Origin of the sequence: Caballeronia grimmiae, from assembly GCF_000698555.1 — a bacterium.
Lineage (GTDB): Bacteria > Pseudomonadota > Gammaproteobacteria > Burkholderiales > Burkholderiaceae > Caballeronia > Caballeronia grimmiae.
This window is the reverse complement of the sequence record NZ_JFHE01000006.1, coordinates 169244-225989: the sequence shown is the minus strand read 5'-3', so window position 1 is coordinate 225989 and position 56746 is coordinate 169244. Positions and strand designations below refer to the sequence as shown.

General features: G+C 63.0%; 51 protein-coding genes and 3 pseudogenes (2 of these 54 cut by a window edge). 19 read left to right on the top strand and 35 right to left on the bottom strand.

Features of this window, described 5'->3' with window-relative positions:
- From BG57_RS10130 to BG57_RS10100, 7 genes are all read right to left on the bottom strand, one after another.
- On the bottom strand, positions 1-489 hold the 5' portion of the coding sequence (locus BG57_RS10130; protein ID WP_035962677.1) for an HAD family hydrolase. It extends 231 nt beyond the left edge of the window; 489 of the gene's 720 nt are visible here — the first part of the coding sequence; its start codon is at positions 487-489; its stop codon lies beyond the left edge, outside the window.
- Positions 486-1253 carry an enoyl-CoA hydratase/isomerase family protein gene (locus BG57_RS10125; protein WP_035962676.1) on the bottom strand — a complete coding sequence of 256 codons (768 nt, stop codon included), beginning with the start codon at positions 1251-1253 and terminating at the stop codon, positions 486-488. The genes BG57_RS10130 and BG57_RS10125 overlap by 4 nt, the downstream gene beginning before the upstream one ends.
- Positions 1250-2599: a phenylacetate--CoA ligase family protein gene (locus tag BG57_RS10120; RefSeq protein ID WP_035962675.1), complete on the bottom strand. Its 1350-nt coding sequence runs from the start codon at positions 2597-2599 to the stop codon at positions 1250-1252. The genes BG57_RS10125 and BG57_RS10120 overlap by 4 nt, the downstream gene beginning before the upstream one ends.
- Positions 2600-2654: 55 nt before the next feature.
- Positions 2655-3056, bottom strand: a complete 402-nt coding sequence (locus BG57_RS10115) for a thioesterase family protein (protein WP_035962780.1) — start codon at positions 3054-3056, stop codon at positions 2655-2657.
- 242 nt (positions 3057-3298) lie between these two features.
- Positions 3299-4033: an anti-sigma factor gene (locus tag BG57_RS10110; RefSeq protein WP_035962674.1), complete on the bottom strand. Its 735-nt coding sequence runs from the start codon at positions 4031-4033 to the stop codon at positions 3299-3301.
- The gene (locus BG57_RS10105; RefSeq protein WP_035962673.1) at positions 4030-4635 is read right to left on the bottom strand and encodes a sigma-70 family RNA polymerase sigma factor; all 606 of its coding nucleotides are present in this window, start codon (positions 4633-4635) and stop codon (positions 4030-4032) included. Before BG57_RS10105 ends, BG57_RS10110 begins: the two co-directional genes overlap by 4 nt.
- Positions 4636-4948: 313 nt before the next feature.
- Positions 4949-5923: a ferritin-like domain-containing protein gene (locus BG57_RS10100; RefSeq protein ID WP_035962672.1), complete on the bottom strand. Its 975-nt coding sequence runs from the start codon at positions 5921-5923 to the stop codon at positions 4949-4951.
- A gap of 322 nt (positions 5924-6245) precedes the next feature.
- Between BG57_RS10100 and BG57_RS31470 the strand changes: the two genes are divergently transcribed.
- The 3 genes and pseudogenes from BG57_RS31470 (at position 6246) to BG57_RS10095 (ending at position 7552) form a co-directional block, all read left to right on the top strand.
- The gene (locus tag BG57_RS31470) at positions 6246-6518 is read left to right on the top strand and encodes a type II toxin-antitoxin system RelE/ParE family toxin (protein ID WP_152562558.1); all 273 of its coding nucleotides are present in this window, start codon (positions 6246-6248) and stop codon (positions 6516-6518) included.
- A 104-nt stretch (positions 6519-6622) separates the two neighbouring features.
- Positions 6623-6769 (top strand): annotated as a pseudogene (locus tag BG57_RS33685) (helix-turn-helix domain-containing protein); the annotation flags it as partial.
- Positions 6770-6877: 108 nt separating this feature from the next.
- Entirely contained in the window at positions 6878-7552 is a 675-nt protein-coding gene (locus BG57_RS10095; RefSeq protein ID WP_229754024.1) for a LysR substrate-binding domain-containing protein, read from the top strand.
- Here BG57_RS10095 and BG57_RS10090 read toward each other — a convergent pair.
- The 10 genes from BG57_RS10090 to leuC all read right to left on the bottom strand — a co-directional run bounded on the left by BG57_RS10090 (position 7543) and on the right by leuC (position 17110).
- Complete coding sequence (locus BG57_RS10090; RefSeq protein WP_035962670.1) at positions 7543-8466, bottom strand: SMP-30/gluconolactonase/LRE family protein; 924 nt, start codon at positions 8464-8466, stop codon at positions 7543-7545. The two genes, BG57_RS10095 and BG57_RS10090, sit on opposite strands and share 10 nt — an antisense overlap.
- Positions 8467-8482: 16 nt before the next feature.
- On the bottom strand, positions 8483-9508 hold the full coding sequence (locus BG57_RS10085) for an ABC transporter substrate-binding protein (protein WP_371875867.1): 1026 nt from the start codon (positions 9506-9508) through the stop codon (positions 8483-8485).
- Positions 9509-9547: 39 nt separating this feature from the next.
- A complete protein-coding gene (locus BG57_RS10080; RefSeq protein ID WP_035962668.1) occupies positions 9548-10390 on the bottom strand; it encodes a fumarylacetoacetate hydrolase family protein in 843 nt (280 codons plus the stop codon).
- 15 nt (positions 10391-10405) lie between these two features.
- Positions 10406-11161: an SDR family NAD(P)-dependent oxidoreductase gene (locus BG57_RS10075; RefSeq protein ID WP_035962665.1), complete on the bottom strand. Its 756-nt coding sequence runs from the start codon at positions 11159-11161 to the stop codon at positions 10406-10408.
- 41 nt (positions 11162-11202) lie between these two features.
- Positions 11203-12009, bottom strand: coding sequence for an ABC transporter permease (locus BG57_RS10070; protein ID WP_035962663.1), 807 nt, complete (start codon positions 12007-12009; stop codon positions 11203-11205).
- Positions 11990-12844 carry an ABC transporter ATP-binding protein gene (locus tag BG57_RS10065; RefSeq protein ID WP_035962661.1) on the bottom strand — a complete coding sequence of 285 codons (855 nt, stop codon included), beginning with the start codon at positions 12842-12844 and terminating at the stop codon, positions 11990-11992. Before BG57_RS10065 ends, BG57_RS10070 begins: the two co-directional genes overlap by 20 nt.
- Entirely contained in the window at positions 12841-13866 is a 1026-nt protein-coding gene (locus BG57_RS10060) for an ABC transporter substrate-binding protein (RefSeq protein ID WP_035962660.1), read from the bottom strand. The genes BG57_RS10065 and BG57_RS10060 overlap by 4 nt, the downstream gene beginning before the upstream one ends.
- A gap of 107 nt (positions 13867-13973) precedes the next feature.
- The gene (leuB, locus tag BG57_RS10055; RefSeq protein ID WP_035962659.1) at positions 13974-15044 is read right to left on the bottom strand and encodes a 3-isopropylmalate dehydrogenase; all 1071 of its coding nucleotides are present in this window, start codon (positions 15042-15044) and stop codon (positions 13974-13976) included.
- Positions 15045-15080: 36 nt separating this feature from the next.
- On the bottom strand, positions 15081-15677 hold the full coding sequence (gene leuD, locus BG57_RS10050) for a 3-isopropylmalate dehydratase small subunit (RefSeq protein ID WP_035962658.1): 597 nt from the start codon (positions 15675-15677) through the stop codon (positions 15081-15083).
- 2 nt (positions 15678-15679) lie between these two features.
- Positions 15680-17110 (bottom strand): 3-isopropylmalate dehydratase large subunit, encoded by a 1431-nt coding sequence (gene leuC / locus BG57_RS10045; RefSeq protein WP_035962657.1) that lies wholly within the window; start codon positions 17108-17110, stop codon positions 15680-15682.
- A gap of 370 nt (positions 17111-17480) precedes the next feature.
- Here leuC and BG57_RS10040 point away from each other — a divergent pair, with 370 nt between their 5' ends.
- The gene (locus tag BG57_RS10040) at positions 17481-18926 is read left to right on the top strand and encodes a DEAD/DEAH box helicase (protein WP_035962656.1); all 1446 of its coding nucleotides are present in this window, start codon (positions 17481-17483) and stop codon (positions 18924-18926) included.
- A 345-nt stretch (positions 18927-19271) separates the two neighbouring features.
- Here BG57_RS10040 and BG57_RS10035 read toward each other — a convergent pair.
- The 3 genes and pseudogenes from BG57_RS10035 to BG57_RS10020 form a co-directional block, all read right to left on the bottom strand.
- Positions 19272-20141: pseudogene (locus tag BG57_RS10035) on the bottom strand (citrate synthase family protein); the annotation flags it as partial.
- An 892-nt stretch (positions 20142-21033) separates the two neighbouring features.
- The gene (locus BG57_RS10025) at positions 21034-21957 is read right to left on the bottom strand and encodes a flavin reductase (protein ID WP_035962654.1); all 924 of its coding nucleotides are present in this window, start codon (positions 21955-21957) and stop codon (positions 21034-21036) included.
- 193 nt (positions 21958-22150) lie between these two features.
- Positions 22151-22378 carry a hypothetical protein gene (locus tag BG57_RS10020; RefSeq protein WP_035962778.1) on the bottom strand — a complete coding sequence of 76 codons (228 nt, stop codon included), beginning with the start codon at positions 22376-22378 and terminating at the stop codon, positions 22151-22153.
- Positions 22379-23118: 740 nt separating this feature from the next.
- On the opposite strand from BG57_RS10020, the gene BG57_RS10015 reads away from it, so the two are divergent.
- A complete protein-coding gene (locus BG57_RS10015; RefSeq protein WP_075583108.1) occupies positions 23119-24534 on the top strand; it encodes a sensor domain-containing diguanylate cyclase in 1416 nt (471 codons plus the stop codon).
- A 152-nt stretch (positions 24535-24686) separates the two neighbouring features.
- Here BG57_RS10015 and ilvD read toward each other — a convergent pair whose 3' ends face one another.
- The gene (gene ilvD / locus BG57_RS10010; protein ID WP_035962652.1) at positions 24687-26546 is read right to left on the bottom strand and encodes a dihydroxy-acid dehydratase; all 1860 of its coding nucleotides are present in this window, start codon (positions 26544-26546) and stop codon (positions 24687-24689) included.
- A gap of 156 nt (positions 26547-26702) precedes the next feature.
- Positions 26703-27659 carry a LysR family transcriptional regulator gene (locus BG57_RS10005; protein ID WP_035962651.1) on the bottom strand — a complete coding sequence of 319 codons (957 nt, stop codon included), beginning with the start codon at positions 27657-27659 and terminating at the stop codon, positions 26703-26705.
- A gap of 140 nt (positions 27660-27799) precedes the next feature.
- Here BG57_RS10005 and BG57_RS10000 point away from each other — a divergent pair, with 140 nt between their 5' ends.
- Entirely contained in the window at positions 27800-28864 is a 1065-nt protein-coding gene (locus BG57_RS10000) for an Ldh family oxidoreductase (RefSeq protein ID WP_035962650.1), read from the top strand.
- A 57-nt stretch (positions 28865-28921) separates the two neighbouring features.
- Here BG57_RS10000 and BG57_RS09995 read toward each other — a convergent pair whose 3' ends face one another.
- The 3 genes from BG57_RS09995 to BG57_RS09985 all read right to left on the bottom strand — a co-directional run bounded on the left by BG57_RS09995 (position 28922) and on the right by BG57_RS09985 (position 32939).
- Positions 28922-30274 (bottom strand): MFS transporter, encoded by a 1353-nt coding sequence (locus tag BG57_RS09995; protein WP_035962649.1) that lies wholly within the window; start codon positions 30272-30274, stop codon positions 28922-28924.
- A 249-nt stretch (positions 30275-30523) separates the two neighbouring features.
- Complete coding sequence (locus BG57_RS09990) at positions 30524-31852, bottom strand: MFS transporter (RefSeq protein ID WP_035962647.1); 1329 nt, start codon at positions 31850-31852, stop codon at positions 30524-30526.
- 127 nt (positions 31853-31979) lie between these two features.
- Entirely contained in the window at positions 31980-32939 is a 960-nt protein-coding gene (locus BG57_RS09985; RefSeq protein WP_035962645.1) for an MBL fold metallo-hydrolase, read from the bottom strand.
- Between the two features lie 110 nt (positions 32940-33049).
- Between BG57_RS09985 and BG57_RS34285 the strand changes: the two are divergent.
- A pseudogene (locus tag BG57_RS34285) lies at positions 33050-34739 on the top strand (IclR family transcriptional regulator).
- Between the two features lie 251 nt (positions 34740-34990).
- Here BG57_RS34285 and BG57_RS09970 read toward each other — a convergent pair.
- Both BG57_RS09970 and BG57_RS09965 read right to left on the bottom strand, forming a co-directional pair.
- On the bottom strand, positions 34991-35236 hold the full coding sequence (locus BG57_RS09970; protein ID WP_052005692.1) for a DUF2783 domain-containing protein: 246 nt from the start codon (positions 35234-35236) through the stop codon (positions 34991-34993).
- A 6-nt stretch (positions 35237-35242) separates the two neighbouring features.
- Entirely contained in the window at positions 35243-36937 is a 1695-nt protein-coding gene (locus BG57_RS09965; RefSeq protein ID WP_035962643.1) for an FAD-dependent oxidoreductase, read from the bottom strand.
- Positions 36938-37129: 192 nt separating this feature from the next.
- On the opposite strand from BG57_RS09965, the gene BG57_RS09960 reads away from it, so the two are divergent.
- From BG57_RS09960 to BG57_RS09910, 11 genes are all read left to right on the top strand, one after another.
- Positions 37130-37675 carry a DUF488 domain-containing protein gene (locus BG57_RS09960; protein WP_035962641.1) on the top strand — a complete coding sequence of 182 codons (546 nt, stop codon included), beginning with the start codon at positions 37130-37132 and terminating at the stop codon, positions 37673-37675.
- A 74-nt stretch (positions 37676-37749) separates the two neighbouring features.
- Positions 37750-38622, top strand: coding sequence for a GNAT family N-acetyltransferase (locus BG57_RS09955; protein WP_035962771.1), 873 nt, complete (start codon positions 37750-37752; stop codon positions 38620-38622).
- A gap of 3 nt (positions 38623-38625) precedes the next feature.
- Entirely contained in the window at positions 38626-39552 is a 927-nt protein-coding gene (locus BG57_RS09950; protein WP_035962640.1) for a 2-hydroxyacid dehydrogenase, read from the top strand.
- Between the two features lie 165 nt (positions 39553-39717).
- Positions 39718-41127, top strand: a complete 1410-nt coding sequence (locus BG57_RS09945) for an aspartate aminotransferase family protein (protein ID WP_035962639.1) — start codon at positions 39718-39720, stop codon at positions 41125-41127.
- A gap of 43 nt (positions 41128-41170) precedes the next feature.
- A complete protein-coding gene (locus tag BG57_RS09940; protein ID WP_035962638.1) occupies positions 41171-41668 on the top strand; it encodes an Lrp/AsnC family transcriptional regulator in 498 nt (165 codons plus the stop codon).
- A gap of 98 nt (positions 41669-41766) precedes the next feature.
- The gene (locus BG57_RS09935) at positions 41767-42831 is read left to right on the top strand and encodes a tartrate dehydrogenase (protein WP_035962637.1); all 1065 of its coding nucleotides are present in this window, start codon (positions 41767-41769) and stop codon (positions 42829-42831) included.
- A 17-nt stretch (positions 42832-42848) separates the two neighbouring features.
- The gene (locus tag BG57_RS09930; protein WP_035962769.1) at positions 42849-44321 is read left to right on the top strand and encodes an NAD-dependent succinate-semialdehyde dehydrogenase; all 1473 of its coding nucleotides are present in this window, start codon (positions 42849-42851) and stop codon (positions 44319-44321) included.
- Entirely contained in the window at positions 44318-45286 is a 969-nt protein-coding gene (locus BG57_RS09925) for a M14 family metallopeptidase (RefSeq protein WP_035962636.1), read from the top strand. Before BG57_RS09930 ends, BG57_RS09925 begins: the two co-directional genes overlap by 4 nt.
- A 9-nt stretch (positions 45287-45295) precedes the next feature.
- Complete coding sequence (locus BG57_RS09920) at positions 45296-45640, top strand: cupin domain-containing protein (RefSeq protein WP_035962635.1); 345 nt, start codon at positions 45296-45298, stop codon at positions 45638-45640.
- Between the two features lie 224 nt (positions 45641-45864).
- A complete protein-coding gene (locus tag BG57_RS09915; RefSeq protein WP_174447206.1) occupies positions 45865-46875 on the top strand; it encodes an ABC transporter substrate-binding protein in 1011 nt (336 codons plus the stop codon).
- Between the two features lie 37 nt (positions 46876-46912).
- Positions 46913-48637 (top strand): GMC family oxidoreductase, encoded by a 1725-nt coding sequence (locus BG57_RS09910; protein ID WP_052005706.1) that lies wholly within the window; start codon positions 46913-46915, stop codon positions 48635-48637.
- Here the strand turns inward: BG57_RS09910 and BG57_RS09905 are convergent.
- The 6 genes from BG57_RS09905 to BG57_RS09880 all read right to left on the bottom strand — a co-directional run bounded on the left by BG57_RS09905 (position 48625) and on the right by BG57_RS09880 (position 54973).
- A complete protein-coding gene (locus BG57_RS09905; protein ID WP_035962633.1) occupies positions 48625-50052 on the bottom strand; it encodes an aldehyde dehydrogenase family protein in 1428 nt (475 codons plus the stop codon). The genes BG57_RS09910 and BG57_RS09905 overlap by 13 nt on opposite strands.
- 19 nt (positions 50053-50071) lie before the next feature.
- Entirely contained in the window at positions 50072-50869 is a 798-nt protein-coding gene (locus BG57_RS09900) for an ABC transporter permease (protein WP_035962632.1), read from the bottom strand.
- Positions 50866-51777 carry an ABC transporter permease gene (locus tag BG57_RS09895; protein ID WP_035962631.1) on the bottom strand — a complete coding sequence of 304 codons (912 nt, stop codon included), beginning with the start codon at positions 51775-51777 and terminating at the stop codon, positions 50866-50868. Before BG57_RS09895 ends, BG57_RS09900 begins: the two co-directional genes overlap by 4 nt.
- Positions 51774-53108, bottom strand: coding sequence for an NAD(P)/FAD-dependent oxidoreductase (locus BG57_RS09890; RefSeq protein WP_035962630.1), 1335 nt, complete (start codon positions 53106-53108; stop codon positions 51774-51776). Before BG57_RS09890 ends, BG57_RS09895 begins: the two co-directional genes overlap by 4 nt.
- A 2-nt stretch (positions 53109-53110) precedes the next feature.
- Positions 53111-53824, bottom strand: coding sequence for an HAD-IA family hydrolase (locus BG57_RS09885; RefSeq protein WP_035962764.1), 714 nt, complete (start codon positions 53822-53824; stop codon positions 53111-53113).
- 72 nt (positions 53825-53896) lie between these two features.
- On the bottom strand, positions 53897-54973 hold the full coding sequence (locus BG57_RS09880; RefSeq protein WP_035962762.1) for an ABC transporter ATP-binding protein: 1077 nt from the start codon (positions 54971-54973) through the stop codon (positions 53897-53899).
- 101 nt (positions 54974-55074) lie between these two features.
- Between BG57_RS09880 and BG57_RS09875 the strand changes: the two genes are divergently transcribed.
- Positions 55075-56046: a LysR family transcriptional regulator gene (locus BG57_RS09875; RefSeq protein WP_035962629.1), complete on the top strand. Its 972-nt coding sequence runs from the start codon at positions 55075-55077 to the stop codon at positions 56044-56046.
- Here the strand turns inward: BG57_RS09875 and BG57_RS09870 are convergent.
- Positions 55960-56376: a helix-turn-helix domain-containing protein gene (locus tag BG57_RS09870; RefSeq protein WP_035962628.1), complete on the bottom strand. Its 417-nt coding sequence runs from the start codon at positions 56374-56376 to the stop codon at positions 55960-55962. The genes BG57_RS09875 and BG57_RS09870 overlap by 87 nt on opposite strands.
- Positions 56373-56746: the end of an NAD(P)/FAD-dependent oxidoreductase gene (locus BG57_RS09865; RefSeq protein WP_035962627.1), read on the bottom strand. The gene runs 796 nt beyond the window's last position; 374 of the gene's 1170 nt are visible here — the last part of the coding sequence; its start codon lies off the right edge, out of view; its stop codon occupies positions 56373-56375. The genes BG57_RS09870 and BG57_RS09865 overlap by 4 nt, the downstream gene beginning before the upstream one ends.

Here is a 56746-nt window from a genome sequence, read left to right as displayed (position 1 = left end):
GAGCGCAAAGATCGCCTGCGATGGCTTGTAGGCCTGCGCCATCTCCGCTGTCGTCACATGCTCGAAATAGCGTGTGAGCCGCGTGCGCCGCCACAGATCGCTGTCCATGTTGGTGATCGGCATGAGCGGATAACGCGAAGCAGCCCAATCGAGGAACGGCTCTGCATCGGTATGCGCCGGCGATGCTTCGACCAGATGCGAGAGGAACAGGTCGGTCAGCGTTTCCATCGCATGGCCTTTACGCGCGCCGGGGCAGTGCGTATCGAGGCAATCGGCGAGTGCCTGTTGCGCGACATCGCGATAACGCGCGTAGGCCTGGCCTCGATAAAGCCGCACGTTGCGGATGTCCCAATCGAGATAGACCTGAGAGACAGGTTCGTGTGCCTCGACCGAGATGCGCCGCAGAACTTCGGCCATGCCGAGCGTGCCGCCGTGGTCAACATCGACGAGCGTGCCGAAGTAATCGAAGGTAATGGCTTTGGGATTCATTGCGATGTCTTCCTGTTCGTGAAGGCCTTCACGCGCTCGGCCGCATCCGGCAGCGCGAATGCCTCGATGGTGACCGCACTCTCGAGTTCGAGACTGCGAGCGAGCAAGCCCGACAGGTCGCTCGTTACCAGTTTCTTCAGCTTCGATACGGACGTCGTTGAGCGTTGCGCGATACGTGCTGCAAGTTCGAGCGCGGTCTCAAGCACAGCGTCGCGCGGGACCACGCGATTGACCAAACCCATCGATAGCAGCGTCTGCGCGCTCTGCCTTTCGCCAAGCAGCCAAAGCTCCATCGCGCGTTGATGCCCTATCGCCTGCGGCAGCAGATGCGTGACGCCGCCCGTCACGAATTGTCCCCACTCCATCTCGGGAAAGAAGCACACGAGATCGTCCGATGCCACCACGATGTCGCAATTGAGCATCCACTCGAAGCCACCGCCGACGGCATAACCATGCACCGCGCCGACCACGGGCTTGGCACAGAACATCAGATCGTGCGTGATGCGCTGAATGCGCCCGATATGACTGCGGATACTTTCATCGCTTTCGCTTTGGGCGTCGAACTCCTTGAGGTCGTCCCCCGCGCAGAACGCGCGTCCTGCACCGGTAAGCACGATGACGCGGCATGACGCATCGTCGAGCGCGCTCTGCAGCGCGTCGTGCAGATCGTCAAGCAACGCGCCGCCGATGGCGTTCATACGCTCAGGCCGGTTCAACGTGACGATGGCAAGCGGTCCTTCCATGTGTAGCGTTACGTCGCTCATGCGGGCTCCTTGTCGATCCAGCGCGTCTTGCCTTCGGTACGCGGAAAATGCTCGAATGGCACCATCGTGACCGTTGCGCTCGCGCCGATACGATTGCGTACGGCCGCCTCGATGTGATGCGCGGCATCCGCCCAGCGCGCTGTATCGAGACCGCTCGCCGCTTCGACTGTCATCGCGATGCGGTCGTAAGGGCCATCGCCCTTGAGCGCGATGCGAAACTGTCCCGAGGCCCATTGCGGCAGCGCTTCCACAGCGAGCCGGACGGCGCCCGGAAATACGTTGATGCCGCGGACGTTGAACATGTCGTCGGTGCGACCGGTTACGCGAAAACGCCATGCCGTGCGTCCATCTTCGCCGGGATCGACGGCGGTCACCGTCACCACGTCGCGGGTGCGATAACGCACGAGTGGCTGACATTGCTTGCGCAGATGCGTACACACGAGCTCGCCCGTAACGCCCTCTTCAATAGGCAAACGCGCGAGTGTCTCGGGGTCGACGATCTCCGCGAACACGATATCCGCTGCATGAAACAAGAGGTCGTTGGTCCAGTCCGTCTGTCCGCCAAGAATGCTCAGAACCTCCGACAAGCCGAAGTTCGCATTGCGCACCTTGAAGCCCCACTTGTCCTCCATCGCCGCGCGCAACGCCGGATTGTCGAGACCCGCTTCGCCGCCGAACAGTCCGAGCTTCAGGCCGAGTTCGCGCGGTGCGGGTCCGCCTGTTTCGCGCAACACTTGCTCGATGAGCGCGGGATACGAAGGCGTACAAGAGATCGCGTTGATGCCGAGACTCAGAATGGAATCGATCAACATCCGCGTGTTGCCGACGCCGAACGGCGCGACGGTCGCGCCAGTGGCTTCGAGAATGGTGTGATCGGTGAAGCCGCCGGTCCACATGCAATAGTTCAGGCAGTGGATCACGCGGTCATCGGGGCGGAGACCCGCCGCCCACATCGAGCGTGCGCCGACGCGTGCCATGTCCAATGCATCGCGTGTGCTGTTTGCGAGAATCAAAGGGCGCCCGGTCGTGCCCGATGTGCGATGCAAGCGCGCAATGGCGCTTTCCGCGCATGCCACGTAATCGCCGAATGGCGACGCGCCCTCCTGACTCACGCGCAACTCGTCCTTCTCCGTGAAGGGCAGCTCCTGCAGCGAATCGAGCGTGATGTCGTCGCGTTCGATCCAGCGTGCGAGCTTCGAACGATAGAACGCCGACATCGCACGCAGATACGTCCATTGCGTCCGCCAGAGCGTGTCCTGATGGCGACGCACGTCGGCTGACGGTAGCGTCTCGAAGGCTTCGTCGAAGTACACGCCATGCGTTGGGGGAGTCACAGCCACGTCCATGTCTTTCCTCGGTTGAGCGGCCTCTGCCGCGAATTCATTGTTATGACGTGCACGCTCATGACGAACGGCGCTTCGCGGCGCGCGCTTCGATGACGCTTCTCTCGACGATGGCCCGTGCATGGCTCGCGCTGCCGACAGGCCCGCCGTTATCGGCCGCGACGACGTCGAACCAGTACAGCGCGCCTTCGACTGCACGAAACGTCGCGGTGGCGGCGACATTGGCGCCATTCGGTGTCGGCGCGAGATGATTGAGATGCGTGGTGACGCCCACGGAGAGCTGTCCGTCGCGCAGCGAATCGCGCATGAGTTCCGCACAGGCGCGTTCGATCAGGGACAGCAATGCGGGCGTGGATAGCACATCGGGATAGCGCTCATCCGCTTCATGAGCGTGAGCAGAGGCGAGATCGGCGGATGAGACGGTATGCGTGAGCGTGGCGCTTCGGCCTGCTTCGATCATGGACGGCTCCGGTTTGTTGGCGGAGGCCATCAATGCAAGGGCTGGGCCAATCATGCGAAAGCCCCGGCTGGCGGGGCTTGGCGCGAATCGCTGAACGTTCGAGAGGGTTGACCGTAAAGATTCTTAACGTTGCGAATCGAAACGGTTGTCGGCTTGCTTTACGGACCTTCGATGCGCGATGGCTGGCATCAACGAAGCGGCAGCATCGTCAACCCGCAGGAAGCCTTTCGATGATCCTATCTTCAGATCGCGTGCATGTTGCCCGTCGCCAGCACCGGTCCCGTGGGAGCGCCAGTCGGCGAGCCGCCCGGTGGCTCTTCCGACACCGCCAATACAGCCTGTTCGCTGAAGTGGCCGATCGTCTCGGTCGACAGCGTCAGCGTCGCGGGGCGGTCTGAAGGAAAGACACCAAGGGCGATGGGCTTCGCGTGCGGCGGGACGAGCCATAGTTCGGTCGCCCGATCTGCGCGGATCGCCGCACGCGTCGTGGGCGTGACGACCAGGCGAGCGCGTTGCAAATCGATGGTCGCGCTCCATTGCACGGAGCCGTCCGTGCGTGCGATCGTCGACACCAGGTATCCGTGTGAAGCAGTTGACGTCGTCGGGGCTCGCGGTACTTGCTGCGTCAGCGTGACGACCGCGCCCAGCAAGACAAGCGCCGCGACGCTCGTGCCAACGGTGAGCCAGCGCCAGACCCGCAGGCTGTCCCAGAATCGCCTCTGCCTGGCCGCGCTTGACTGCGCCGATGCGAAACCGAGGTCACTGCGAATGCGCGTCCATACACGCTCAGGCGGCGCAATCGGCCGGGTATCTTCGGAGAGCGGCGCGAGCCGTTGCTGCCACGCATCCAGCCTGTTTTGCAGCGCCAGGTCGCGCGACGCATCGAGTTCCAGCGCGGCGCGTTCCTGCGCATCGAGCACGCCAAGCGCGTACTCCGCACAACGTAGGTCGTCGTCGTTGGAAGCGGGCGTATTCATCGTGTGAGGCAGGCCTTGAGTTGCATCAAGCTGCGGCGGATCCAGCTTTTCATCGTGCCAAGCGGCACAGCGAGGCGCTGTGCCAGTTCGTTATACGTCGCGCCGGTGAAGAACGCCTCACGAATCGCCTTTTTCTGTTGTGGCTCGAGTAGATCCAGACAGTCTTCCAGCCGCCGCCGTTCCTCGCTCGATTGCGCCACGACCGCTGGCGTCGGAGCCTCATCGGCGACTTCAGTTGCGTCGTATTCGGTGAACAGTTCGTCGCGATGCTGCCGCAAGCGGTCGATCGTGCGGTTGCGACCGACGGTGAGAAGCCAGGTGACGGCGCTGCCGCGCGCCGGGTCGAAGGAATCCGCACGGCGCCACGCTGTAACGTAGACCTCCTGCAGGATGTCCTCGGCTTCGCCTCGGTCCTGGATCATGCGCACGATTACACCAAAGACGCGCGCGGAGGTCGCGCGATACAGTTCGGCGAAAGCTCGCTCGTCGCCTGTCGCCGCACTTAGGAGCATCCGGTTCAAGCGTTCCCGGCGCTGGGCTTCGACGTCGTCCTGAAAGTAGGCGTCGGGGTCTGCGGCGCTGCCTGAGGTCGTGTCCGTCATCGGCAAGTTGCGTCGGGGTTCGTTTAGCTCGTATGACGCGCAATATAGCACTGCGCCTTATCAGTATCTCTTGCGACTGCAAAGATATAGTTCTCTCGGACGACCGCGGGCATCGGCGCAGTTTGGCAATCGTCCAGATCATTGACGCGCGCCGCGATCGAGGTCACTCCGCGTGGAGGCCTGAGCCGAATGGGCCAAGACGCCGCTAAAAGCGCCCCGGGTCTCATATGCCCACGAGAATTCGTTGAGTCGACCGACAGGAAACGAGCGCCAGGCACTCTCGCGATCCTCAGTCGACGGATGCATATCACCGTTAAGCGAAAGCACTGCTCATGTGAAGCGTGCCATTCACACCCGCCGGGAAGAAGCCTCCCTGCGAGACTGCGCCCTTGTTCAAATAGACAATGTTGAGTACATCGTCGTAACTACGACTGAAAGCAATGCCGTTGTTATCTAGCGGAACGATATTCGAGACCTGAGTATTCGCGCCCGCAATACCCTGGTCCACGTCACTAGACGAATCCAGCGAATCGCGTGCATCGGAGATCGCTTGCGTTGCGGTCACGAGGCTTGGCGTCTGCATGCCTTTTGAGTAAAGAACGGTTCTGACAAGCCCTGCATGATAGGCCTCGGCAGCAAGAATACCGGCAGCAGCTTCCAGGTAGGTCTTATTGGTGATGAGCGGTGACGCGCCCTTATATGCCGTCACCCCGACATCTTCAAAGATGAAAGCCCCCAAAAGGAAATTATTGTCGTTGAGATATGGATTAAACGCGGTTCCAGCTGGCGCAAGACCGGCTGCTTGCGCTGCGACGGAGAATGCCCCGTTGGGGTCGGTCCCGCCCACATCAAGTGAAGGCATGGCGACTGCAGCGCCGCCCAGCGCGCTGCGCAAGAAAGCCACATGTTCAAGCTCATCCTTGGCGATCTCGCGAGCGTAGGCGGCCACGACGGGGTCCGAGAAAGGGACCTGCTGGCCGGGAACAACCTTGCCCGGAGTGCCGGTTCCGCTTACCAGGTTCGAAGGAAGGCCGGCCCCGGTCGTCGCATATGCATAAAAGGTCGCCTCCAGATACTCGAGGTTCAACGCAAAGTTGAGGATCTCGGCGTCGGTCGGCCCGGTCGCCGCCTGCGCGCTGTCTCCCGAACCACCGCCGCATGCGCCAAGGATCGTACCGCCCACTAGCCCAAGCCCCAAGCCGCCGGCACTTCGAAAGAATTGGCGGCGTTTCTCACGGCGCTCGACGCGCCGGTCGAGTACATCGGTCAGTGCAAGTTTGTCAGCCATGTCCGTCTCCCTGGAGTTACGTTGGCGGTGCCGGTTCGGGCCATTCGCGCATGGCCCGACGCACCAGGAACAGGAAAGCAGCGCGGGCCGCTCTCGGTCACTGATACGGAAACGTTTCGAGGACGGATTCAGTGGGTAACGAATGGTTACATAATCGCGTGCGCGGCGAAGCGCGATGCATGACGTTGCCGAGGTGCGCGATTGGGAGTAGCAATTCGATGACGTGGCAAAAATGACATCCCATCGAGCTTGGGGTGGAGGAACTCGATTAAGCTTCGAGCCAATCCTTTGACGATAACAACCGGATGATGTCGAAGTTGGAATCGACTATTACTTCTTCGACGAAGAATCCGGGAAGGCTGCGCTGGGCTTCATCGCTGCACTCGAAGATGCCTACCGGCGCTTGGGTAGAAATCCTTCCATTGGCTCACCGCGGTACGGCTATGAGCCTGGCCTGCCAGGGCTGATATCCTGTTTACTCAAACGCTATCTGCATGTTGTTTTCTATGTGGATCGCAGAGATCACGTTGAAGTATGGCGAGTCCTCAACGGTGTACGCGACATTCCACCGTGGCTGCTCGACACAGGCCGCTAATGCGCCGCCCTTCGCGGTTAAAGTACAAGTACACGTACAAGAAAGGGTGAACGTTTTCAGAAGTTCGTCCAATACCCAAGCCTGGACTCACCTTTTCACGACACGTGTCCCGGGAGACAAACTTGCGTTTCGACCTTCACTCGCTGAGGCTTTTCGTCGCCGTCTGCGAACACGGCAGCATCGCGCGGGCAGCGGAATTCGAGAACATTGCGCCGTCGGCCATCAGCAAGCGCATGTCCCAGCTCGAGGATACCCTCAAGACCGCGCTGTTCGTCCGCAGCAACAAAGGTCTGGAACTGACCGTCGCGGCCGCCGCGCTGCTGCAACACGCACGGACGCTTCTGCTCGACATCCAGCAAATGGAAAGCGAACTGCTCGACCATGCCGAGGGCGTGCGCGGTCAGATCCGGCTGCATGCCAGCCTTTCGACCATCGTCCAGTACATTGCCAATGACATCCGCGTGTTTCTCGACCGGCATCCGGCCTTGCGCATCGATCTGCAAGAGAGCCTGAGTCCCGCCGTCGTGCGCGCCGTCGCCGAGAACACTGCCGATATTGGCGTGTTCGGCGGCACGACCGTCGCTGCCGGCCTGCAGGTCTACCCCTACCGTAGCGACCGGCTCGTCGTCATCATGCCGCCCGATCACCCGCTCGGTCACGCGGGCCGGGTGAAATTCCGCGAAGTGGCCGAATATCCGCTGGTGGGACCGCAAGAAGGCAGCTTCTTGAACTCGCTCGTGCTGCGCGCGGCGGCGGACCTCGACCATCCGCTCAAGCTCTCCATTCGCGTCAACGGCTTCGAGCCGGTACGCAGCATGGTCGAAGCGAGGCTCGGCGTCGGTCTGGTGCCGGAACATCACGCCGAACGTTACGTCAGCTCGGCGCCGCTCGTCGCCGTATTGCTGGACGAGCCCTGGGCCGTGCGCCACTGGAAAATCTGCGTACGCGAGGCCGAGTCGCTTCCCGCGCCAGTCCACCTGTTTCTTAAGCACTTGCTCGCCAGTGCGCAGCATCAGCCCGGCAATCAGGAATAGGCGAGCTTCAGCCCCGCTTGCGGCCATGACAATGCGCCCAGGCGCCCTGTGCCGGACATCGTGACATAGGCGGTTTTCATGTCCGCGCCGCCGAAACAGATGTTCGTCACCATGCCGTCCGGCACCATCACTTGCCGCAACACCTCGCCGGTCGGCGCGACGACGGTAATGCATCCTGTCACCAGCGTCGCCACGCAGATGTTCCCTTCCGCGTCGACGGCCAGACTGTCGAAGCGCTGGTAGCCCGGCAGTCCGCACACGAGACGCCCGCCGTGCGGAGACGGATAAGGATGCTTGCGCGCCCTGCCCGGGGCGTCCAGGTCGAAAGCCCATAAGCGCGCCGTTTCAGTTTCGGCCACATAGACGACGCGGTCGTCCGGCGACAGGCCCACGCCGTTCGCCGTGGTGAGCGGATAAGCAACTTCGACGATCGTCGATCCGTCGGCTCGTCCGTAATAGAGACCGGCGTGATCGCGATCGCGCAGCCGGTTCTTGCCGAAATCGGTGAAATAGAAGCCGCCCTCATGGTCGAACACGATATCGTTAGGACCGCACAACGGATAGTCGCCACAACGGTCGTAGAGCGTCGTCAGCGCGCCCGTATCCGGGTCGAAGCGTTCGATCCGCCCGCTCGTATAGTCGGGATGAACACCCGGTCGCGTGCGGTTCAGCCCGGCCACGGTGCGAAAGAGAAAGCCGCCGTTGTTGCAGATATAGAAAGCGCCGTCAGGTCCTAGCGCAAGGCCGTTGGGCCCTCCGCCCACTTCTGCGAGCACCTCTACCGTCCCGTCGGCAGAGACGCGGCTGACGGTCTCACGCTCGATTTCGACGAGCACCACCGAGCCATCGGGCATCGCCACGGGCCCTTCGGGGAACTTCAAGCCTTCTGCCAGGATGCGGACGTCGCTCTTCATGCTCAGCCTCCTCCGTTCAGCGCTTGTTCGCGTTCTCGACGAAACGATTGTCGTACGTCGCCTTCAGATCGATCGACGCCTTGCCGATGTCCGGATCGAATGCGGTCAGGACATCGTGCACCGTATGCGCGGCGGCATCCGTCATCAGGCCGTCGCGCGAAATGCAGCTCTGCATGTTGGCATAGGCACGCGCGAACACGTCTTTGTCGGCAAGCGCATATTGCTTCGGCACGGCGGCCGCCACTTGCTCGGGCGTCGCATGCGCCATCCAGCGCTCGGCCTCGATAACGGCGTTCGTCACCGCCTGCACGGTGTTCGGATACTTGACGAGAAAGTCCCTCGTCGTATAGATGGCCGCCTCCGGATAGTCACCGCCCAGGGTGTCGCGCGTACCAGCCGGATCTCGCATCACGGCCAGTGGAAACAGGTCGCCGCTGCCCTGAAGCACGGTCGCGACCGGATCGTTGCTCATCAGGGCGTCGATCTGACCGCTGCGCGCCGCGGCGATCGCGCCCGCGGAAGAGCCGACGCCGATGATGGATACGTCGCCCGGCTTCACACCGGCCTTGCTCAGCAGGTAGTTCACGCCCATGTGAAAGCTCGACCCCGGCGAGCTCACGCCGATGCGCATCCCTTTGAGGTCCGCATAAGTCCTGATCTTGCCGTGGCTTGCCCGCGTCGCGCCGAACACCCAGCCGGGGCACGAAGCCAGCGTCACGAACGAGACCAGCTTCTGTCCTTTGGCGGCCATGGTGATGGTGTTCGAGTAGGCGCCGGCGACGATATCGGCGCTGCCGCCCATCATCGCCTGGAGCGCCTTCGCGCCGCCGCTGAACACGCCGATCTCGACGTCAAGCCCGGCTTGTTTGAAGTATCCCCGGCTGTCCGCGATGACGAAGGGCAGGTAAGGAAAGCCGACGCCCGCCGCAGCCAGATGGAGCCGGGGCTTCTCCGGAGCCGGCGCGGCGCTGGCAGCCGCCGCATTCGAGGCGACCGCGAAAGCGGCCAGTGCGATCAATACTCGACGCCCAAGCACTGTCACGATGGTTTGTCTCCTCGCAATATTCGTGGCCCGCCGTGTTCATCCCTGCACGACGTGCTGGCGCTGCTGGCCCAGTCCCTCGATACCGAGCGTCATGATATCGCCCGGTTTCAGGTAGACCGGCGGCTTCTGCCCCAGGCCGACGCCCGGCGGCGTGCCGGTCGAAATAATGTCGCCAGGCTGCAACGACATGAAGCGCGACAGATAGGACACCAGGTGCGGCACCCGGTACACCATCGTGATGGTGCTGCCGTTCTGGTAACGATGCCCGTTGACCTCCAGCCACATCCGCAGCGACTGTGGATCGGGAATCTCGTCCGTGGTCACGAGCCAGGGACCGGTCGGGCCGAACGTATCCGCCGATTTCCCCTTCGTCCACTGGCCCTGGCGCTCCGCCTGAAACGCGCGCTCGGACACATCGTTGATGACGCAGTAGCCCGCGACATGATTCATCGCATCGGCCTCGCTCACGTACTTGGCGGTCTTGCCGATGACGACGCCCAACTCGACTTCCCAGTCGGTCTTGAATGAGCCGCGGGGAATCTCGACCGCGTCGTTCGGACCGGTGATCGCGCTCGTCGCCTTCATGAAGATGATCGGCTCAGGCGGCACCGTGGCGCCCGTTTCCGCCGCATGATCGAAGTAATTCAGGCCGATGCAGATGAACTTGCGCGTGCCGCCCACGCAGGCGCCGATGCGCGGGTTACCTTCGACGCGCGGTAACGACGCGGCGTCGAGCGCCTTGAGGCGGGCAAGGCTTTCGGGGTGCAAGACGTCACCCGCGATGTCGTCGACATGATTCGACAGGTCGCGAATATGTCCTTGCGCATCGAGAAGGCCGGGCTTTTCGTGACCCGGTGAACCGTAACGTAACAGCTTCATGGAGGAATACTCGCTTCAGTAGGTGGCGCGTCCGCCGGACAGGTCGAATACCGCTGCGGTAGTGAAGGAATTCTCTTCGCTGGCAAGCCAGGCAATCATCGCGGCGGCCTCGTTGAGTTCGAGGAACCGCCCGCGCGGAATCTTGCCCAGCATGTACTCGATATGCTCGGGCGCCTGCTCCATCGCCCCGGGCGTGCGGGCGACGGCGGGCGTGACGCAATTGACCGCGATGTCGTGACGCGCCAGTTCCTTGCCGAGCGATTTCGTCATCGCGATGACCGCAGCCTTGGCCGAGCTATAGGCCGCGGCGTTCGGATTTCCCTCCTTGCCCGCCACCGACGCAAGATTGACGATGCGGCCGTAGTTCTGCCGGATCATTTCGGGCGCCACGGCGCGGCAGCAATGAAAGGTGCCGTTGAGGTCGACGTCCATCACCTGCTTCCACGCGCCGATCGGATAGTCGATCAGGGGCGCATTCGGTCCCACGATCGCCGCGTTATTGATGAGAATATCGATGCGCCCCGCCGCTTTCAGCGTGCTCGCGACAGCCGCCTGAACGCTCGCATAATCGGCGATGTCGACACGCTCGAAGTGAACCTCGTGTTCGCCAAGCTGACCACGCGCCTGCTCGACGCCCGCAGCATTGATGTCCCAGATCACGAGCCGCGCGCCCGATTCCAGCAACCGGCGTCCGACCTCCAGCCCGATGCCTTGCGCGCCTCCGGTCACGACCGCGACGCGGTCCTTCAGATTGATGGTGTTCGTCTGCAATTTCGTTTCCTCAAAGTTGGCTTGTCATCGCGATGACGCACTCAGGCGCTTGCGGCAACGGTTTGCCCGGCCACCGGCCGCCAGCGCAGCAGATAGTCTTCGATCATCGAGACGGCGGTATCGAGCACGAGAGCGAACACGGTCAGTACCAGAATGCCCGCGATGACCGAGTTGATATCGAACACGCCTTCGGCCAGCAAAATCAGATAACCCACGCCCTTCTCCGAGCCGAGATACTCGCCTACCACGCTGCCGACGAACGCGATGCCGATCGCGTTATGCAGGCTCGAGAATACCCAGCTCGTCGCGGAAGGAAGATAGACATGCCTCATCAACTGACGCGAGTTCGCGCCGAGCATGCGGGTGTTGGACAGCACCGTCGGGCTCACCTCCCGCACTCCCTGGAACACGTTGAAGAACACGACGAAGAAGACCAGCGTCACACCCAACGCCACCTTCGACCAGATGCCGAGTCCGAACCAGAGCGCGAAAATCGGCGCAAAGATGAGACGCGGCATCGAGTTCATTGCCTTGATGAAGGGATCGAACACGACAGCCAGAAACGGGCTGAGCGCGAGCCAGAGCCCGCATCCCAGTCCGAGAACCGTACCGATGGCGAACGCCAGCAGGGTTTCGAGCAGCGTCGTGTACAGGTGGCTGAACACTGAGCCCGTCACGAACCATTCGACGATGCGGCGCGCCACGCCCAGCGGGTCCCCGAAGAAGAACGGCGACAGCCATTTCTGCGACGTGCCGAGCCACCAGACGAACAGGACGCCGAACAGAATGGCGAGCCGCGTCGCCAGCACGGCGAAACGATTGTTGGGGTCAAACTCGATTGCGCGCATAGCTTTTCAGGACCTCGTCTCGAAGCACGTCCCAGATCTGAGTGTGCAGTTGAAGGAAACGCTGCGTCATCCGGATTTCCGACATCTCACGCGGCCGTTCGAGGTCGATCTCGAATTCGGCGATGGGCCGCGTTCCCGGCCCCGCCGACAACACGATCACCCGGTCGGACAGTGAGATCGCCTCTTCGAGATCGTGAGTCACGAACATCACGGACTTTCGGTCGTTCGACCACAGTTGCAACAGCTCGTTTTCCATCAGGTGGCGCGTCTGGATATCGAGCGCGCTGAACGGTTCGTCCATCAGGATGATGCGGGGATCGAGCGCCAGCGCCTGCGCCAGTCCGGCGCGCTTGCGCATGCCCCCGGACAGCTGATGCGGATACTTCTTCCCGTGACCATGCAGGCCCACGCGCTCGAGCCAGCCACGCGCGACGTTCAGCGCCTCGTCACGCGGCACCCCCCGAAAAATAAGGCCGATGGCGATGTTTTCTTCGGCCGTCTTCCAGGGCATCAGCGCATCGACCTGAAACAGATACGCTGCCTGCGTATTCAGACCTTGCGTCAGCTTCTTGCCGAACACGCTCAGGCTGCCCGACGAAGGCCGCGTCAGGCCGGCGGCCACGTTGAGCAACGTGGACTTGCCGCAACCCGTCGGGCCGACGATCGAGACGAACTCGCCGTCGCCGATCGTCAGGTTTCCCTCGGATACCGCGGTGTAGGTCTGCGCTCGCTTGCCATTGCCGGCGAACGTGCAGGTCACGTTCTCGAATCGCAAGGCTTCGCACCGCGCGGCACGTCCGGTTTCGAGCGGGACGCGATACGTGGCGGTGCTCATGGCTGAACCTCCGCTGCCTTTCTCACGAAGCGGTTGTCATAGGTCGTGGCGAGATCGATCTTCGCCGATGCCACTGCGGGATCGAAGGCCGCGAGCACCTCGTGGACCGTCCGCGCGCCTTGTGCCGTGATTTCGCCGTTCTGCGCGATGCAACGGCGGCTGTTCGTGAAGGCTTCGGCGTAGAGCGCCTTGTTGTCGCCCAGGAACTGCGGCGGCACGTTGTCCGCGACTTGCTGCGGCGTGGCCCCGGCTATCCATTTCTCGGCGCGCACGATTGCATTGGCGACTGCCTGCACCGTCTTCGGATTCTTGTCGATGAATTCGCGCGTCGCGAACACGCTCGACTCCGGATAGTCGGACCCGAACACCTTCACGTTGCCATCGGCTGTACGCATGTTTTCGAGCGGCCTCAGGCTGCCGTCTTTCGTCAGGATCGTCGCGCTGGGATCGTTGACGATGAGCGCGTCGATCTGCCCCGCACGCACCGCCGCTACCGCGCCGGCCGCCTGTCCCACGCCGATGATCGATACGTCGGATGGCTGCAGCCCCGCCTTATGCAGGATGTAGTTCACGGCCATATGCGTGCTCGAACCGGGCGCGCTCACACCGATGCGCAGACCCTTCAGGTCCTTGGGCGACTTCACGTCCGACCCGTGCTTTTGGGACACGCCGAAGATCCAGCCCGGGCATATCACCTGTGCGGCCACCACGACGAGATGCTGGCCCTTCGTGGCCATCGTGATCGTGTTGGAGTAGGCTCCCGCCACCATGTCGGAGCTGCCGCCCAGCAACGCCTCCAGCGTCTTCGAGCCGCCGGAGAATGCGGCGATGGTGACATCGAGCCCTTCGTCCTTGAAATAGCCGCGCTGCTTCGCGACGAGCATCGGCAGATAGGTGATGCCTGTCGACGCGGCCGCGATGTGCAGTTCGGCCTTTTCCGGCACGTCCTTCGCCACCGCCGCGGCCGATGCGCAAGCGAGCGTCATCGCCGCACACAGTGCAACCGCATGTTTCAGCTTCATGGTTGTCTCCTCCCTTTTGGGATGTGGGTACGAACAACCGCCTGAGCACGCCGGCATCTCGCACTGACGACGCACGAGACGCCAGCCCGCTCGAGGCGCGATCCGTCCTAAACGACTGCTGTTCGCAAGGCTTCGACGACCGCATCGCCCATGTCGCGGGTGCCGACGCTTCGTGTGCCCTCCTGATAGATGTCGGCGGTGCGGTAGCCGGCGGACAGCACCGCCCGCACGGCACGTTCGACGCGGCCCGCGGCGTCTTCCATCTCGAAGGTTTCGCGCAGCATCATCGCAAGCGAGAGGATGGCGGCGAGCGGATTGGCCACGTCCTTGCCCGCGATATCCGGCGCGGAGCCGTGCACTGGCTCGTAGAGTCCCTTGCGCTCATAGCCGAGGGACGCCGATGGCAGCATGCCGATCGATCCCGTCAGCATCGCCGCGGCGTCCGACAGAATGTCGCCGAAGAGGTTGCCCGTCACGATCACATCGAATTGCTTGGGGCGGCGCATCAGCATCATGGCGGCGGCGTCCACGAACAGATGGCTTAGTTCGACGTCCGGATAATCCCGCCCGACGCGCGTGACGGTCTCGCGCCACAACTGGCTCGCCTCCAGCACGTTCGCCTTGTCGACGGAACACAGCTTGTGATGACGGCGCCGCGCTGCGCGAAAGGCCGCATGCGCGACGCGTTCGACTTCCGATTCGCTATAGCGCATCGTGTTGAAGCCCGTCCGCTCGCCTGCCTCGCTGGTTTCGAAGCCGCGCGGCTGGCCGAAGTACGCATCGCCGTTCAGCTCGCGCACGATGACGATATCGAGTCCGTCGACGACTTCCGGCCGCAGCGTCGAAGCGCCGATCAACTCGGGAAACATATAGGCCGGGCGGAAATTCGCGTACAGCGTGAGTGCTTCGCGCAATTGCAAGAGACCCGTTCCCGGACGGCGTTCGCGCGGAATGTCGGCCTCGTCGGCCACGCCTACCGCGCCGAACAGGATCGCGTCGGCCTTGCGCGCGACATCGAGCGTCGGCTCGGGAAGCGGCGCACCATGCGCCTGAATGCCGGCCTCGCCGATAGGCGCCTCCTGAGTCTCCGCCTGCGGCGCCACCACTTGCAGCACCTTGAGCGCCTGCGCCACGACTTCGGGACCGATACCATCACCGGGCATGACTGCAATCTTCATCTGACCTCCTCCAGGTTGTTTGCGAAATTGCGCGCGTCAATATCCGTTGACACGGTCACGCTCGAACGCATCGATGCGGTCGCGATGCGAAAGCGTGTAATCGATCTCGTCCATGCCGCGCAGCAGGCACTCCTTCGCGAACGGCTCCAGTTCGAAGCCATGCGAGACGCCATCGGGCAGGCTGACGGTCTGTGCGGGCAGATCGATCGAAATGCTGCTGCCCGCGTTGATTGACAAGTGTTCCAGCAGCGGAAGCACTACCGTCTCCGGCAGCACGATCGGCAGCAGTCCGTTTTTCAGGCAATTGATGAAGAAGATGTCGCCGAAGCTCGGAGCGATCACCGCCCGGATGCCGTAGTCATACAGTGCCCAGACAGCGTGTTCGCGCGATGAGCCGCAACCGAAGTTGTGGTTCGCCACCACGATGCGCGACGCGCGAAACGGCGCCTGATTGAGCACGAAGCCGGGCCTTTCCGCGCCATCTGGACCGAAGCGCAGCGCGCGGAACAGGAACTGGCCGAAGTCGTCGGAGCGCGGTTTCTGCAGGAAACGCGCGGGCAGAATCTGGTCGGTATCGCAGTTGATGGCGACGATCGGGACCGCGACTGCATCGAGATGAGTCAGGCTCTCCATCTTCACGCTCCCAGGAGACGGCGCACATCGGTCAGCCGTCCTGTCACGGCAGCGGCAGCCGCCATGGCCGGGCTCATCAGATGCGTGCGTACGCCGGGCCCCTGCCGGCCAACGAAATTACGATTGGACGTCGATGCGCATCGCTGCCCCGGCGCGGCGATGTCGCCGTTCGTGGCAAGGCACATCGAGCAGCCGGGAAAGCGCCACTGGAAGCCGGCTTCGCGGAACACGCGGTCCAGCCCTTCCGCCTCGGCTTGCGCCCGCACCTCATGCGAGCCGGGCACCACCCACGCCTCGACGCCGGCTGCGATGCGGCGTCCCCGCGCGACCTCGGCCGCGCTACGCATGTCCTCGATGCGCCCGTTCGTGCACGAGCCGATGAACACTCGGTCGATGACCACGCCTTCCAGCGCCTCGTCGGGAGCCAGCCCCATGTAGTCGAGCGCGCTCGACATGGCCGCCCGCAGATCCGGATCGGGCTGCATCGCGGGATCGGGCACGCGCCGGTCGATGGCGCAGGCGTATTCCGGCGTGGTGCCCCACGTCACCATAGGGGCGATGCCCGCCACGTCGATATGCACTTCACGATTGAAACGCGCGCCTGGGTCGGTGAATAGCGTGCGCCAGTGCGCCATCGCGCGGTCCCACTGCTCGCCTTCGGGGGCGTACGGACGCCCGGCGAGGTACGCGAAAGTGGTCTCGTCCGGCGCGATCATGCCGGCACGCGCGCCGGCTTCGATGGTCATGTTGCATAGCGTGAGCCGTCCTTCCATCGACAGACCGGCGATTGCGGAGCCGGCGTACTCGATCACGTGGCCCGCAGCGCCGGCCACACCGATGTGCGCGATGACCGCGAGGATCAGGTCCTTGGCGGTGACGCCTTTGCCGGGCGTGCCATCGAGGGTGACGCGCATATTGCTCGATTTGCGTTGCCATAGGCATTGCGTGGCGAGGACATGCGCCACCTCGGTCGCGCCGATGCCGAACGCGAGCGCGCCCATCGCTCCGTGCGTCGACGTGTGGCTGTCCGCGCACACGACGGTCATGCCGGGCAGACTCAATCCCTGCTCGGGACCGACCACATGGACGATGCCGCGACGGGAATCGTCCATGTCGAACAAGGTGATGCGCGACTCGGCGGCATCGCGCTGCAGCGCGAGGATCATCGAGCGCCGCTCGGGATCGGTCACGGCCGACAGGCCGTTCGCCGCGCTGGACACGTAGTGGTCGGCGGTGCCGAAGATGCGCTCGGGCGAGCGCGGCGTGAGTCCGCGCTTGCGCAGCATGTCGAAGGACTGCGCGGTGACGTCGTGGATGAAATGCCGATCGATGAACAGGAGGTCCTGTCCGTCGTCGCGTGACATGACGCGGTGACTGTTCCAGATCTTGTCGTAAAGCGTCAGCGGGCCGGCAGGTCCGTGTTCGGGTTGCATCGTTTCGTCTCGCTCCGTCAATGCGCCGCTCGCGAAGGCACGCCTTCGTTCGGCGAGTCAATGTTGTGCGAGCATGATGCGCCAGACGAGACGCTTTGTACGTGCTATTTGGGAAAGGCACCATCGTCATTCGCGATGATGCGAAATAGCGCTGGTGTCGATGCTGAGGCGGTGTCGTTACGGGTATCGGAAGCTTATTAGCGCAGTCATTGCTCGACGGTGCGCGCCGTGGCGTAGTGCCTTTGCGGAGGATTGCGAATGCCCTAACGCGGCGAGAGCAGCGCTTGAGCTCATCGTCGATCACGCGATCTACGCCGGTGCAATCAGCGCCGTAACCGCTAAAATTGCAGATTTGGCCCGGAATACGAACATGTCTTTTGCCTCGCTTGGCCTGCTCGATCCGCTACTGCGTACCCTGCAGGACCTCACTTACCAGACACCTACACCGGTGCAGGCCAAGGCGATTCCTGCTGTGCTAAGTGGCAGGGACGTCATGGCTGCCGCTCAGACCGGCACCGGCAAAACGGCGGGTTTTGCGCTGCCGCTGTTGCAACGACTGGTGCAAGACGGCCCGTCTGTGTCCAGCAACCGCGCGCGTGTTCTGGTGCTGGTGCCCACGCGTGAACTGGCTGAACAAGTGCTGCAAAGCTTTATCGATTACGGCAAAGGCCTCGATGTGCGATTGATGGCCGCCTACGGCGGCGTGAGTATCAACCCGCAGATGATGAAGTTGCGCAAAGGCGTGGATGTGCTCGTTGCCACGCCGGGCCGTTTGCTGGATCTCAATCGCCAGAACGCAGTGCAGTTCGATCAAGTGCAAACGCTGGTGCTGGATGAAGCCGACCGTATGCTGGATCTGGGCTTTGCGCGCGAACTCAACGCCGTCTTTGCGGCCTTGCCTGCACAGCGCCAGACCTTGCTGTTCTCCGCCACATTCACCGCTGACATCCGCGCCATGGCGGCGAGCATTCTGCGCAGCCCGGTCGATATCAGCGTCAGCCCGCCCAATGCAACGGCCAGCAATATCAAGCAATGGGTGGTGACCGTTGATAAAAGAAACAAGCCCGGCCTCTTCATGCACCTTGTCGCTGCAAACAACTGGGAGCACGCGCTGGTCTTCGTCAAAACACGCAAAGGCGCGGATTATCTGGCGGCCATGTTGGATGAAGCGGGCTATGCGGTCGACACCATCCACGGCGACAAACCGCAACCCGCGCGGTTGCGTGCGCTGGAGCGCTTCAAAACAGGCGAAGTCGATATGCTGGTAGCCACCGATGTGGCTGCGCGCGGGCTGGATATCGACGACCTGCCGTTGGTGATCAACGTCGATCTGCCGATCGTGGCGCATGACTATGTGCACCGTATTGGCCGTACCGGCCGAGCGGGCGCGAGCGGCGTGGCGGTGTCGCTCGTGTGTGCCGATGAGGCGCCACAACTGGCCGCGATTGAAGCGCTGATTCGGCAAACGCTGCCACGCGAGGAAGAGCCGGGTTTTGAAGCAGAACACCGTGTGCCGGAAACCAGCGCGACGGGCCAGATCGTCAAGAAACCCAAAAAGGCCAAGAAGCCCAAAGTGCTGCAAGCGACTTCTGGCGCCATGCAGATCCCTGCCAACAAGCCGCGCCCGCAAAGTGGCTTAGACAAGCGCAAGCCTGCAGTGGAGCGCGTTGTGGCCGCGGGTAAAGGCCCAAGCCTGTCCAGCACTAATCCGTTCGAGGTGAAAAAGCTGCGCAGCAAGGGCGCCAGCAATTCAGCGACGGGTGCACGTAAGCCGGCTGGCAAACTCACTAGTGGCCCGAGCAAACGCAAACCCTGATTCACGGGATGAGTGACGTCGGCCCTCGAACAGACGGAGGGTTTGCGACACGCTGGCGGGCAACGGCGCAATGAGGTGGTCACTGGCGAGCCAGTCCGCTCTTCACACGAACGCAGTCATTGGATCACGCCTATCTCGAACCACCGCTTTGGGTCGTGAGTCTAAGTTCGCTGATGAAGGCAAGTGCGGTCCTTGCGCACGACGCCGCCAACATCAGCATTCCGCCGGGCTGCCGACGTTGAACGGGGACCGGCTTCAATGCACATTCGCCGCGACGGCCGCGCTGCCGACGAGCGCGGCGGTACAGAAACAATTGATGTCGGCTGGTTGTCAGCGCCGTGGCTTTCAAGCTACGAAGCGGCACTGGGAGGCTGGCGTGCGGGTGTCCATGTTGCGTCCCCGGTTCAAGTGATCGTCGATTTCCGCCGCGCATCCGAGCATGCGGAGATAAAGGAAGATCGTGAACGCGGCGCTTTCGAGATCGCGCTCGGTCAATTCACCGTGTTGAAGCGGCTGCCACAACATCTTCAGCAGCAGGGCCGCGATCACCGCATCGATGTTGACGCAGTACACGTTGCGGGACACGCCGGCATCGAACAACGCCTGTACCACTTCGCGATAGAACGCATGGAACACGTTGTGATCCCCGCGCTTCTCGCACAAGTTCGCGATGAACACCTCGCGGGGATCGTGATTGACGGGCCTGTCCTTGAACACCGGATGATTGACGCCCGGGAGCTTCGCGATGTCGAGGCTACCCGCGCTTTTCTGCCGTGCCTTGTACTGCGCGTAACGCTCAACCGCGCGCTCGGCCTGGGCGCGCAGGTCCACGCCATGTTCAGGGTCAGCCGGATCGTCGAGGCCGCTGTTCCGGAACGCTTCGATCAGGAACGCGACGCCTTCATAGCCGTTGCCGCCATGCGTATAGCCGGTATGCGAAAGAAAGCCGACCAGCGCCTTGTTGAGTTGCACGCGCTCGGGGCTTTCCGGACCGTCGGCCGAGACGGCGCCCTTTGCACCCTGCGCCGAGATGGCTCCCGGACCGTTGGTGAGCAGGAGACCGACGAGCGTCTTGAAGGCGAAAAGATCGTCGCGGCCGGGTTCGAAATCGAGCAATGCGGCGAAACAAACCTCGGCAAGGCTGCGTTCACCCAGGAGCGATTCGGTGGTGAAGCCGCAGAAGCCTTCCGGGGCGTGACGAGATCCCGACGAATTGCAGCAGGCGCGCGCCGTGCAACATACCGGTGATTTGCATGAAGTTTGTCTCCTGAGGGTATTGCGATAGATAAGAGCGGGTGTTCGAACGAGCGCCGGACATGACAAAGCGGCCGCCGCGCCATTTGCGCTCGGGTTGCGATGTCCGGGATGGGTAGAGGCTGGGCCACGAGAATGAGCGGCCCCGGGTGGCAATCGTCAGCCGCGTCGAATGCGCTTTGTGTCGTGCATGGCTTGTCTCCGATGCGTTTTATTGCGTTCCACTTTTAGCGGGAATCTTGAGTACAGATACTCACGCAAATCAATTGACACGGTAAGTGCAATTTTCTTAAGCATTGATGTGCAGGGGTTATCAATGCGGCTGCGGGATATGAGCAGGCGAACATGGCAGACCAGCACAAGCCCGGTTCGGAGGTCCAGACCCCGGACATCTACAAGGTAGTCAAGGAAGGTGACGGCGGCTGGTTTTGAGGTGACGTGCGTCGAGTGCGAGCTTTTTCCGCCGACGCGAAGCGGCAAAGGCGCTCAATACGAACTCGTCAATGCTGCCACGCATTCACACAAGCACAGAGAGATCGGCAGCAGCGACAAGTAGCTGTGCTGATGGTCAATGGCGGTTTCCGCCTGACGACACAGGTATCGATGTCTATCCAAGGGGCAGCCGTCACCGAACCTCCGACCTGCACGATCAGCGACTCCTCGTGAAAGCCTGAAGAATGGTCATGCAACTACCGTTGCGTACATCGGTTTCGTGTCGCTGCTGCTCGCGAGATGCGCTGCGGGCGGCACCTTACCGACGCCGGAGCAACGCTCCTCCAACGATGGCGCAACACCACGGCGAGTTCCCGCGCCAGGGAAAGCGGACTATGACCCATCGCCATAATGTGACGTTTCACGGATGGAGCGGGCGGACAGTGCCGCTGCTATGGTCGCCCAGATAAAGGCCGTAATTCCCCAACTGGCTTTCCTTGCGGTAGCGCTCGAGCATGTTTGCAAGCGCACTGTCCTGTAACGTGAGCGTTCCGATATCGTCGAGATCGACGAACTTGCCCGAGGCGGCGGAATCATCCGGCGCGCTGCACAGGAACGTGATGTACTGGTGCCGGGTTTCCGTGTTGTTGTACACCGAGTAGATAAAGCTCGCCGATGCCTCTGGCTGATACTCGCGAAAGAGTGCCGCGAGCGTCTTGTCCGCGCCTTCCTTGCCCATCTCGCGCGATGGCAGGCCCCACGTGTCGTTGGGCCTTTTCACTAGCAACACCTTGTCATCCCTCGCAATGATGGCGCTGACGATCACACTCGGGCCGGCGATGACTTCCGCCGAAACCTTGGCCGGGGTGAAGTAGCCGCCACGGTAATAGCCGAGACCTGCATAACCGGCCGAACGGAACGCTTCGACCTTGCCGATGATGACCGCGTGGTCGCCCGCATCGACGATATGGTGCGTCGTGCAGTCGAACCATGCGCTGACGCCGCCGAGCAGCGGATTACCGTTCGCGCTCATTTGCCAGTGAACGTTGGCGAAGCGGTCGTCGCTCGGACGAGCGAACGTATTCGACAAGTCCTTTTGTCCTTCCGCAAGGATGTTGATCGCGAAATGGCCGGTCGACGAAAACGCCTTGTAATTGCTCGACGTCTTGGCGATGCTGACCAGCAGCAGCGCCGGATCGAGCGACACGGACGAGAACGAGTTGGCGGTAAAGCCGCGCGGCTTGCCGTCGTCGGTCGCGGTGGTCACGATCGTGACACCCGTCATGAACGCGCCGAACGCGTCGCGCAGTTCGCGGGTGTTGATGGGGACTGTCTCCTGGCTCACCTCGAACCTCCGACTCGATGATTGCTTCATACGGCTCGACTTGCAGCCATGCCGCAATGGTACGCCCCGTACTATCCGGAGGATCTGCAGGCCGCCAGCGACTGGTGGACTGGTGGACTGGTGGACTGGTGGACTGGTGGACTATTGGCACCAGACCGGATGTCGATCGCGGCCGCCGGCCAGATGAGTCACCCTACGCCAATAACCTGATGGGCGGAACCGGCAATTCATCGCCTTCGATAAAAGCCGTCGCCGAGAGAATCGCGAAGTGCATTGCACACTCTTCGTTGGCGAATAAGCCCCACCTTCCGAGCGAGGTCACATGACCGTCCTCCTCGAAGATGGACGCTGTTGCGACGAAGGATTTCCCGTCGCGCAGGACGTTCGGCTCGAACGCCGCTCCTCCGTGATAGATGATCATCGGTTCTCTCTCAGGTTCGTAGGCGGACCGGCACTCTTTGGTGCCGTCTCCTGCCGGTTTGCACGCCCCCGCGGTCTTTGATCGACCGTTCGTTCGAAGCGCTATCGTCATACGGTCGGCTTTGATGTTTGATCTTACCGGTCCGATATTCGTCCAATAGTAGTTTTAACCCCTAACGCGTAGGCGCTCTGTCCGAGGAATGAAACCGGCCGTCTGAAGCAACGGGAGGTTGTCTCCGCGACGCCTTGACGATTCCGACTTCTGTGGCGAATCGATAGGTCATCAACCAAGTCTGCAACGGGGCCATGTCGGGGCACTCGGTCCTGCGGCTGCAGCGCAAGGGGCATCGTCGGCGTTCGTGCAGGTCGTACTGATGAGATTGCCGTGATCGGCGCGCTTTATGCTGACGATTGAGCGGAGCATCTTGATGACGGCATCGCGGCGATCCAGATTCTCAGCGATCGCGCGAGCGGTGCGAGCGTGATTTTGTCGGCTGCTGGGCGAGCGCGAGCCGTCATCCGCTTCGAAACGGAACCGATGGAGTTTCTCGGGCGCGAGCGGCGGAAGCTCGTGTGAAACAATGGTCGCATTCGAATTGAACGTAGCTACCGTGGCTGGATATCGATAGCAATCGAACCTACGGTTTTTCAAGAACCTTGGCCCGCAGCCGTTATACAGAGCTTAGATTCCTCGGCCGAGGGGCTACAGCGGCAGCGGTCGCACTTACGCCATCTCCAGCAATGCAAACCACGCTCATTCACCTCCCATCCACGCCGCGGCATCGCGCTATGGCCGCCGCTGCGGCGGCTTTGTCGATTATTGCCGCCGTCCTCATCTGGCCATTTGCCAAGAACCCCGGGCCGGTCATTCCCGCCTTTTTGCCGATATTCGCTACCTGGGTCACGGTCACCGAGGGGCTGACCGCGCTGCTGCTCTGGACCCAGTACGTCGTCTCGGGAAGGTTGCTGTTCGCAGCGCTCAGCGGGGCGTACGCGTTCACCGGCGTGATCGCCGCCATTCAGTTACTTGTCTTTCCCGGCATCTTCTCGCCAACAGGTCTGCTTGGCGCAGGGCCGCAGACGGCGATCTGGATCTGGGTGTTCTGGCACGGCGGCTTCCCTGCTCTCGTGACAGCCTCGTTGATTTCCCGTTCCGTTCCATCGGACTTGACTCACCGGGGGCGCGGCAGAGCCGTCGTCGTGGGGGCGGTCGCCTTGGCGATCGCCCTTTGCGTAGTTGCAACTGTCGGCCAGTCGCACCTTCCGCCGATCGTCGCGAAGTCTGGTTCATATGCGCAGCTATCGAGCAGCCCTGCTGCACTCATTGTCGAAGCGACGTGTCTCGCAGCGCTTGGACTCCACGTCTCGACCACTCGCCTCCGGTCCCTGATGGACCTGTGGCTGGGAGTCGCGCTGCTCGGCGCGCTGATCGATGTGACGCTGACCCTCTCGGCGAGCGCCCGTTACAGCGTGGGCTGGTACGCCGCACGCGGGGCCTCGATGATGTCGTCGAGCGCCGTGCTTGGAATGCTGATCTATGAGACGACGGGCCTCTACCGCCGTCTGTCCGAGACTCACCGGAGATTGGTCGAGACGTCGGCACGTGACGGCCTCACGGGCGTCTTCAACCGCGCCTACTTCGACGAGCGCTTTGCGCAGGAGTTTTCCCTGGCTTCCGCCAGCAGCCAGCCGTTGTGCGTCCTGCTGATCGATGTGGACCACTTCAAGCAATACAACGACACGTTCGGGCATCTGGCGGGCGATGAGTGCTTGAAACAAGTCGCCGGCGCGCTCGCGAGCACCTTGCGTCGTCAGAGCGATTTCATTGCACGATACGGCGGCGAAGAGTTCGTCGTCGTGCTGCCCGCGTGTGAATCGGAGGCGGGACTGCGCGTCGGTCAGTCGCTCAGGGGGGCGGTGGAGGAGCTCGCGATCCCATCGGCATCGCCGAGCGGCGGACCTGTCACCGTCTCGATCGGATTAGCTTGCACGTTCCCGAACCAGCCTGAGTCGGCGCAAGCGCTGCTGGGCATGGCAGACGCGGCTCTGTACCGGGCGAAGTCGCGCGGCCGCAATCGGGTGGTCGATGCGGCGGAAATCGTCGACCACAAGACTGCCTTCAGGACCGCCGCCGGCCGCGAGCGGTTCAGCCACTAAGTCCGGACGCGGTGCGGGACCTTTGGTTTAGCTCTTTCAACGACCGCGTAATCAACGACGCTTGAATAGAACCAACCGCGCCAATTCCTCCGCTCCGAAAAAAAGGCCGCTCAGAAGAGCGGCCCCGATCGAATCAATCACACGGAGAGAACTCAATCCTCCAGCAACGACAAATCCCTGACCGCACCCTTATCCGCCGACATCACCAGCTTCGCGTACGCCTTCAGCGCCGCCGACACCTTCCGCGGGCGCTGCTTCGCGGGCTTCCAGCCCTTCGCGTTCTGCTCTTCACGGCGCCGGGCGAGTTCTTCATCGGACAGCAGCACGTCGATCGTCCGGTTCGGAATGTCGATGCGAATCCTGTCGCCGTCGCGCACGAGGCCGATCGCGCCGCCCGCTGCCGCTTCCGGCGAGCAGTGTCCGATCGACAGACCCGACGTGCCGCCTGAAAAGCGCCCGTCCGTCAGCAGCGCGCACGCCTTGCCGAGTCCCTTCGACTTGATATAGCTCGTCGGATAAAGCATTTCCTGCATGCCCGGTCCACCCTTCGGGCCTTCGTAACGAACGATCACCACATCGCCCGCCTTGACCTTGTCGTTCAGGATGTTCTCGACCGCCTCGTCCTGCGACTCCGTCACGTGCGCCGTGCCTTCGAACACCAGAATGCTTTCGTCCACGCCAGCAGTCTTCACCACGCAGCCATCCAGCGCGATGTTGCCCGTCAGCACCGCAAGGCCGCCCTCTTTCGAGAACGCGTGCTCATACGAGCGGATGCAGCCCTCGGCTCGATCCGTGTCCAGGCTCGGCCAGCGGGTGTTCTGACTGAACGCGACCTGCGACGGAACGCCTGCCGGGCCGGCCATGTAGAACGTCCTGACCGCTTCGTCGTCGGTAAGCTTGATGTCCCACTGCGCGAGCGCATCCTTCAGCGTCGGCGCATGCACTGTCGGCACGTCGGTATGCAGTTTGCCGGCGCGATCCAGTTCGCCGAGGATCGCCATGATGCCGCCCGCGCGATGCACGTCCTCGATGTGATACTTGTTCGTGTTGGGCGCGACCTTGCAAAGCTGCGGCACGGTGCGCGAGAGGCGGTCGATGTCCTCCATCGTGAAGTCGATGTCGGCTTCGCGTGCGATCGCAAGCAGGTGCAGGATCGTGTTGGTCGAGCCGCCCATCGCGATGTCGAGCGTCATCGCGTTCTCGAAGGCCTTGAAGCCGACCGAACGCGGCAGCACGCCCGCCTCTTCCTGTTCGTAGTAACGGCGCGCCAGTTCGACGATGCCGCGTCCCGCGCGCTTGAAAAGCTGCTCCCGGTCCGCATGCGTCGCGACCACGGTGCCGTTGCCCGGCAGCGAGAGACCGAGCGCTTCGGTCAGGCAGTTCATCGAGTTGGCCGTGAACATGCCCGAGCACGAGCCGCACGTCGGGCATGCAGAGCGCTCGACTTCGGCCACGTCCGCGTCGGAGTAAGACGAGTCGGCGGCGATCACCATCGCATCGACGAGATCGAGCTTCTTCAGTTCGATGGCCTTCGTCTTCGGATTGGCGAGGCGCGTCTTGCCCGCTTCCATCGGGCCGCCCGAAACGAAGATGACCGGAATGTTCAGGCGCATCGCGGCCATCAACATGCCGGGAGTGATCTTGTCGCAGTTCGAGATGCAGACCATGGCGTCGGCGCAGTGCGCGTTGACCATGTATTCCACGGAATCCGCGATGATGTCGCGGCTCGGCAGCGAATAGAGCATGCCGTCGTGGCCCATCGCGATGCCGTCATCGACCGCAATCGTGTTGAATTCCTTGGCCACGCCGCCCGCCGCCTCGATTTCGCGGGCCACAAGCTGACCGAGATCCTTCAGGTGGACGTGACCCGGCACGAACTGGGTGAACGAGTTGACGACGGCGATGATCGGCTTCGAAAAGTCTTCGTCTTTCATGCCGGTGGCGCGCCAGAGCGAGCGCGCACCCGCCATGTTTCGGCCCGCGGTGGAAGTTTTGGAACGGTATGTAGGCATCGTGGTGGCTGTTTGATATCGCGAGAAGAAAAGCAGGCCACGAGGGGTAACGGGCCTCGCGCGCATGGGTCGACGACCTTGTGGGCCGGCCGGGCGCGGGTTAAGGATTATCACATAACCGCTGTGTTCATTCCCGGCCCGCTTGCTGACCTCAACCTAACGGTGTTCGTCGCTCTGACGCGCGATCCCGACGAGAATATCGACGAATTCTTCTATCGGCTGCGATGCGATTTCGTTTTTTCGCGTGATGACGCTGTAGTTCGTCAGCGTGCGCCGAATGGGAACGCTTAGATAGCCTAACAATCCGTTCTTTACGTACTTGTCCATCGCCGATTGCGGCTGCAGCGACAGCATGTCGGTGGCCTGCAACAGTTCCAAGGTCGAAAAGATGGAAGGCGTCTCCACGATGCCGACCGGGGCCACCATCCCCGCAGCCGCGAACGTCTCCTCGAATAGCTGCCGCATCGCGGTGCCCGGCGGATAAAGAATCCACGGCCATCGTCCCAGATCGGCTATCTCCAGTTGCCGCTGCTTCAGCAAAGGATGATGCTGCCCGACGACCGCGCACGCGGGCTCCGCCAGCAGATCCACGACATCGAAGAGCGCCGCGTGGCGCGGCTCGGTCGGGCGGCCGACCATCACGTCGAGGCGCTTTTCTTCGAGCCACGTCGCCAGTTGATCGCTGCTCTGTTCGACGAGCTTGATGATGAGCCGTGGCCGCCTGCGCTGAATCTCCTTGATCGCGGCGATGACCAGTTGCGCAGCCGACGCCGGTATGAAACCCACCGTCAGATGGCCGTAGCCGCCGTTCCTGAGCGTGGCGAACTCTCCTGAGAACTTGCTCAGGTTGGCGAGGGTCGTGCTCGCATAGCGCACCGACAACTCACCCAGATAGGTCGGCCGCATCTCGCGCGGCAGCCGGTCGAAGAGCGACGCGCCGAGCATCGCTTCCACGTCGCTCAGGATCTTCGTCGCCGCAGGCTGCGTGACGTGCATCTGTTCGGCCGCAAGGCGCAGGTTGCGAGTACGGCCCAACAATTCCAGCAGTTGCAAATGCCTGAAGCGCAGCTTCGTTAAAACCTGAAAGGTCGAGATGGCGGAATCGCGGGACATAAGGGTAAACGCACACAGCCTCATAACCGGATGGAATGGATTCTACGCAATTAGCGATTGGACGCTTATCGAACGGCCAAACGACAATCGACGAGCGCAGTGAATCCAGACTCAATCCAATCCACAGACTCAGCCAAATCATGAACGCAAGAGTGCGATATTCCGCTACCGATCTGCAACGCTTTGCACAGGACCTGCTTGTTAAAGCGGGCCTGGATGAACCGAAGGCGCGAGCCGTTGCGAGCACGCTCGTCGACGGCGACCTGATGGGACACGACACCCACGGCCTCGCGTTGCTCGCCCCTTACATCGGCGAGATAGAACGTGCGGCAATGACATGCTCCGGCGAACCGGACGTGATCTCGGACCGCGGCGCGAGCCTGCTCTGGGATGGACGGCGTCTTCCCGGCCCGTGGCTCGTTTTGCAGGGCATCGAAACGCTCGCCCCGAGGGCGCGAGAATACGGAAGCGCGACGCTCGTGATTCGCCGCAGTCACCATATCGCGTGTCTTGCGAGCTATCTGGAGAAGGCCACGGCCGACGGCTTCATGATCGTGCTGAGCAGTTCGGACCCGGCGGTGCAAAGCGTCGCGCCGCACGGCGGCACACGTTCGGTCTTCACGCCGAATCCGATCGCCGCCGGCATTCCGACCTCGGGTACGCCTTTCCTGATCGACATCTCGTCATCGACGGTGACGAACGGCATGACCGCGCGTCTGCATAAAGCCGGCGAACTGTTCGATGAAGCCTGTTTCATCGATGCGAACGGCGAGCCGAGCCGCGATCCCGGCGTGTTGTCCGCCGATCCGCCCGGGTCGATCCTGCCGGTTGGCGGCATGACATGGGGTCACAAAGGCTTCGGCATGGCGCTGCTGATCGAGGCGATGACGGGTGGACTCGCGGGCCACGGTCGAGCCGATCCCGCTGACGGATGGGGTGCGACCGTGTTCCTGTCGCTATACGATCCGGCTGCGTTCGGCGGCCCCGCCGCGTTCCGCAGGCAGATGGACTGGATCGGTGACGCATGCCGCGAGAATCCGCCCCGCCCCGGCTTCTCGAATGTCCGGATGCCGGGCGATCGCGGACTGAGCCTCAAGCGCGAGCAACTGCGCGACGGCGTCGCGCTGTATCCCGGCATCGCGCCGGCGCTGGAAGCCTGCGCAGATCGGTATGAGCTGCGCTTTCCTGCGGCACTGACTGCGTAGTTTCTTCTTCGAAGCACCCGCGACGATCATCGCGGGTGCCATCTTCAGCCGCATCTTTTATGCATTGCGCGTCTGCACGGCCGCCGGTATCGGCTGACGCACGAGCACCCAATAGCCGACTACCGCGATAGCGGCCACCGCCGCTCCGACGAACAACGCAGGCTGGAACGAGTGCGACTGCTGCACGATGAAGCCCGTGATAACCGGCGCCAACGCGCCTCCGAAGTACCCTCCGAAGTTCTGCATCGCGCCGATGGATGCGGTGCAGTTGGCCGGCGCCGCCACGGAAGCCATCGCCCACGCGGCGCTGCTCGATACATACAGCAGCAACATCGAGATGGAGATGAAGACGACCGCGAGCGTCGCGCTGTGCGTGAGGCCCGTCAGGACCGTGAAGAACGCGACGCCCAGCAACGATGCAGCCATCGGATACTTGCGGCTGTTGATCGCGGAGACGCCTCGCTTCGCGAGCACATCGCACACCTTGCCGCCGGACAGACTGCCGACCACGCCGAAGAGATACGGAACCGCCGCGACCCATCCCGACTTCGCGATCGTCAAATGGAACTCCATTTGCAGATAGGTCGGCAGCCACGCGTTATACAGCCAGAGCACATAGATCGTGCCGAAGAAGCCCAGCAGCATGCCCCACGTCGTACCGAATCCGAACAGGCGGCGCCAGTCGTTCCATGTCGGGCGCGCTGCGACCTCTTCTTCGCCGTCGTTCAGATAGGCGCGCTCACGCTGCGTCAGATCGACCTGATGCGGATCGCGATGCACGAGGTAGAAGCCCAGTGCGACCACCAGTCCGGCAATGCCCATGATGCCGAACATCCATCGCCATCCGACCGTCAGCATGACGACTGTGAGCAACGGGGCCGATATCGCGGTACCCAGGGTCGATGAACTGTTCCATATGCCAGTCGCCGCGCCGCGCTCCTTCTTGCCGAACCAGTCGCGAACGACTTTCGCGCTCGTCGGGAATTGCGGCGCCTCGCCGATGCCCAGAATCATGCGCGCCGCGAAGAACTGCCCGAAGCTGTTCACGACGCCGCCGAACGCCTGCGCCACCGACCACGTCGCGAGACTGACCGACAGCATCACGCGCGCGCCGAAGCGATCGACGAATGCGCCTGCGGGCAATTGCGCGAACGCATAGGCCCAAAGAAACGCCGAAAGCAGCAGGCCCATTTCCGCGACCGAGAGTCCGAGGTCTTGTCGAATGAGCGGATTGGCGATCGACAGCGTCGCACGATCGATATAGTTGATGATCCCACTTAGTAGGAGCAACGCGAGCGCAGTGCGCTGAATTCTTCGCACTCTTGGCGATGCCTTGTCGCTCGCGGCGAAGTCGTGCGCGCCGCCTGCATCGGAATGCGGCGCACCTGAAACGGGGGACGACTGCTCCATGTATGAGTCTCCTGGCAAGATTTTTATCGTGGCTAATTCGTGTTCGACGCCGCACGCGCTGCTCGCAACTGGCGCAGCATGCACGGCAGGTGATCTGCGCACGATATGTCTGCCTCTGCCGGAAATCCAATCAAATTTACCGTCGAACCGATTCCATCTGTTTATGGCGGGCTAGGTGCAAACCCGCGCAAGCTTGTCTGTCGAGAGAGATTTCAATGCCAGGCGATGAACGCATTGCCCCCGCCCGCATCAACGCGCTCGCGTATCGCTGGCACGCACGCCTGCCAGCAGCGCGATGCCGCTCACCGTAAGCAAGCCCGCCAGCATGTACACCGCGAGATCCATGCTGCCCGTGCTCGTGCGAATCATGCCGATAACCCACGGACTCACGATTCCGCTCGTGATGCCGATACTGCTGATCAACGCGATGCCCGCCGCCGCCGCGTTCCCCGACAGATAGCTCGGCGGCACCGCCCAGAAGATCGGCAACGCGGCGAAGATGAGTACGGCGGCTGCCGAAAGAATGGCGAGCATCGCGGGGAAGCTGTCGAGATGAAGCGTCAGCGCCGCGAGCGCGATGCCACCGCCGATCGTGCAGAACGCGAAGTGCTTGCGGCGCTCCCCCATGCGATCGGAGTGGCGCGCGATGAGAATCAGGCCGATCGCGCCGATCGCATTCGGTATCACCGTGTAGAGACTTACCTGCATCACGTCCTTGATGCCGAAGTCACGAATCATCAGCGGCATCCAGAAGTTCAGCGTGAGCGAGGCACACGTCAGCGAAAAATAGATGAACGCAAAGAGATATACGCGCGGATTCAGGAGCGCCGCCGCGAAAGTGCGGGCATCGTGGCCGCTCTTCCCGGTGCGTTCCTGCGAACACAACGTAATCAGACGCGCCTTTTCTTCGCTGGAGAGCCATGCCGCATGTTCGGGCCGATCCACCAGATAGAACAGCGCGACGAACGCAAGCAGCACAGCAGGCGCGCCTTCGATCGCGAACATCCATTGCCAGCCGTGAAGGCCCATCACGCCGCTCATGTCGCGCATGATCCAGCCGGACACCAGTCCGCCGAGCACGCCCGCCACCGCCACGCCCGCGAAGAACACGGACATCACCGCCGCACGGCGATTCGCCGGGAACCAGTACGTGAGGTACAACACGATGCCGGGGAAAAAGCCCGCTTCGAACACGCCGAGCACGAAGCGCAGCAGATAGAAATGCGGTGGCTTGCTGACGAACATCATGCCCACCGAAGCGGCGCCCCAAAGCAGCATGATGCGTGTGAAGGTCCGACGCGCACCGTACTTCGCCAGCAGCATGTTGCTGGGCACTTCGCAGAGCACGTAGCCGATGTAGAACACCGCAGCACCGAGTCCGTACATGGCGTCGGAGAAGCCCAGATCGTGCTTCATCTGCAACTGCGCGAAGCCGATGTTGATCCGGTCCAGAAAGGATACGACGTAACACAGGAACAGGAACGGAATGATGCGCCACGCGACTTTCGCAATGAGGCGATCGTCTTCGACCGGAACGTTACGGATTCCTGATGATGCAATGTCGACGGATTGATGCATTGTCTCTCTCCAGAACGCCGCCTCATCAGAGGTCGGACGCACGCTCGCTGCCCGGACGTCTTTCGCGTCCTGGAACGTTAATCGGGAAAAGGGCCCGGTGCCGGGCCCATGAGCATAGCGACGAAGATCAGTCCTGCAGCGCGGCCCACATTTCCTTGTCGCGCTCAGCCGTCCAGATGCGCGGATGCTTGATGCCGCTCGCTTCGTCGTACGCGCGAGAAACATCGAACGGCAGGCAGTGCTCGTAGATGAATACGTTGCCGAACTTCGGGTCCATCGACTTGCGCGCGAGCGCCATCGCGTTCTTCAGATCGAGCTTCTGCGCGACGGCGTCGCGTCCCGCTTGCAAGAGCGTCGTCACGAAGTCCTTCGTGTAGTCGATGCCCTTGTCGACTGCCGCCGGATCGAGCAGCGCGGGACCGCGTCCCGGCACGAGCTTGTGCGGCTCCAGCTTTCGCAGCGCTTCGAGCGTGGCGGGCCATTCTTCGAGTTGCGCGTCGCCGCAGTAGCAGGCTGCGTCGTATTCGACGAGATCGCCCGAGAACAAGACCTTCTGCGACGGCAGCCAGACAACCGTATCGCCCTTCGTATGGCCCGAGCCGAGATGCGCGATCTTCACTTCCAGCTTGCCGAGCCACAGCGTGATTTCTTTTTCGAACACGAGCGTCGGCCAGGTGAGGCCCGGCACGGTTTCGACGCCGGCGAACAGACGCGGAAAGCGCTCGATCTCCGACTTCATGTCCTGTTCGCCGCGCTCGACGATCATTTCATACGTGCCGCGGCTCGCGATGATCTGTTGCGCGCCCTCCTCGAAATACGCCGATGCACCCAGCACGCGCACCGCGTGATAGTGCGACAGCACCACGTATTTGATCGGCTTGTCGGTGACGGTGCGAATTCTGGCGATCAGGTCTTGCGCCATCGCGGGCGTCGCGGTCGTATCGACGATCAGCACGCCGTCGTCGCCGATGACGACGCCGGAATTCGGATCGCCCTCGGCCGTGTAGGCCCAGGCGTTGTCAGAAAGCTGCGTGAAGGTGATCTTCTTCTCTTCGAGGTCGGCCTGGGATGCGAACGCCTTTGCCATGTCTGTCTCCATTGATCGGCAGGGATGATGCATGGTCGCGCCGCCGTTGATATTTGTCAATAGCAACGTCATTTGCTATACGTGAACTACGGGAAAACCCCGGTTCTATGATGGACAGGCCGGATGCGCTAGCATCGGCCGATCGGACTGCGCGCAGGAGCGAAGCACCCTTGAAAGAAGTTACAGAGAAACCGCAACGAGGCATACAGAGTGTCGAAGTGGCCGGGCGCATTCTCGAAGCGCTCGCGAAACGCCGTGAGCCGGTCGCATTGAGCGAACTCGCCAACGCCGCCGCGCTGTCGACCGCGCAGGCGCATACCTATCTCGTCAGCCTGACGCGGCTCGGCCTCGTCAAGCGCGACGGACTCACCGGCTATTACGAGCCCGGCCCGCTCTCGCTGCGTCTCGGGCTGATGTTCGTCGAGCAGCAGGAGGCGTATCGCGTGGCCGCCTCTCATGCAGCGGGGCTCGCGGAAAGAATCGGCTATAGCGTGGCGGTGTGCGTTGCGGGCGCTCAGGGGCCGACCATCGTGCGGTATGAACGCGGCGGCTATCCGCTGCACGTGAACCTGCACGTCGGCACGGTGATGTCGCTGCAAACCACGTCCACCGGGCGCGTGTTCAGCGCGTTTCTCGATCCCGGCCAGCTTGCCGCGATGATGAAAGGCCAGGGCATCGACCGGCCGCGCATCGGCATGGACGATACGGCTGCCCCGGATAACGCCGTCTGGCAGGCTAACCTCGATGACACGCGAAAGCGCGGCATGGCGCGCAGCGTCGACATGCCGAGCCCCGGCATCAGCAGCCTGAGCGTGCCGGTCCTCGACGCCGATGGGCATCTGCAACTCGCGCTGACGGTCATCGGCCCGTCGGGCGCGATGGACGTGACCTGGACCGGCGACATCGCACGCGAGCTGCGTGACGTCGCGCGGCGCATCACCGAAGCACTGACTCAGCCATCATCCATTCATGCCCTCTGATTTTTTCCCGAACCCGTACGACGCCGCGTCGTCCGAAGCGAAGGCGCAGCGCGGCATCAATGCGCTCGACAGCACGGGCGAACTGCTGAACGCGCTGGTGTCGGCGAGCCGCCCGATGAACCTGCGCGATCTCGCCGCCGCTGCGGGCATGCCGCCCGCCAAGGCATTTCCGCACCTCGTCAGTCTTCAGAAGATCGGCCTGCTCTCGCGCGACGACGACGGCTGCTTTTCCGCGGGCGCACTCGGCTTCGAACTGGGTCTCATCGCGCTGCAACGCCTTTCGCCGACGCGCGATGCCGAACCCGAAATCGTCTCGCTCGCCGCCGCGACGCAACTGAGCGTCGCCGCCGCCACGCTCGGTCCGCTCGGGCCGACGGTGATCCGGCTGGAAGAGTCCGCGCGGCCGCAGCACATCAGCCTGCGCGTCGGCACGGTGATGTCGCTCGTCAATACGGCAATCGGACGTGTCTTTGCAGCGCATATGTCGGAAGACGTGCTGGAAGGCTTGCTCGCACAGGAACCGATCCGGCTCGCCGGCGCGGCAACGAAGCCGCCGCTCCAACGCGAGTATCGCGAGCGGCTGGAACGCATCCGCGAGCGCGGCATCGACGAAGCCTTCGACGCGCCGGTTCCCGGCGTCGGCACGTTCGCCGCGCCGATTTTCGATCATACCGGCAGCATCCGGCTGGTGATCGCGGTGATCGGCTCGTCGCGGGGCATCGACCGCGACTACGACGGTCCGGTCGCGCGGGCGCTGCTCGCGGCGACACAGCGGCTTTCGTGGCGCTTCGGCGCAGGCGCGACGATGACGGGCCGGTGAGCGGCATCGTGATGAGCGATTCCACGTAAGCAACGGGAAACGGCGACTAATCTGACGGGCGTCTTCGGCAGCGCCGCGTGTCGTCGACGAAGCGATCGATCTCTAACGCACTGAACGGCCGATGCCGCTCCGCATACAGCCTCTTGCGACGCGCTGCGGCGAATCGAGTCCAGCGCGCGGCACATCGTTGCCAAAGCCGATTCATACGCACAGCGTTGTCCGCGCGTCAGCGCCGCGATGCGCTTCAGCCATCAACGTTCCGTCGAGTGCGTGAGAACGCTGGCGCAATCGCCTTCAATCACGCCTACGCCCGAGCGGGCTTTCGCAAACGCCTCGACGAGCACGTCCATATCGCCGATATGATTCGCGAGCAGCAGCACGAGCTTGGCGTTGACCATCTGGCTGTCGGCATCGGAGAGGCCGTTGTGCGTGTCTATCAGACGCTCGTAGAAAGCGTCCATATCCGCGATGTTCGGTTCGAGGTTCAGATGGCTCATCGTCGTTCATCCGTTGACTTGGGCATTGCAGGTCGCGCGGTTCACGGCTGTGCGGACCGAGGCGACGTCGAGCGCGCGCCAGCGTGCGCAGACGTGCTGATCCGGACGCAGCAAATAGAACGTGCCGGGGCGCGCATCGAAGCGATGCGTCACGATGCCCTCCACGTCCTCGATCACCTTCGCGTCGGCGATTGGAGGGGTCTTCATGCCGCGCGGCGCGACGATCAGCGCACGCACGCGCACCGGCAGCCGTCCGAGCGCGGCGAGCCGTCCGGCTGTCTCTTCGATGTCGTCGTGCAGCCCGCAGAAATACACGCCCGTGAACTGGCCGCCTGAAGTCTGGGGCAAGAACCACGCGTCTTCGCCATCGACGGCGACGGGCGCATCGGTGCAAACCGCGCCGGGGACCATGGTGCAGGAGAACGCATCGGCGGAATCGTCCGGCGTGTTGAGCGGCGAGTTCGACAGCACCGCCGGCACGGACAGCCGCCCGCTATTGACGATGCGGCGCGCGAATGCGCTGTCCTTCGCGAGCTTCAGCGCCGCGTCGCGGAACAGGCGCGAGACCGCGCTCTTGGGCGTGATGAAATCGGTCGCGCGGGTCGAATTGCGGATGTTTTCATCGGCAGCGTATTCGCGCTCCGATGCGTAGGTGTCGAGCAGCGCCGATGGCGCATCCCCGTTGACGACGAGCCGCAACTTCCACGCGAGGTTGTCGGCGTCCTGCACGCCGCTGTTCGCGCCGCGCGCACCGAACGGCGAGACGCCATGCGCGGAATCGCCGGCGAACAGCACGCGGCCGTGCCGGAACGAATCCATGCGCAGGCACGAGAACGTATAGACGCTGACCCATTCCAGTTCGAATTCGACGTTCTCGCCGAGCAGCGCCTTGACGCGCGGAATCACCCGCTCGGGCGCCTTCTCGGCAACCGGATCGGCGTCCCATCCAAGCTGGAAGTCGATGCGCCATACGTTATCCGGCTGGCGATGCAGCAGCACGGACTGATTGCGGTGAAACGGCGGATCGAACCAGAACCAGCGTTCGGTCGGGAACGACGCCTTCATCTTCACATCGGCGATCAGGAACCGGTCCTTGAACGTGCGGCCCCGGCTATCGAGACCGAGCATGGCGCGCACGGGGCTGCGCGCGCCATCGGCGGCGACGACATACTGCGCGCGCAGCGGATACGTGCCGTCAGGCGTCTCGATCTGCAATTCGACGTGCCCATCGTGCTGCGTCAAGCCGACGACATCGCTTTTCCAGCGCATCTGCAGGTTGTCGAGCTGTATTGCGCGATCGGCGAGAAAGCCTTCGACGTAGTACTGCTGGAGGTTGATGAACGCAGGCCGCGCATGGCCCGTTTCCGGCAGCAGGTTGAACGTATAGATCAGTTCGTCCTGAAGGAACACCTTGCCGACGTTCCAGCTCACGCCCTTTTCGACCATGCGATCGCCGCAGCCCAGCCGATCGAAGATTTCGAGCGTGCGCTTGGCAAAGCAGATCGCGCGCGAGCCGGTCGACAGGGTGTCGTCGTTATCGACGAGCACGACCTTCACGCCTTGCTGCGCGAGATCGATCGCGGTGGAAAGCCCGACCGGCCCCGCGCCGATGACGACCACCGGATGCACCGCGTCCGACGGCGCATCGTGCTCGGCCGGCCGGACGTAGTCGAATCGCAACTTTTGATAATCGGTCTGCATGCCGCGTCTCCCGCCACTCAATTTATCTATAGCAACTATTCTTGCTATACGTGAATTGATGCTCATTGTAGGACGCGGCTGGAAGTTGAAAATCTGTGTAAACCCTAGGGACGTGCGTTGTCCCGGGATGGCGTTTGTTCTCGTCCACGGCACGGCCCCTGCTTCATTCAATTTCACACTGACGAGCGCCCGATGCCCCTGCCCTTCTACACCGTCGGCCATTCGACCCGAACCATCGACGAGCTAGCCGCGCTCTTGCGAACAGCGGACGTGCAGCAGCTAGTCGACATCCGCACAGTGCCGAAATCCCGGACGAATCCCCAGTTCAACGCCGACACGTTTCCCGCGAGCCTCGCGCCCTACGGCATCGCATATGAGCGAATCGCCGAACTGGGCGGTCTGCGCAGCAAAGCGAAAGACATTGCGCCGGATCGGAACGGCTTCTGGGAGAACCGCAGCTTTCACAACTACGCGGACTATGCGCTGTCTGACTCCTTCCGCAGCGGTCTCGACGAACTGATCCGCCTCGGCCGTCGGCAACGCTGCGCCGTCATGTGTTCCGAAGCGGTCTGGTGGCGCTGTCACCGGCGCATCGTCGCGGACTATCTGCTCGCGCACGGCGAGACCGTATTTCACTTGATGGGCGACGACCGCATCGAAGAAGCGCATCTGACGCAAGGCGCCGTCGTCCGCGCGCCGGGCATCGTTCACTATCCGGTTCAAAATCCGGCGACATGACGCAGCAGGATCGTCCTATCCGCGCCCCGGGCAGCGTGTCAAAGTGACAGGCATCTTCCAACGTGGAGCATGCCGTGTCGGCCGCCGAAACATCCGCTCTTCTCTACCGCCCTTTCACCGTCGATGACATCCCCGCCGCACACGCGCTCTCGCTCGAAGTGAAATGGCCGCATCGCGCCGACGACTGGCGCTTCGTGCTCGATGTCGGCGCTGGCTTTATCGCGCAGGACGGCGAACGCGTCGTCGGCACGGCGCTCTGCTGGAAGCACGGCGACGCGGGCGGATCGCTCGGCATGGTCATCGTCGCGCCCGACAGCCAGGGCAAAGGTATCGGACGCAAGCTGATGGAACTGCTGCTCGAGGCGCTCGGCAGCCGCATCACCGTGCTGCACGCAACGCCCGCCGGCGAGCCGCTTTATGCGAAGCTCGGATTCAGGCGCGTCGGCGCGGTCCATCAGCATCAATCCGCCAGTTTCTCCGTGCCAGTCGTGAATCTGCGGCCCGGCGAGCGCATTCGCGCGATCGAACCGGGCGATACCGCCCCGCTCGTCGCGCTCGCATCGCGGGCAAGCGGATTCGATCGCAGCGCGGTGCTGCCGGCGCTATTGCGCATCGCGCAAGGCGTGCTGATCGAGCGCGAAGGGCAAACGCTCGGCTTCGCGCTCATCCGCGAATTCGGGCGCGGTCATGCGATCGGCCCGGTCGTCGCGAGCACCGCCGGTCAGGAGCACATGCGCCATGCGCAGGCGCTCATCGCGCATCTTCTGGCACGCAACGAAGATCGCTTTACGCGCATCGATACGCCCGGCGAAAGCGGCCTGTCGGACTGGCTCGCGGCGCTCGGCCTGCCGCGTGTCGATACCGTCATCAAGATGGCGCGCAACGGCACGCCGCCGCACGACGAATCCGTCGCGCAGTTCGCGATCATCAATCAAGGTCTAGGCTGATCCATGACGATCCTCTACAAGGCCGATCCCGAGCGCGGCAAGCAATGGGCGCAGCACTTCGCGCAAAAGGCGCCGGACGTGCCCTTCCGTTTGTGGCCCGATATCGGCGACGCCGCCGCCGTCCGCTATCTCGCCGCATGGCAGCCGCCCGCCGGCATCATGCAGACGCTGCCCAATCTCGAAGTGATCTTCTCGGTGGGCGCGGGCATCGATCAGTTCGATTTGTCCGCCGTGCCGGAGCATGTGGCGGTCGTGCGGATGACCGAGCCGGGCATCGTGGAAGGCATGACGGAATACGTGACGCAGGCGGTGCTCACGATTCACCGGGACCTGCTCGACTACGCAACGCTGCAACGCGAGCGTGCATGGCGCGAGATGCCCGTGCGCGCCGCTTCGACGCGGCGCATCGGCGTGCTCGGCCTCGGCATGCTCGGCACGGCGGTGCTGAACACGCTGCGTCTCTTCGGCTTTCCGTGCGCGGGATGGAGCCGCTCGCAGCACGAGATAGAAGGCGTCGAATGTTATGCGGGCGCTGCATCCTTCGACGCCTTCCTCGCCCGCACCGATATCCTCGTCTGCCTGCTGCCGCTCACCGCTGCGACGCGCGGCGTCATCAATCGGCACGTCTTCGCGACGCTGCCGAAAGGCGCGTCGTTCATCAACGTCGGGCGCGGCCCGCACGTGATTCAGCAGGATCTGCTTGATGCGCTCGACAGCGGCCATCTGCATGCCGCCATTCTCGATGTGACCGATCCCGAACCCTTGCCGCCGACGCATCCGTTTTGGACGCATCCGCGCGTGCGCCTGACGCCGCATATCGCGAGCGCCACGCGCCCCGAAAGCGCCGTCGACGTGGTGCTGGACAATCTGCGGCGTCACCGCGCGGGGGAACGGATGATCGGCGAGATAGACCGCACGCGCGGCTACTGAAGCCATCGGCTGGAGCGTTCAGCACAAAATGCTGCGCGGCCCCTCAAAACGCCGCATTTGCGCTATTTGGCGATTTTTTTTGGCGATGCGCGCGATGCCTTCCTGCCGATACGATGGAAGCGGTCAAGAGCCATTCCGAACACTTCGCGAAGAGGAAGCAGCATCATGTCGATCAAGTCGCTCGTCGAGTCCGACCGCAAGCATCTGATTCATCCCGTCGTCAGCTATCGCGCGCATGAAGCGCGCGGCGTCACCGTGCTCGATTCCGCCGATGGCGTGTTCCTGCGCGATATCGAAGGCAATCAGCTGCTCGACGCGTTCTCGGGCCTCTGGTGTGTGAACACGGGTTATGGGCAAGCGAGCATCGTCGAAGCCGCTACGAAACAGATGGCGAAGCTGCCTTATGCGACCGGTTATTTCCACTTCGGCTCCGAGCCCGCGATCGAACTGGCCGCGAAGCTCGTCGAGCTCGCGCCGGCATCGCTGCAGCACGTGTACTTCACGCTCGGCGGCTCCGATGCAGTCGACTCCGCAATTCGCTTCATCACGCACTACTACAACGCAACGGGCCGTCCGTCGAAGAAGCATTTCATCGCGCTGCAACGCGGGTATCACGGATCGTCGTCCATCGGCGCGGGGCTGACGGCCTTGCCCGCGTTTCATCGCAACTTCGATCTGCCGCAGCGCACGCAGCATCACATTCCGTCGCCGTATGCGTATCGCAACGATTACGCGGACGACGCCGCGCTCATCGATGCATCGGTGAAAGCGCTCGAAGCAAAAGTGGCCGAACTCGGCGCGGACAACGTCGCTGCGTTTTTCTGCGAGCCGATTCAGGGCTCGGGCGGCGTGATCGTGCCGCCCGCCGGCTGGCTGAAAGCGATGCGCGATGCCTGCCGCAAGCTCGATATCCTCTTCGTCGCCGATGAAGTCATCACCGGTTTCGGCCGCACCGGTCCGCTCTTCGCTTGCGAAGGCGAAGGCGTCGAGCCGGACCTGATGACGGTCGCGAAAGGTCTGACGGCAGGCTATGCGCCGATGGGCGCGGTGCTTATGTCGGATGCGGTCTATCAGGGCATCGCGAATGGCGGCGATGCAGCGGCGCCGATCGGTCATGGTCATACCTATTCGGCGCATCCGGTGAGCGCGGCCATCGGTCTCGAAGTCATGCGGCTCTATCACGAAGGCGGCCTGCTGGCGAACGGCCAGGCGCAAGCGCCGCGCTTCGCACAAGGGCTCGATGCGCTGCTCGATCACCCGCTCGTCGGCGATTCGCGTCATCGCGGCTTGCTCGGTGCGCTCGAACTCGTCGCGGACAAGGACAGCAAGCGCGGCTTCGATGCATCGCTCAAGCTGCCCGATCGCATCGCGGCGGCGGCGTATCGCAACGGGCTCGTGTTTCGCGCGTTCGGGGACAACATTCTCGGCTTCGCACCGGCGCTTTGCTATACGGAAGCGAACTTCGACATGCTGTTCGAGCGCCTCACCAAAACGCTCGACGACGTGCTCGCCGCAAGCGAGGTCCGCGCTGCGTTGAAGGGCGTTTCCGGATGCAGTTCCCGCGCGGCAGCGTGATAACATCGACCGACCGCCGACATGCAAGACCGACCCCGCCACGATGAGCAACGACAGCAAGCTGGACCGCCTCGATCTCCGCATTCTTTCGCAATTGCAGAAGCGCGGGCGCATCACGAACGTCGAGCTTGCCGATGCAGTCGGTCTGTCGCCCAGTCCTTGCCTGATTCGCGTAAAAAGGCTGGAAAAAGCGGGGTATATCGTCGGGTACGGTGCGCAGATTCAACTCGAGAAACTCGGCGACGTGCAGGTTGTCTTCACCGAAGTCACGCTCGCCGATCATCGCCGCGAGGACTTCATCAACTTCGTGAATGCGGTGAAGGATGTCGACGAGATCGTCGAGTGTCATCTCGCGAGCGGCGGCTACGACTATCTGCTCAAGTTCGTCACGCGCAGCGTGAGCCATTATCAAAGCATCATCGAAGGGCTGCTGGAGCGCGGCATCGGCATCGAGAAGTACTTCAGCTACGTCATCATCAAGACGTCGTTCGTGAAGTCGCACTATCCGCTCGAAACGCTCTTCTCGCAGCCGCAACACTGAGGCGCACGCCTCGTCTCTCTTTCGTTTTGTCGAAGGCACGCTCGCGCTTGTGCACGCGCGTGCTTTTTCACGTCGGTCAACTTCACGCGGAGTAATCCATGTCCAGCACCTATCGCATTGCCGTGATTCCGGGCGACGGCATCGGCAAGGAAGTCATGCCCGAAGCACTGCGCGCGCTCGATGCCGTGAGCAAGCGTTTCGGCATCGCGCTCGAATACCGGCAGATCGAATGGGCGAGCTGCGATTACTACGCGCAGCACGGCCAGATGATGCCCGACGACTGGAAAGCCCAGTTGCAGGACGCCGATGCAATTCTGTTCGGCGCGGTCGGCTGGCCGCAGACGGTGCCGGACCATATCTCGCTGTGGGGCTCGTTGCTGAAGTTTCGACGCGAGTTCGATCAGTACATCAATCTGCGTCCCGCGCGCCTTTTCGAGGGCGTGCCCTCGCCGCTCGCCAATCGCAAGGCGGGCGACATCGAATTCATGATCGTGCGCGAGAATACCGAAGGCGAGTATTCGGCGGTCGGCGGCGTGTCGTTCGAAGGCACGGAGCGCGAGTTCGTCTCGCAGACTTCCATCTTCACGCGCAAGGGCGCCGAGCGCGTGCTGAAGTTTGCATTCGATCTGGCGCAAAAGCGCGAGAAGAAAATCACGGTAGCGACGAAGAGCAACGGCATCTCGATCAGCATGCCGTGGTGGGATGCACGCGCCGCCGAGATCGCGCAGCAGTATCCTGACATCGAGTGGGACAAGCAGCACATCGACATTCTGTGCGCGCGCTTCGTGCTGAATCCGGATCGCTTCGACGTGGTCGTCGCGACCAATCTCTTCGGCGATATTCTTTCCGATCTCGGCCCCGCATGCACGGGCACAATCGGCATCGCGCCATCGGCCAACATGAACCCCGAGCGCAACTTTCCGTCGCTGTTCGAGCCGGTTCACGGTTCCGCGCCGGATATCGCGGGCAAGGGCATCGCCAATCCCATTGCGATGATCTGGTCCGCTGCGATGATGCTCGACTTCCTCGGCGAACGTGACGCGCACGACGCGATGCTCGCCGCCATTTCCGCGGTGCTGAAAGAAGGCCCGCGTACCGGCGATCTGGGCGGCACGGCGAAGACGGCGGACGTCGGCGCGGCGATCGCCCAACTGCTGGGCTGATGTTTCCGGAGACCATCATGACGCAACGATACGAGCTGAGCGATCTCATTCGCGCCGATAACTTCATCGACGGCAAGTGGGTCGCGGCTGCAAGCGGCAAGCGCTTTGCCGTCACCGATCCCGCGAAGGGCGAAGTCATCGCGCAGGTCGCCGACAGCGGCCCCGCCGATGCGCGCGCCGCCACCGATGCCGCCGCACGCGCGTTCCCCGCCTGGCGCGATGCCTTGCCGAAGGAGCGCGCGGCGGTGCTGCATCGCTGGCATGCGTTGATCGTCGAGAACGCCGATGCGCTCGGCCGCCTCATCTCGCTCGAACAAGGCAAGCCGTTCGCGGAAGGGCGCGGCGAAGTGATGTACGGCGCGTCGTACGTCGCGTGGTTCGCCGACGAAGCCACGCGCATCTACGGCGACATCATTCCGCAGCAGCAGCGCGGCAAGCGCATGAGCGCGGTGAAAGAACCGGTAGGCGTCGTCGCGGCGATTACGCCGTGGAATTTCCCGCTCGCGATGATCGCGCGCAAGATCGCGCCCGCGCTCGCGGCGGGCTGCACGGTCGTCGGCAAGCCGGCGGAAGACACGCCGCTCACCGCGCTCGCGCTCGTGCTGCTCGCGCATGAAGCGGGCGTGCCGCCGGGCGCGTTGAACCTGATCAGCGCGTCGCGCGAGCACGCGCAGGAAGCGGTCGCGGACTGGCTCGAAGACGGCCGCGTGCGCAAGATCACCTTCACCGGCTCGACGCCCGTCGGCAAGTATCTCGCGCGGGAATCGGCGGCCACGCTGAAGAAGCTGTCGCTCGAACTCGGCGGCAACGCGCCCTTCATCGTGTTCGACGACGCCGACATCGAAGCCGCTGTCGCGGGCCTCATGGCATCGAAGTTTCGCAACGGCGGACAGACTTGCGTGTGCCCCAATCGCGTGTACGTGCAGTCATCTGTCCATGACAGGTTCGCCGACTTGCTGACGCAGCGCGTCGCCGCGCTGAAGGTTGCGCCCGCCACCGATCCCGACGCGCAAATCGGCCCGATGATCAACGCGCGCGCCGTCGAGAAGATCGAGCGCCATGTGAACGATGCCGTGAAGCGCGGCGCTCGCGTGCTCACCGGCGGCAAGCGTCTCTCGCAGATCGGACCGAACTATTACGCGCCGACCGTGCTGGCCGACGCCACGCCGGAGATGCAGTTGAGTTGCGAAGAAACCTTCGGTCCTGTCGTGCCGCTCTTCCGTTTCGACGATGAAGCCGAAGCCATCCGCGCCGCCAACGATACGCCTTTCGGCCTCGCGTCGTATTTCTACAGCCAGAATGCAAAGCGCATCGACCGCGTCTCGCGTCTGCTCGAAGCGGGAATCGTGGGCATCAATGAAGGTGCGCTGGCGAGCGAGGCCGCGCCGTTCGGCGGCGTGAAGGAATCGGGCTACGGACGCGAAGGCTCGAAGTACGGTCTCGACGATTATCTGTCGATCAAGTATTTGTGCCAGGGCGGTCTCGAATGAACGCGTATCCGATCGAGATCGCGTTTCCGGACATCGGCGCGCATGAGGCGGGCAATACCGGCGTGCCGTATGTCCATACCTTCGATTCGGGCATCGACGGTCCGCATGTGATGATCAACGCGCTCACGCACGGCAATGAAGTGTGCGGCGCGATCGTCGTCGATCAACTGCTGCGCGCGGCACTGCGGCCGAAGCGCGGCAAGCTCACGCTTGCGTTTGCCAACGTCGATGCATACCGCCGTTTCGATGCGGACCAGCCCGACGCATCGCGCTTCGTCGATCAGGACTTCAATCGCGTGTGGACCGCGCAAACGCTCGATGACGCCTCGCGCGATTCGAGCGAACTGCGTCGCGCCCGGGCGATGCGGCCCGTCATCGACACCGTCGATCTGTTGCTCGACCTGCATTCGATGCACGAGAAGAGCAAACCGTTGATCGTCGCGGGGCCGCTCCACAAGGGCATCGAACTGTCGGCGCGGCTCGGCACGCCCGCCACCGTGATCTGCGACGAAGGCCATCCCGAAGGCCGGCGCATGCGCGATTACGAAGGCTTCGGCGATCCATCGAGTGCGAAGAACGCGTTGCTCATCGAGTGTGGCCAGCACTGGGAAGCGAACGCGGTGACGGTCGCCCGCGACGTGACCGCGCGCTTTCTCGTGCTCTCCGGCGTGATCGACGAACAAGACGCGCCCGAAGGATGGATACAGCCATCGCCGCCGGAAATGCTCGTCGTGCGCGTGACGCAACCCGTCGTCGCAACGAGCATGGATTTCCGCTTCGCCGCCGGTTACACCGGTCTCGAAGTGTTTCCCGATGCGGGCAGCGTCATCGGCTGGTCGGAAGGCAAGCCTGTCGAAACACCGTACGACGACTGCATGCTCGTGATGCCTTCATTGCGGCAACTGCGGCCCGGCGTGACGGTCGTGCGACTCGGCAAGATAGAGCGACGAATCCAACGTACTTGAGAGCGAGACATGAAAGTTCAGCAGATCCGGCACAGCGTGGCGATTGAAGGACTCGAAGACTGGGGCACGGCCGGACTTCCCGGCACGCGGGAAATCAGGGTATCGGGCGTGCAGAAGGTCATTCCCGGCAGCGAAGCCATCGATACCGGCGTGTTCGAATGCACGCCCGGCACGTATCGTCGCGCGGTGAAGCAGGCGGAGGTCATGCATTTTCTCGCGGGCAGCGGCCGCTTCACGCCCGACGGCGAGGACACCGTGCACTTCGCGGGCGGCGATACGCTCTTCTTTGCGGCGAACACCGAAGGCACATGGGAAGTCGATGAAACCATGCGCAAGGTCTATGTGATCTTCTGAGCGGCATAACATCAGGTCATGGTCACTCCAACAATTGCGGCGTTGCCCTCGCCTAATTGACTCAATATATTTTGAATCATCCCCGCGTCGTCGCCGCTTCGGACTCAAACCGGGCGGGGCCGCGCGACCTGCAACAGGTCCACTGCTTCAACCTTGTCGAGGAAAACGCCGTGATTAAGATTGCAAGGTTCCGCTGTCCACACATTCCCGTTCGTCCGCTCGCCATGACATTGCTGCTGTCGGTCGCGGGCGCGGCGCCCGCCTTCGCGGCCGGCAAGATCACGTTCGTGTCGCAAGGCGGCGCCTATCAGGAAGCGCAGACCAAGGCGATTCTCGATCCCGCCGCGAAAGAGCTGGGCATCACCATCAACCAGGACAGCATTCCGGATGCGTGGCCGCAGATCAAGGCGCAAGGCGCGACGGGCAAGCCGATCTGGGACGTCGTCGACACGCCGACATCGAACTGTCTGCGCGGCGGTCGCGAAGGTCTGCTCGAGAAGCTCGACTTTTCGAAACTGCCCAATGCCGCGAGCATTCCCGAGAAGTACCGCACGCCTTATTCGGTGCCTTACGAGTTCTATTCGACCGTCATCGGCTACAACAAGAAGACGCTCAAGAAAGTCCCGCAAAGCTGGAAAGACTTCTGGGACGTGAAGAACTTCCCTGGCACGCGCGCCTTGCGCAACGACCCGACGACCGTGCTCGAAGCCGCGCTGCTCGCGGATGGCGTAGCGCGCGACAAGCTGTATCCGATCGACGTGGATCGCGCGTTCAAGAAGCTCGAAGAGATCAAGCCGCACATCACGGTATGGTGGACATCGGGCGGCCAGTCCGCGCAATTGCTGCATGACGGCGAAGTCGACATGACGATGATCTGGAACGGCCGCGCAAGCGCCGTGATGAAGGACGATCCGAACGTGGCGTTCACCTTCAACGACGGCATCCTGCAGAACACGCAGCTTTGCATTCTCAAGAACGCGCCGAATCTCAGCGACGCGGTGCGCTTCGTGAATGCAGCGGTATCGCCGGAATTGCAGGCGAATCTGCCGCTTTATATCGACTACGGTCCGGGTAATCCCGCTGCATTCAAGACCGGCAAGATCACCGACAAGCGCGCGGCCGAATTGCCGAGCGCCCCGGCCAATGCAGCGAAACAAGCGTTGATGTCGGAGGATTGGTGGGCGTCCGAGCCGGGCATTCAGGCGAAGGCCCGCTGGCTCAAGTTCATGCAGTGACGCGGCTCGCGCGCTCGCCGTGTTCGACGTGTTCGACGTGTTCGACTATCTGATCCTGGGCGGCGGCTCGGCCGGCTGCGTGCTGGCCGCGCGTCTTTCCGAGGATGCGCGCACGAGCGTCTGTCTCGTCGAAGCGGGCCGCGATATCTCCGCCCACTCGATGCCCGATGCGATCCGCAGCCGCTATCCGGGCCGCGCCTATCTGGATACCCGCAACATCTGGCAGGCGCTGAAAGCGCGCATGAGCACGCGCCCGGGATCGCGGCGTTATGAGCAGGCGCGGCTGCTCGGCGGCGGGTCGGCGATCAATGCGCTGATGGCCAATCGTGGCTCGCCCGCCGATTACGACGAGTGGGAAGCACTCGGCGCAACGGGCTGGAACTGGCAAACCTGCCTGCCCTACTTCCGCAAGCTCGAATCGGACTGCGACTTCAGCGGCGAATATCACGGCAGCGACGGACCGTTGCGCATCCAGCGCACGCCGCCTTCGCGCATCTCGCCGTTCGTGCGTGCCGTGCTCGCATCGCTCGCCGAGCAAGGTCATGCCCTGCACGACGATCAGAACGGGCCGTGGCAAGACGGCACGTTTATCGGAGCCATCGCGGTGAGCGCGCAAGGCGAGCGCATTCCGACTTCGGTCTGCTATCTCGACGATGCCGCCCGCTCACGCAGCAACCTCACGCTACGCACCGACGAAGTCGTCGAGCGCATCCTGTTCGACGGCAAACGGGCGATTGGCGCGCGCATCGTTCGCGGCGACGGCACGCGTCACGATCTGAAAGCACGGCGCGTGATCGTATCGGCCGGTGCGATCCACAGCCCCGCATTGCTGATGCGAAGCGGCGTCGGGCCTGCGCAAGAACTCGCCGCACTCGGCATCGATGTCGTTGCGGACCGGCCCGGCGTCGGTCGCAATTTGATGGAGCATCCGTCGATTGCCGTGTCCGCGTTCCTGCCGCGCGCCGCGCGCACGCCGTTTCCCGGCGAGCATCACGAGCAGGCCATCGTGCGTTTCTCTTCCGGCTTGCCCGAGACCGTTCAGGGCGATATGCACGGCGCCATTCTTTCGCGCTCGGGCTGGCATTCGGTGGGTTATCGGCTCGGCACGATCTTTTTCTGGGTCAACAAGTCGTATTCGCGCGGACGCGTGACGCTTGCATCGCCGAATGCGTCCGATGAACCCAACGTCGATTTCGCCATGCTCAGCGATTCGCGCGATCTCGAACGACTGAAACTTGCGCTGCGCTTCGGCGCTGCGACGCTTGCATCGCCGATGATGAACGCCTCGCGCGATGCCGTGTTTCCGTCGAGCTATTCTCCGCGCGTGGCGGCTGTCGCCGTGCCGGGCAAGTGGAATGCGCTGCAGCGTGGCGCACTGAGCGCGCTGCTCGATGTGGCCGGCCCGTTGCGCGGCGCGTTGATCAAGAGCGTCGTGACGCAAGGCGTGACGATCGAAGACCTGCTAGGTGATGACGACGCGTTGACCGCGTTCGTCATGCGGTCAGTCGGCGGCACGTGGCATCCATCGGGCACATGCCGCATGGGTTCATCGGGCGACATGTACGCCGTCACCGATTCAAGCGGCGCGGTCTACGGCGTCGACGGCCTCTATGTATGCGATGCCTCGCTGATGCCGTCGATTCCCTGCGCGAACACCAACGTGCCGACCATCATGATGGCGGAGCGCATTGCCGATGCATTGCGCGGCGCACGGCCAGCCGAACTGGCGAACGCCGCGCAAACGGCAAACTACGCCCCGTAGCCCACGATGCCCTTCACTTCGAGAAACGCCTCCAGTCCCCACTCGCCGTACTCGCGTCCGTTGCCGGACTGCTTGTAACCGCCGAACGGCGAGCCCGGGTCCCACGCCGGATGGTTCACGTAGACGCTGCCCGCGCGCATCCTCATCGCGACGCGGCGCGCCCGCTCCTGATCCTTCGACTGCACGTAAGCCGCGAGGCCATACGGTGTGTCGTTGGCTATCGCAACGGCTTCCTCTTCATCGCGATACGGCATGATCGCGAGCACCGGCCCGAAGATTTCCTCTCGCGCGATGGTCATCGACGGATTCACGTTCGCGAACACCGTCGGCTTCACATAGTACCCGCGCGCCAGTCCTTCGGGACGTCCGGGGCCGCCCGCAACCAGCGCCGCGCCCTCGCTCATGCCGATCTCGATCATGCGCTGGACACGTTCGAACTGCACGTCGCTGACGACGGGGCCCATCGTCGTGCCGGGCGCATCGGCGGGGCCTACGCGATGCTGCCGCGCCGCGCGCACCGCGATGTCCACCGCTTCGTCGTGACGCGATGCGGGCACGAGCATGCGCGTCGGCGCATTGCACGATTGACCGCTATTGCTGAAGCACGCGTTCACGCCCGCCGTCACCGCTGCGTCGAAATCGGCGTCATCGAGCAGGATGTTCGCGGACTTGCCGCCGAGTTCCTGATGCACGCGCTTCACGGTCGGCGCGGCGAGCTTCGCAATCTCGACGCCCGCGCGTGTCGATCCGGTGAACGACACCATGTCCACGTCCGGGTGCGCGGAAAGCGCCGCACCGACGGTCGGGCCATCGCCGTTGACGAGATTGAAAACGCCTCTGGGCACGCCCACCGCATCGACCATTTCGGCAAAGAGCACCGCGTTCATCGGCGACACTTCACTCGGCTTGAGGACCACCGTGCATCCGGCGGCGAGCGCGGGCGCGACCTTGCACACGATCTGATTGATCGGCCAGTTCCACGGCGTGATGAGCGCCGCTACGCCGACAGGCTCGTGATTGATCAACGTGGAGCCCTTCATGCGCTGCCATTGAAAACGCTCGACCGTTCGCAGCGTCTCCTCGATATGCCGCTTGCCGAGCCCGGCCTGCCACGCATGCGCGAGCTTCTTCGGCGCGCCGATCTCGCGCATGATGACGTCGGCCATTTCGTCGTAACGCGCGAGATACGCGTCGAGCAAACGATGCAGCAACGCGACGCGCTCTTCGATGCGGCTCGCTGCGAACGAGGCAAACGCACGTCGCGCGGCGGCTACGGCGCGATCGGCGTCGCGGGCATCGCCGAGCGCGACTTCGCCGATCGGCTCTTGCGTCGATGGATCGATGACGGCCAGACGCCTGTCGCCAATCGGGTCGACCCACTCGCCATCGATGTAGAACTGCTGCAAATGTCGCATGTTTTCAGGGGTGAAATGGTCAGGCTCGCGCCACGGAAGATGAGCGCCGGCTCACGACGACGATCATCACGAGGCACAAGGTCAGCGCCGTCAGCATCGTGCTGATGGCGGCGATGGTCGGATCGATTTCATCGCGCAGCGTGACGAACATGCGGCGCGTGAGCGTCTGGTTGTTGCCGCCCGAGATGAACAGCGCGACGACGGTTTCATCGAGCGCCTGAATGAACACGAAGACCGCGCCGGAAATCACGCTCGCCTTGATTTGCGGCAGCGTCACCGCCATGAACGCGCGAAAGCGATTCATGCCGAGACTGCGCGCCACCATCTCCTGCGTGCGGTCGAACGTGCGCAGATCGGCGCCGACGGAGATCAGCACATAAGGCAGGCCGAGCATCGTATCCGCGATGACGAGACCGCCTAGCGTGTTCACATAACCCATCTGCGTGAAGACGAAGAACACGCCCACCGCGACGATGATGATCGGGACCATCAGCGGCAGCATCAGCAGCGGACGCAGATAGCGCAAGGACGGATGCGATCCGTACTGAATGCCATACGCCGCCGCGATGCCGAGCGGCGTCGCGATCAGCGCCGCGCACGAGGAAGCCGCGAAGCTCGTCTTCGCCGCGTCGATCCACGCGGGGTTATCGAAGAACGCGTGATACCAGCGCAACGAATACGCGGGTGGCGGGAACGTGAGAAAGCGCGCATCGGAGAAGGAAAGCGGCACCACGATCACCACCGGAATCATCAGGAACGCGAGAATCAGTATCACCGATGCACCCAGCGTCACGCGGCCGAACGACCATGTATTCATTTCGCCCCCAGCGTCTTTTCGAGCGGAATCACGCGGCTCACGGCATAGAAGATCGCGAACACGCAGATGAGCAAGACCACGCTCACCGAACTCGCCGCGCCCCAGCTGTTGTAAATCTCGACATTGCGGCTCACGATCATCGAGACCATCATCGACTTGCCGCCGCCCATCAGCTCGGGCGTGATGTAGAAGCCGAGACACAGCACGAAAACAAGCGTCACGCCCGCGAGCACGCCGCTCATCGAAAGCGGAAGGAACACGCGCAGAAACACGTGCAAGGGCGATCCGCCGAGACTCGCGCCCGCTTGCGACAGATTGGGCGCAATCTTCTGCATCGCGGAGAAAAGCGGCAGCACCATGAACGGCAGCAGAATGTGCACCATCGCGATGATCGTGCCGAACTGGTTATATGAAAGCTGCAAGGGACGGTCGATCAGGCCCATGCCCAGCAGCGCCTTGTTGATCAGACCCGTGCGCTGCAACAGCACGAGCCACGCATAGGTACGCACGAGCACGCTGGTCCAGAACGGCAGGATCACCATGCCGAGCACGAGGGCGCTCCATCGCGGCGATAGCGACGCCGCGAAGTACGCGACCGGATAGCCGAGCAGCAACGTGATGAGGGTCACGATGAAGCTGAGCTTGAAGGTCAGCAGGAACGTGTCGAGATACGCGCCCGTGAAGACGCGCCTGTAGTTCACGAGCGAAACCGCGCCATCGTGCACGAACGATTGCCACGACAGCCACACGAGCGGCGCGACCAGCAGCACGATCACGACGAGCAGCGCCGGCGTCATCAGCAGCAGCATCGTGCGGTCTTCGCGGCGTTGATGGCGCACCGTGGGGTCGAGCGTCGCGGCATGCATCACGGCGGTGTCCTGGAGTATCCGTTTGGCTGTCGTCATCATGCACCTACCGCGTCTAGAAACTGATACCACGCGGCGACGAGCCTCACGCCCGGCGCGCGCAGCGTATGAAAGGGCACCGGCCGCAGACCGTTCTGCGCGAGCAAGGCAAGCTCGGGCGTTTCGCCGAGCGCGAGCGCAGCCGCATGCTGGCCGATGAGACTTGCCATCGCGACGCCCGCGCCGTTATAGCCGAGGCAGAACGTCGTCGCATCGTCGCTGCGGCCCACGTGCGGCAGCGCGTTGAACGTCATGCCGACGTAGCCCGACCAGCGATAGTCCACCGCCACGTCCTTCAATTGCGGGAAGAGCGCGATCATCGCGCGTTGCAGCGCATCGAAGCCAGTTGGCTCGCCTTCCTTGCCGAACGCATCCCGGCCGCCGAAGAGCATGCGGCCATCGACCTTGCGAAACCACTTCATCATGCGCCGCGTTTCCGTATAGCTGCGGCGATTGACCATGAGTTGCGCGTCGAGATCGGACGGCAACGGCGCGGTCGCGATCATCGCGCTTCTGAACGGCACCAGTTCGCGGTGATACGAAGCGGTGGCATCGGTGAGATTGGAATACGCGTTCGTCGCGACGATGACCTGCTTCGCGCGAACACTGCCGCCGGGCGCGCGCAGATGAACCCGGCCGTCCTGTGCGCGCGACATGTCAATGACGGGCGTCGATTCATAGATGGGTACGCCGCGTGCGGTCATTCCCGCTGCGATGCCGCGCACGTATTCGAGCGGCAGGATGGTGCCCGCATCCGCGCTCAACACGCCGCCGACGAAGCCCGCCGATCCCGTCTCGTGCGCCACTTGCGCACGCGACTGCACGGTCATCGACGTATCGTTGAGGGACGTGCGCAGCCAGTCCGCTTCGGCGCGGATCGACGCGAAGGCGCGCTCGGTATGCGCGCACCGCAAGCTGCCGGACCGTTCGAAACCAGCGCGTTCGAGCTTGAATTCGTCGACGAGCGCCTCGACGGTGCGCACGCCATCGTGCGCAAGCCGATGCATGCGCTTCGCCACGTCGATGCCGTGCGCGCTCGCGATCGCCGGAAACGACACGCGAAACTTGGACGACACCACGCCGCCGTTGCGCCCGCTCGCGCCCCAGCCGACCGGGTTCGCATCGAGCACCGCGCATTCGACGCCGCGCTTTTGCAGCGCATACGCGGCGCTCAAGCCCGAATAGCCCGCGCCGACGATCGCGACTTCGACATCGATATCACGTGCGAGCGGCGCGCCCGTGCTGACTGGCGCATCGAACGCAGGCACGCGGGCGGCCATCGCTCGCCATAGCGATTCCGGTTGCGGGCGAAGCGGAGCGGACGGAGCGCGCATCGTCAGGCCGCAGCGCGGACTTCGTCGTCGACGGCATCCGCGAGCGCGGCCAGCGTCGCGAACTTCCACGTTGGTTCGGTGACGGCTTCCGGCACCGGCGTCGCGCCGAAGCCTTTCATGCCCTGACGCCGTTCGATCCAGCACGTCGCGTAACCGAGCTTCGTCGCGATGCCGATGTCGTGATACTGGCTCTGCGCCGTATGCAGAATCTCTTCGAACTTGTAGCCGAACGCGGCCTGACGTCCGCGGTTATAGGCAAAGAATTGCGGATCGGGCTTCGCGACGCCGGTTTCATCGCAACAGACGGTATCGTCGAACGGATCGCCGAGCGTGTGCGCATACGCCGACAACGCGACGCGATCGGCGTTCGTCATCGCGACGAGACGGAAGTGCTTGCGCAGGCGCTTCAACGCGGCCACCGAGTCTTCGAATGCAGGCCATTCGAGCACGTCGCGCTGGAACGCCGCCGCCGATTGCTCATCGTCCGGGAGACCTAACTTCTTTGCCAGATGCAGATACACGTTCGCCATCTCATGGCTCGAACGGCCGGGATACGTCGCGCGCCCTTCCATGTAGGGCTCGAAAATCTGCTCATCGGTCAAATCACGGGCTTTCGCGCCGCCGAGCCGGCGCACGGAATCCAGCACGCCCTTTTCGAAGTTGATCAGCGTGCCGACGACATCGAACGTCAGAACCTTGAAATCGGTGAGATTCATTGCTTCATCCTCTACGGGTTGCATCGCTAAGTTGACAGTCGAAATCGCCCGTGCACAGGCGGTGAATGGAGATCAGGCCGCGACCACGATCGTGTCTTGCGGATCGAGCGCCACGGTCATCGAGCCGCCCGGCGCGGGAATGCGCTTGCGGGCGTCGTGGCCGCCCGGCTGGCGAAGACTGATCGCGGTGCCGTCGGCAAGGGCCGCGAACACACGCAGGCTTTCGCCCTGATACAGCACTTCGGTCACGCGGCACGACAGGCGGTTCGCATGAGCATGACGATTCTCGCCGTCGATCACGAGCTTCTCCGTCTGCACCGCGAGCAACAGCTTCTGACCGCGCGGCAACGGATGCGCCGTGCGCAGGATCGTGTCGCCGAGCCGCACGGCATCGTCGCCGGCGCGCGTGACGTCGAGCATCGTCGCTTCGCCGATGAAGCTCGCGACGAACGCATCGCAAGGGCGGTCGTAAAGACGCTCGGGCGTGTCGATCTGCACGAGCTTGCCGTCTTTCAGCACCGCGACGCGATCGCTCATCGTGAGCGCCTCGCGCTGATCGTGCGTCACGTTGACAATGGTCGCGCCAAGCTGACGATGCAGCCTGCGCAATTCGATCTGCATCGTCTCGCGCAATTGCTTGTCGAGTGCGGAGAGCGGTTCGTCCATCAGGATCAGTTGCGGCTCGAAGACGATCGCGCGTGCCAGTGCGACGCGCTGCTTCTGCCCGCCCGAAAGCTGATGGATGCTGCGGCTTTCATAGCCTTTGAGTTCGACCATCGCGAGCGCGTCGGCCACGCGTTTGGCCCATGTCGATTTCGGCTCGCGGCGTGCGCGCAGCGAGAACGCGACGTTCTCGCCCACCGTCATGTGCGGAAAGAGCGCGTAGTTCTGAAAGACGATGCCGATGTTCCGCTTGTGCGGCGGCGCGAATGTAATGTCACGCTCGCCGACCCACACGCTGCCCGAAGTCGGCTGGACGAAGCCGCCGAGAATGCCGAGCAGCGTCGTCTTGCCCGAACCCGAAGGTCCGAGCAGCGAGACGAATTCGCCCGGCGCGATATCGAGCGAGACGTCATCCAGCGCGGTCACCGCGCCATAGCGCCTCGTGGCGGACCTGATCGACACTCCGGTTTTAGCGCGTGCGTCCATAACGTTCGTCTCGTCCAAAAGAGAGAGGTTGAGGAAAATACTAAGCCGCGATGTTTTTGACGGCAATTCCAAAATTGTTGGATCGGGCATAACATGAAGTCATGCCCAACCTTCGAAAGAAACTGCCCAGCGCGAATGCGCTCTTCGTGTTCGAAGCGGCCGCGCGCTGCGGCAACTTCACCCGTGCGGCGCAAGAGCTTTACGTCAGCCAGCCAGCAGTCAGCCGCATGCTCGCACGGATGGAAGACCATATCGGCGTGCGGCTGTTCGAGCGCGTGCGCGGCGGCATCGAACTAACGGAAAGCGGCGAGATTCTTTATCGGAAGATATCGGAGGGTTTCAGCGGCATAGAAAGCGCGATACGCGAAATCGAAGCCCGAGCGACCGGCGTTGAAACCGTGACCTTGTCGGTGTCCACCGGCTTCACCACGCACTGGCTGATGCCGCGCATGAGCCGTCTGAATGAGGCGTTTCCTTCCATCGACTTGCGCTTCCAGTTGATTTCGGGGCGCATAGGCGGGCCGCTCGTCGATGTCGATCTCGGCATGCGCTTCGTGCACGACGAGGACATCGATGAAAACGCCGTGCTCGTGATGCCCGAAATCCTTCTGCCGGTATGCAACCCGCGTTATCACGAGCTTGCAAAGACGCCGGCGGCGCGCGCGCACGGCGATACGGTCATCGTGATGGACGACGAAGAGCGCGGCTGGCACGAGCGTTTTCATGCATTCGCGTCCAGGCAGCGTCATGCGGCCGGCATGCTGCGCTTCAACGACTATGCGATCGTCGTGCAGGCGGCCTTGCTCGGTCAAGGGCTCGCGCTCGGCTGGCTCAACGTGACATCGCACTGGCTTGCGCAAGGCGCCCTGGTGCCGGCCGAAGAAGAGCTCATCGTCACGAGCCGCCGTTGCTGCCTGCTCACGCCGCCGAACCGGCCGGTGAGGCCCATCGTCGCGGCCGTGCGTGAATGGATCATTCAGGAAGCATCAAGCGACATGCGCACGGTCGAAAGCACTTACCCGCGCCTCGGCCTGCACAACGCGCTTCTTCAGACCGGCATCGAACTCGGCTGAACGCGCCTTCTCGCGCGTGCGTTCGATGAACGCGCTCGGCGTCATGCCGCATAAGCGCTTGAAATGCCGCGCGAGATGGCTCTGATCGAAGAAGCCCACTTCCGTGGCGACGACCGATCCCGGCACGCCCGCGAGCAACAAGGTCTGCGCGCGGCGCACGCGAAGCTCGCACAGATACTTGTACGGCGACAGCCCGAATTGCTCGCGGAATACTGTCGCGAAGCGCGATACGCTCAGCGCCGACAGATCCGCGAGTTGTGCGAGACTCACGGTCTTGTCGAAATTGGATTCGATATAGGCGAGTGCATCGACCAGATTGGCTTGGCTCATGGCGAAGTTTCGGAAGTCACCGATTCGGCTTGCGTCGACGATGTACGTTGAAATCGTCTGATGGAAAACGATGAAAGGTCGATGGGCGTGCTGCCCGTATCGAGCAGCTCGGCAAGCGTTTCGCCGACGCCCGGGCCGATCTGAAAACCCGATCCGCTGAAACCGAATGCGTAGAACAGGCCATCGACTTTGGAACTGGGGCCGATGATCGGCTCCGAATCCGGCAGATAGCTTTCCACGCCGCTCCATACGCGAATCACTTGCAGCGGGCGCATCGCGGGCACCATGCGGACGAACTGCGCCAGCTGCGCGACGGTGTTCTCGGGCAACACGGCTGCGCGGCGCGTGACCGGATCGGCGGGACCGGGCG

What these genes read in the sequence shown, in the direction of transcription:
- BG57_RS10000 (WP_035962650.1), top strand. Translation starts at nt 27,800, where the DNA reads ATGAACGCAAGAGTGCGATATTCCGCTACCGATCTGCAACGCTTTGCA.
- ilvD (WP_035962652.1), bottom strand. Translation starts at nt 26,546, where the DNA reads ATGCCTACATACCGTTCCAAAACTTCCACCGCGGGCCGAAACATGGCG.
- BG57_RS09965 (WP_035962643.1), bottom strand. Translation starts at nt 36,937, where the DNA reads ATGCAGACCGATTATCAAAAGTTGCGATTCGACTACGTCCGGCCGGCC.
- BG57_RS09995 (WP_035962649.1), bottom strand. Translation starts at nt 30,274, where the DNA reads ATGGAGCAGTCGTCCCCCGTTTCAGGTGCGCCGCATTCCGATGCAGGC.
- BG57_RS10065 (WP_035962661.1), bottom strand. Translation starts at nt 12,844, where the DNA reads ATGAGCACCGCCACGTATCGCGTCCCGCTCGAAACCGGACGTGCCGCG.
- BG57_RS10115 (WP_035962780.1), bottom strand. Translation starts at nt 3,056, where the DNA reads ATGATCGAAGCAGGCCGAAGCGCCACGCTCACGCATACCGTCTCATCC.
- BG57_RS09895 (WP_035962631.1), bottom strand. Translation starts at nt 51,777, where the DNA reads ATGATGACGACAGCCAAACGGATACTCCAGGACACCGCCGTGATGCAT.
- BG57_RS09935 (WP_035962637.1), top strand. Translation starts at nt 41,767, where the DNA reads ATGTCCAGCACCTATCGCATTGCCGTGATTCCGGGCGACGGCATCGGC.
- BG57_RS09970 (WP_052005692.1), bottom strand. Translation starts at nt 35,236, where the DNA reads ATGAGCCATCTGAACCTCGAACCGAACATCGCGGATATGGACGCTTTC.
- BG57_RS09915 (WP_174447206.1), top strand. Translation starts at nt 45,865, where the DNA reads ATGACATTGCTGCTGTCGGTCGCGGGCGCGGCGCCCGCCTTCGCGGCC.
- BG57_RS09940 (WP_035962638.1), top strand. Translation starts at nt 41,171, where the DNA reads ATGAGCAACGACAGCAAGCTGGACCGCCTCGATCTCCGCATTCTTTCG.
- BG57_RS09875 (WP_035962629.1), top strand. Translation starts at nt 55,075, where the DNA reads ATGCCCAACCTTCGAAAGAAACTGCCCAGCGCGAATGCGCTCTTCGTG.
- BG57_RS09950 (WP_035962640.1), top strand. Translation starts at nt 38,626, where the DNA reads ATGACGATCCTCTACAAGGCCGATCCCGAGCGCGGCAAGCAATGGGCG.
- BG57_RS10125 (WP_035962676.1), bottom strand. Translation starts at nt 1,253, where the DNA reads ATGAGCGACGTAACGCTACACATGGAAGGACCGCTTGCCATCGTCACG.
- BG57_RS10120 (WP_035962675.1), bottom strand. Translation starts at nt 2,599, where the DNA reads ATGGACGTGGCTGTGACTCCCCCAACGCATGGCGTGTACTTCGACGAA.
- BG57_RS10100 (WP_035962672.1), bottom strand. Translation starts at nt 5,923, where the DNA reads ATGGCTGACAAACTTGCACTGACCGATGTACTCGACCGGCGCGTCGAG.
- BG57_RS10090 (WP_035962670.1), bottom strand. Translation starts at nt 8,466, where the DNA reads ATGAAGAGCGACGTCCGCATCCTGGCAGAAGGCTTGAAGTTCCCCGAA.
- leuC (WP_035962657.1), bottom strand. Translation starts at nt 17,110, where the DNA reads ATGCAACCCGAACACGGACCTGCCGGCCCGCTGACGCTTTACGACAAG.
- BG57_RS09880 (WP_035962762.1), bottom strand. Translation starts at nt 54,973, where the DNA reads ATGGACGCACGCGCTAAAACCGGAGTGTCGATCAGGTCCGCCACGAGG.
- leuB (WP_035962659.1), bottom strand. Translation starts at nt 15,044, where the DNA reads ATGAAGATTGCAGTCATGCCCGGTGATGGTATCGGTCCCGAAGTCGTG.
- BG57_RS10095 (WP_229754024.1), top strand. Translation starts at nt 6,878, where the DNA reads ATGGAAAGCGAACTGCTCGACCATGCCGAGGGCGTGCGCGGTCAGATC.
- BG57_RS10040 (WP_035962656.1), top strand. Translation starts at nt 17,481, where the DNA reads ATGTCTTTTGCCTCGCTTGGCCTGCTCGATCCGCTACTGCGTACCCTG.
- BG57_RS09885 (WP_035962764.1), bottom strand. Translation starts at nt 53,824, where the DNA reads ATGAATCTCACCGATTTCAAGGTTCTGACGTTCGATGTCGTCGGCACG.
- BG57_RS10020 (WP_035962778.1), bottom strand. Translation starts at nt 22,378, where the DNA reads ATGATCATCTATCACGGAGGAGCGGCGTTCGAGCCGAACGTCCTGCGC.
- BG57_RS10080 (WP_035962668.1), bottom strand. Translation starts at nt 10,390, where the DNA reads ATGAAGCTGTTACGTTACGGTTCACCGGGTCACGAAAAGCCCGGCCTT.
- BG57_RS09870 (WP_035962628.1), bottom strand. Translation starts at nt 56,376, where the DNA reads ATGAGCCAAGCCAATCTGGTCGATGCACTCGCCTATATCGAATCCAAT.
- BG57_RS10015 (WP_075583108.1), top strand. Translation starts at nt 23,119, where the DNA reads ATGCAAACCACGCTCATTCACCTCCCATCCACGCCGCGGCATCGCGCT.
- BG57_RS09900 (WP_035962632.1), bottom strand. Translation starts at nt 50,869, where the DNA reads ATGAATACATGGTCGTTCGGCCGCGTGACGCTGGGTGCATCGGTGATA.
- BG57_RS09920 (WP_035962635.1), top strand. Translation starts at nt 45,296, where the DNA reads ATGAAAGTTCAGCAGATCCGGCACAGCGTGGCGATTGAAGGACTCGAA.
- BG57_RS09945 (WP_035962639.1), top strand. Translation starts at nt 39,718, where the DNA reads ATGTCGATCAAGTCGCTCGTCGAGTCCGACCGCAAGCATCTGATTCAT.
- BG57_RS09905 (WP_035962633.1), bottom strand. Translation starts at nt 50,052, where the DNA reads ATGCGACATTTGCAGCAGTTCTACATCGATGGCGAGTGGGTCGACCCG.
- BG57_RS10005 (WP_035962651.1), bottom strand. Translation starts at nt 27,659, where the DNA reads ATGTCCCGCGATTCCGCCATCTCGACCTTTCAGGTTTTAACGAAGCTG.
- BG57_RS09990 (WP_035962647.1), bottom strand. Translation starts at nt 31,852, where the DNA reads ATGCATCAATCCGTCGACATTGCATCATCAGGAATCCGTAACGTTCCG.
- BG57_RS09985 (WP_035962645.1), bottom strand. Translation starts at nt 32,939, where the DNA reads ATGGCAAAGGCGTTCGCATCCCAGGCCGACCTCGAAGAGAAGAAGATC.
- BG57_RS09890 (WP_035962630.1), bottom strand. Translation starts at nt 53,108, where the DNA reads ATGCGCGCTCCGTCCGCTCCGCTTCGCCCGCAACCGGAATCGCTATGG.
- BG57_RS09930 (WP_035962769.1), top strand. Translation starts at nt 42,849, where the DNA reads ATGACGCAACGATACGAGCTGAGCGATCTCATTCGCGCCGATAACTTC.
- BG57_RS10070 (WP_035962663.1), bottom strand. Translation starts at nt 12,009, where the DNA reads ATGCGCGCAATCGAGTTTGACCCCAACAATCGTTTCGCCGTGCTGGCG.
- BG57_RS10105 (WP_035962673.1), bottom strand. Translation starts at nt 4,635, where the DNA reads ATGACGGACACGACCTCAGGCAGCGCCGCAGACCCCGACGCCTACTTT.
- BG57_RS09925 (WP_035962636.1), top strand. Translation starts at nt 44,318, where the DNA reads ATGAACGCGTATCCGATCGAGATCGCGTTTCCGGACATCGGCGCGCAT.
- leuD (WP_035962658.1), bottom strand. Translation starts at nt 15,677, where the DNA reads ATGGAGAGCCTGACTCATCTCGATGCAGTCGCGGTCCCGATCGTCGCC.
- BG57_RS09960 (WP_035962641.1), top strand. Translation starts at nt 37,130, where the DNA reads ATGCCCCTGCCCTTCTACACCGTCGGCCATTCGACCCGAACCATCGAC.
- BG57_RS10060 (WP_035962660.1), bottom strand. Translation starts at nt 13,866, where the DNA reads ATGAAGCTGAAACATGCGGTTGCACTGTGTGCGGCGATGACGCTCGCT.
- BG57_RS10110 (WP_035962674.1), bottom strand. Translation starts at nt 4,033, where the DNA reads ATGAATACGCCCGCTTCCAACGACGACGACCTACGTTGTGCGGAGTAC.